Annotated in this window: 52 protein-coding genes and 1 riboswitch (1 of these 53 only partly in view); of the genes, 30 read left to right on the forward strand and 22 right to left on the reverse strand. The window is 66.8% G+C overall.

Annotated elements, in window-relative coordinates:
* The first annotated feature begins 5 nt into the window (after positions 1–5).
* Both JVX90_RS04355 and JVX90_RS04360 read left to right on the forward strand, forming a co-directional pair.
* Complete coding sequence (locus JVX90_RS04355) at positions 6–428, forward strand: cytidine deaminase (protein ID WP_205332269.1); 423 nt, start codon at positions 6–8, stop codon at positions 426–428.
* Complete coding sequence (locus JVX90_RS04360; protein ID WP_205331214.1) at positions 428–1,705, forward strand: thymidine phosphorylase; 1,278 nt, start codon at positions 428–430, stop codon at positions 1,703–1,705. The genes JVX90_RS04355 and JVX90_RS04360 overlap by 1 nt, the downstream gene beginning before the upstream one ends.
* A gap of 15 nt (positions 1,706–1,720) precedes the next feature.
* Here JVX90_RS04360 and JVX90_RS04365 read toward each other — a convergent pair whose 3' ends face one another.
* Positions 1,721–2,701 carry a glycerophosphodiester phosphodiesterase gene (locus tag JVX90_RS04365; protein WP_205331215.1) on the reverse strand — a complete coding sequence of 327 codons (981 nt, stop codon included), beginning with the start codon at positions 2,699–2,701 and terminating at the stop codon, positions 1,721–1,723.
* A 114-nt stretch (positions 2,702–2,815) separates the two neighbouring features.
* On the opposite strand from JVX90_RS04365, the gene JVX90_RS04370 reads away from it, so the two are divergent.
* A complete protein-coding gene (locus tag JVX90_RS04370) occupies positions 2,816–3,922 on the forward strand; it encodes an adenosine deaminase (RefSeq protein WP_205331216.1) in 1,107 nt (368 codons plus the stop codon).
* Between the two features lie 74 nt (positions 3,923–3,996).
* Here JVX90_RS04370 and JVX90_RS04375 read toward each other — a convergent pair whose 3' ends face one another.
* Together JVX90_RS04375 and JVX90_RS04380 are read right to left on the reverse strand one after the other, a co-directional pair.
* The gene (locus tag JVX90_RS04375) at positions 3,997–5,259 is read right to left on the reverse strand and encodes a primosomal protein (RefSeq protein WP_205331217.1); all 1,263 of its coding nucleotides are present in this window, start codon (positions 5,257–5,259) and stop codon (positions 3,997–3,999) included.
* A gap of 97 nt (positions 5,260–5,356) precedes the next feature.
* On the reverse strand, positions 5,357–5,650 hold the full coding sequence (locus JVX90_RS04380) for a hypothetical protein (protein WP_205331218.1): 294 nt from the start codon (positions 5,648–5,650) through the stop codon (positions 5,357–5,359).
* A gap of 134 nt (positions 5,651–5,784) precedes the next feature.
* Here JVX90_RS04380 and JVX90_RS04385 point away from each other — a divergent pair, with 134 nt between their 5' ends.
* From JVX90_RS04385 to JVX90_RS04415, 7 genes are all read left to right on the forward strand, one after another.
* Positions 5,785–6,327, forward strand: a complete 543-nt coding sequence (locus JVX90_RS04385; RefSeq protein ID WP_205331219.1) for a sigma-70 family RNA polymerase sigma factor — start codon at positions 5,785–5,787, stop codon at positions 6,325–6,327.
* Entirely contained in the window at positions 6,327–7,016 is a 690-nt protein-coding gene (locus tag JVX90_RS04390) for an anti-sigma factor (RefSeq protein ID WP_205331220.1), read from the forward strand. The genes JVX90_RS04385 and JVX90_RS04390 overlap by 1 nt, the downstream gene beginning before the upstream one ends.
* A 79-nt stretch (positions 7,017–7,095) precedes the next feature.
* Positions 7,096–8,799, forward strand: a complete 1,704-nt coding sequence (locus JVX90_RS04395) for a cytochrome c biogenesis protein DipZ (protein WP_205331221.1) — start codon at positions 7,096–7,098, stop codon at positions 8,797–8,799.
* Positions 8,800–8,854: 55 nt separating this feature from the next.
* The gene (locus JVX90_RS04400; RefSeq protein WP_275889941.1) at positions 8,855–9,154 is read left to right on the forward strand and encodes a type VII secretion target; all 300 of its coding nucleotides are present in this window, start codon (positions 8,855–8,857) and stop codon (positions 9,152–9,154) included.
* On the forward strand, positions 9,151–10,080 hold the full coding sequence (locus tag JVX90_RS04405; RefSeq protein WP_205331223.1) for a C40 family peptidase: 930 nt from the start codon (positions 9,151–9,153) through the stop codon (positions 10,078–10,080). Before JVX90_RS04400 ends, JVX90_RS04405 begins: the two co-directional genes overlap by 4 nt.
* Before the next feature lie 48 nt (positions 10,081–10,128).
* Positions 10,129–10,755: a uracil phosphoribosyltransferase gene (gene upp, locus JVX90_RS04410; RefSeq protein WP_205332270.1), complete on the forward strand. Its 627-nt coding sequence runs from the start codon at positions 10,129–10,131 to the stop codon at positions 10,753–10,755.
* A 28-nt stretch (positions 10,756–10,783) separates the two neighbouring features.
* Entirely contained in the window at positions 10,784–11,407 is a 624-nt protein-coding gene (locus JVX90_RS04415; protein WP_205332271.1) for a YoaK family protein, read from the forward strand.
* Here the strand turns inward: JVX90_RS04415 and JVX90_RS04420 are convergent.
* Genes JVX90_RS04420 through JVX90_RS04430 form a run of 3 tightly spaced genes read right to left on the reverse strand, consistent with a single transcriptional unit; the run spans position 11,388 to position 14,346 of the window.
* Complete coding sequence (locus tag JVX90_RS04420) at positions 11,388–12,020, reverse strand: hypothetical protein (RefSeq protein ID WP_205331224.1); 633 nt, start codon at positions 12,018–12,020, stop codon at positions 11,388–11,390. The two genes, JVX90_RS04415 and JVX90_RS04420, sit on opposite strands and share 20 nt — an antisense overlap.
* Positions 12,017–13,540: a phospho-sugar mutase gene (locus tag JVX90_RS04425; protein WP_205331225.1), complete on the reverse strand. Its 1,524-nt coding sequence runs from the start codon at positions 13,538–13,540 to the stop codon at positions 12,017–12,019. Before JVX90_RS04425 ends, JVX90_RS04420 begins: the two co-directional genes overlap by 4 nt.
* Positions 13,540–14,346, reverse strand: a complete 807-nt coding sequence (locus tag JVX90_RS04430) for a purine-nucleoside phosphorylase (protein WP_205331226.1) — start codon at positions 14,344–14,346, stop codon at positions 13,540–13,542. The genes JVX90_RS04425 and JVX90_RS04430 overlap by 1 nt, the downstream gene beginning before the upstream one ends.
* 49 nt (positions 14,347–14,395) lie before the next feature.
* Between JVX90_RS04430 and JVX90_RS04435 the strand changes: the two genes are divergently transcribed.
* Positions 14,396–15,091 (forward strand): enoyl-CoA hydratase/isomerase family protein, encoded by a 696-nt coding sequence (locus tag JVX90_RS04435; protein WP_205331227.1) that lies wholly within the window; start codon positions 14,396–14,398, stop codon positions 15,089–15,091.
* Positions 15,091–16,254, forward strand: a complete 1,164-nt coding sequence (locus JVX90_RS04440; RefSeq protein WP_205331228.1) for an amidohydrolase — start codon at positions 15,091–15,093, stop codon at positions 16,252–16,254. The genes JVX90_RS04435 and JVX90_RS04440 overlap by 1 nt, the downstream gene beginning before the upstream one ends.
* A gap of 69 nt (positions 16,255–16,323) precedes the next feature.
* Here the strand turns inward: JVX90_RS04440 and JVX90_RS04445 are convergent, their stop codons facing one another.
* A complete protein-coding gene (locus tag JVX90_RS04445; protein ID WP_008379879.1) occupies positions 16,324–16,812 on the reverse strand; it encodes a gamma-glutamylcyclotransferase in 489 nt (162 codons plus the stop codon).
* A gap of 95 nt (positions 16,813–16,907) precedes the next feature.
* Here JVX90_RS04445 and JVX90_RS04450 point away from each other — a divergent pair, with 95 nt between their 5' ends.
* From JVX90_RS04450 to JVX90_RS04460, 3 genes are read left to right on the forward strand one after another with little or no spacing between them, the layout of a single operon-like run.
* Complete coding sequence (locus tag JVX90_RS04450) at positions 16,908–18,311, forward strand: NAD(P)H-quinone dehydrogenase (protein ID WP_205331229.1); 1,404 nt, start codon at positions 16,908–16,910, stop codon at positions 18,309–18,311.
* Between the two features lie 54 nt (positions 18,312–18,365).
* A complete protein-coding gene (locus JVX90_RS04455) occupies positions 18,366–19,766 on the forward strand; it encodes an MFS transporter (protein WP_205331230.1) in 1,401 nt (466 codons plus the stop codon).
* A complete protein-coding gene (locus JVX90_RS04460) occupies positions 19,763–20,413 on the forward strand; it encodes a metalloregulator ArsR/SmtB family transcription factor (protein WP_205331231.1) in 651 nt (216 codons plus the stop codon). Before JVX90_RS04455 ends, JVX90_RS04460 begins: the two co-directional genes overlap by 4 nt.
* A 6-nt stretch (positions 20,414–20,419) precedes the next feature.
* Here the strand turns inward: JVX90_RS04460 and JVX90_RS04465 are convergent, their stop codons facing one another.
* The 4 genes from JVX90_RS04465 to glpK all read right to left on the reverse strand — a co-directional run bounded on the left by JVX90_RS04465 (position 20,420) and on the right by glpK (position 23,627).
* Positions 20,420–20,905, reverse strand: coding sequence for an SRPBCC domain-containing protein (locus JVX90_RS04465; protein WP_205331232.1), 486 nt, complete (start codon positions 20,903–20,905; stop codon positions 20,420–20,422).
* Positions 20,906–20,935: 30 nt separating this feature from the next.
* The gene (locus JVX90_RS04470; RefSeq protein ID WP_205331233.1) at positions 20,936–21,277 is read right to left on the reverse strand and encodes a metalloregulator ArsR/SmtB family transcription factor; all 342 of its coding nucleotides are present in this window, start codon (positions 21,275–21,277) and stop codon (positions 20,936–20,938) included.
* Positions 21,278–21,345: 68 nt separating this feature from the next.
* Positions 21,346–21,834 (reverse strand): TetR family transcriptional regulator, encoded by a 489-nt coding sequence (locus JVX90_RS04475; protein WP_205331234.1) that lies wholly within the window; start codon positions 21,832–21,834, stop codon positions 21,346–21,348.
* A gap of 284 nt (positions 21,835–22,118) precedes the next feature.
* Positions 22,119–23,627, reverse strand: a complete 1,509-nt coding sequence (glpK, locus tag JVX90_RS04480) for a glycerol kinase GlpK (protein WP_205331235.1) — start codon at positions 23,625–23,627, stop codon at positions 22,119–22,121.
* Between the two features lie 53 nt (positions 23,628–23,680).
* On the opposite strand from glpK, the gene JVX90_RS04485 reads away from it, so the two are divergent.
* Positions 23,681–25,423, forward strand: a complete 1,743-nt coding sequence (locus JVX90_RS04485; protein ID WP_205331236.1) for a glycerol-3-phosphate dehydrogenase/oxidase — start codon at positions 23,681–23,683, stop codon at positions 25,421–25,423.
* Between the two features lie 12 nt (positions 25,424–25,435).
* Here the strand turns inward: JVX90_RS04485 and JVX90_RS04490 are convergent, their stop codons facing one another.
* From JVX90_RS04490 to JVX90_RS04510, 5 genes are all read right to left on the reverse strand, one after another.
* The gene (locus JVX90_RS04490) at positions 25,436–25,864 is read right to left on the reverse strand and encodes a pyridoxamine 5'-phosphate oxidase family protein (RefSeq protein WP_205331237.1); all 429 of its coding nucleotides are present in this window, start codon (positions 25,862–25,864) and stop codon (positions 25,436–25,438) included.
* 88 nt (positions 25,865–25,952) lie between these two features.
* Positions 25,953–26,804, reverse strand: coding sequence for an LLM class F420-dependent oxidoreductase (locus JVX90_RS04495; protein WP_205331238.1), 852 nt, complete (start codon positions 26,802–26,804; stop codon positions 25,953–25,955).
* On the reverse strand, positions 26,801–27,298 hold the full coding sequence (locus JVX90_RS04500) for a nuclear transport factor 2 family protein (RefSeq protein WP_205331239.1): 498 nt from the start codon (positions 27,296–27,298) through the stop codon (positions 26,801–26,803). Before JVX90_RS04500 ends, JVX90_RS04495 begins: the two co-directional genes overlap by 4 nt.
* Before the next feature lie 137 nt (positions 27,299–27,435).
* On the reverse strand, positions 27,436–28,227 hold the full coding sequence (locus tag JVX90_RS04505; protein ID WP_205331240.1) for an Fpg/Nei family DNA glycosylase: 792 nt from the start codon (positions 28,225–28,227) through the stop codon (positions 27,436–27,438).
* On the reverse strand, positions 28,227–32,789 hold the full coding sequence (locus JVX90_RS04510; protein ID WP_205332272.1) for an ATP-dependent helicase: 4,563 nt from the start codon (positions 32,787–32,789) through the stop codon (positions 28,227–28,229). The genes JVX90_RS04505 and JVX90_RS04510 overlap by 1 nt, the downstream gene beginning before the upstream one ends.
* 58 nt (positions 32,790–32,847) lie before the next feature.
* Positions 32,848–32,984: riboswitch (cobalamin riboswitch) on the forward strand.
* 39 nt (positions 32,985–33,023) lie between these two features.
* Here JVX90_RS04510 and JVX90_RS04515 point away from each other — a divergent pair.
* Genes JVX90_RS04515 through JVX90_RS04525 form a run of 3 tightly spaced genes read left to right on the forward strand, consistent with a single transcriptional unit; the run spans position 33,024 to position 34,605 of the window.
* The gene (locus JVX90_RS04515; RefSeq protein ID WP_205331241.1) at positions 33,024–33,245 is read left to right on the forward strand and encodes a CbtB-domain containing protein; all 222 of its coding nucleotides are present in this window, start codon (positions 33,024–33,026) and stop codon (positions 33,243–33,245) included.
* Positions 33,246–33,271: 26 nt separating this feature from the next.
* Positions 33,272–34,078, forward strand: coding sequence for a CbtA family protein (locus tag JVX90_RS04520; protein ID WP_205331242.1), 807 nt, complete (start codon positions 33,272–33,274; stop codon positions 34,076–34,078).
* A complete protein-coding gene (locus JVX90_RS04525) occupies positions 34,078–34,605 on the forward strand; it encodes a histidine phosphatase family protein (RefSeq protein ID WP_205331243.1) in 528 nt (175 codons plus the stop codon). Before JVX90_RS04520 ends, JVX90_RS04525 begins: the two co-directional genes overlap by 1 nt.
* Here the strand turns inward: JVX90_RS04525 and JVX90_RS04530 are convergent.
* Both JVX90_RS04530 and JVX90_RS04535 read right to left on the reverse strand, forming a co-directional pair.
* Positions 34,541–35,302: a hypothetical protein gene (locus JVX90_RS04530; protein ID WP_240194055.1), complete on the reverse strand. Its 762-nt coding sequence runs from the start codon at positions 35,300–35,302 to the stop codon at positions 34,541–34,543. The genes JVX90_RS04525 and JVX90_RS04530 overlap by 65 nt on opposite strands.
* Positions 35,303–35,340: 38 nt before the next feature.
* Entirely contained in the window at positions 35,341–36,552 is a 1,212-nt protein-coding gene (locus JVX90_RS04535) for a serine hydrolase domain-containing protein (RefSeq protein WP_240194056.1), read from the reverse strand.
* A 58-nt stretch (positions 36,553–36,610) separates the two neighbouring features.
* On the opposite strand from JVX90_RS04535, the gene JVX90_RS04540 reads away from it, so the two are divergent.
* The 6 genes from JVX90_RS04540 (at position 36,611) to JVX90_RS04565 (ending at position 42,631) form a co-directional block, all read left to right on the forward strand.
* On the forward strand, positions 36,611–37,834 hold the full coding sequence (locus tag JVX90_RS04540; RefSeq protein ID WP_205331245.1) for an acyl-CoA dehydrogenase family protein: 1,224 nt from the start codon (positions 36,611–36,613) through the stop codon (positions 37,832–37,834).
* 124 nt (positions 37,835–37,958) lie between these two features.
* Positions 37,959–38,891: a hypothetical protein gene (locus JVX90_RS04545; protein WP_240194057.1), complete on the forward strand. Its 933-nt coding sequence runs from the start codon at positions 37,959–37,961 to the stop codon at positions 38,889–38,891.
* A gap of 83 nt (positions 38,892–38,974) precedes the next feature.
* Positions 38,975–39,601, forward strand: a complete 627-nt coding sequence (locus JVX90_RS04550; protein WP_205331247.1) for a hypothetical protein — start codon at positions 38,975–38,977, stop codon at positions 39,599–39,601.
* Between the two features lie 54 nt (positions 39,602–39,655).
* Positions 39,656–40,324, forward strand: coding sequence for a hypothetical protein (locus JVX90_RS04555; RefSeq protein WP_205331248.1), 669 nt, complete (start codon positions 39,656–39,658; stop codon positions 40,322–40,324).
* A gap of 21 nt (positions 40,325–40,345) precedes the next feature.
* Positions 40,346–41,590: an Ig-like domain-containing protein gene (locus JVX90_RS04560; RefSeq protein ID WP_205331249.1), complete on the forward strand. Its 1,245-nt coding sequence runs from the start codon at positions 40,346–40,348 to the stop codon at positions 41,588–41,590.
* A 12-nt stretch (positions 41,591–41,602) separates the two neighbouring features.
* On the forward strand, positions 41,603–42,631 hold the full coding sequence (locus JVX90_RS04565; protein WP_205331250.1) for an alpha/beta hydrolase family protein: 1,029 nt from the start codon (positions 41,603–41,605) through the stop codon (positions 42,629–42,631).
* Between the two features lie 90 nt (positions 42,632–42,721).
* Here JVX90_RS04565 and JVX90_RS04570 read toward each other — a convergent pair whose 3' ends face one another.
* Complete coding sequence (locus JVX90_RS04570) at positions 42,722–44,218, reverse strand: NAD(P)/FAD-dependent oxidoreductase (RefSeq protein WP_205331251.1); 1,497 nt, start codon at positions 44,216–44,218, stop codon at positions 42,722–42,724.
* 120 nt (positions 44,219–44,338) lie between these two features.
* Between JVX90_RS04570 and JVX90_RS04575 the strand changes: the two genes are divergently transcribed.
* Positions 44,339–45,532 (forward strand): helix-turn-helix domain-containing protein, encoded by a 1,194-nt coding sequence (locus tag JVX90_RS04575; RefSeq protein WP_205331252.1) that lies wholly within the window; start codon positions 44,339–44,341, stop codon positions 45,530–45,532.
* Here the strand turns inward: JVX90_RS04575 and putP are convergent.
* Both putP and JVX90_RS04585 read right to left on the reverse strand, forming a co-directional pair.
* Complete coding sequence (gene putP / locus JVX90_RS04580; RefSeq protein WP_205331253.1) at positions 45,473–47,041, reverse strand: sodium/proline symporter PutP; 1,569 nt, start codon at positions 47,039–47,041, stop codon at positions 45,473–45,475. The two genes, JVX90_RS04575 and putP, sit on opposite strands and share 60 nt — an antisense overlap.
* 180 nt (positions 47,042–47,221) lie before the next feature.
* On the reverse strand, positions 47,222–50,659 hold the full coding sequence (locus tag JVX90_RS04585; protein ID WP_205331254.1) for a bifunctional proline dehydrogenase/L-glutamate gamma-semialdehyde dehydrogenase: 3,438 nt from the start codon (positions 50,657–50,659) through the stop codon (positions 47,222–47,224).
* A 93-nt stretch (positions 50,660–50,752) separates the two neighbouring features.
* On the opposite strand from JVX90_RS04585, the gene JVX90_RS04590 reads away from it, so the two are divergent.
* A complete protein-coding gene (locus tag JVX90_RS04590; protein WP_205331255.1) occupies positions 50,753–52,357 on the forward strand; it encodes a helix-turn-helix domain-containing protein in 1,605 nt (534 codons plus the stop codon).
* On the opposite strand, the gene JVX90_RS04595 is transcribed toward JVX90_RS04590, so the two are convergent.
* Positions 52,320–53,729, reverse strand: a complete 1,410-nt coding sequence (locus JVX90_RS04595; RefSeq protein ID WP_205331256.1) for a short-chain fatty acyl-CoA regulator family protein — start codon at positions 53,727–53,729, stop codon at positions 52,320–52,322. The genes JVX90_RS04590 and JVX90_RS04595 overlap by 38 nt on opposite strands.
* A 119-nt stretch (positions 53,730–53,848) precedes the next feature.
* On the opposite strand from JVX90_RS04595, the gene prpD reads away from it, so the two are divergent.
* The 3 genes in view from prpD to JVX90_RS04610 are tightly spaced (each overlapping or abutting the next) and all read left to right on the forward strand, a layout consistent with a single transcriptional unit that may run on beyond the window.
* A complete protein-coding gene (prpD, locus tag JVX90_RS04600; protein WP_205331257.1) occupies positions 53,849–55,351 on the forward strand; it encodes a 2-methylcitrate dehydratase PrpD in 1,503 nt (500 codons plus the stop codon).
* The gene (gene prpB, locus JVX90_RS04605; protein WP_205331258.1) at positions 55,351–56,277 is read left to right on the forward strand and encodes a methylisocitrate lyase; all 927 of its coding nucleotides are present in this window, start codon (positions 55,351–55,353) and stop codon (positions 56,275–56,277) included. Before prpD ends, prpB begins: the two co-directional genes overlap by 1 nt.
* Positions 56,274–57,059 carry the 5' portion of a bifunctional 2-methylcitrate synthase/citrate synthase gene (locus JVX90_RS04610; protein WP_205331259.1) on the forward strand. The gene runs 354 nt beyond the window's last position, so 786 of the gene's 1,140 nt are visible here — the first part of the coding sequence; it begins with the start codon at positions 56,274–56,276; its stop codon lies beyond the right edge, outside the window. The genes prpB and JVX90_RS04610 overlap by 4 nt, the downstream gene beginning before the upstream one ends.

The following is a 57,059-nucleotide window of genomic DNA, read 5'->3' on the forward strand; positions in this document are numbered from 1 at the left end:
AGGGAATTGTGACCCAGATCGAGTTCGATGTACTCCGCAGAACAGCAACTACAGCGATGACCAGGGCATATGCTCCGTACTCGCAGTTTCCAGTCGGGGCAGCCGGTATCACTGTCACCGGTGAGATCATCAGTTCAGTCAATGTGGAGAATGTCTCATACGGCCTCGGTGTCTGCGCCGAGGTGGCATTGGTCTCAGTCGGCGTTTCGCGGGGTGTTCTCGGGCCCGCCGGAAGCGCTTTGTCGGCCGTCGCCGTCGTCGATGCGCACGGGGTGCCGCTGACGCCGTGCGGTCGATGCAGGCAGGTACTCCTGGAGTTCGGCGGTCCGTCGCTCCTCGTCGACGGCGTCGACGGTCCACGGTCTCTCGGGGAGCTCTTGCCGGACGCGTTCGGCCCGTCGCACCTCGATGCGGTGCGGGGGCGTTGATGGACCCGATCGGCGTCATCGCGACCAAACGCGACGGCCGGGAGCTCTCGACCGTCCAGATCAAGGAGATGATCGACGCCTTCACCGCGGGCGACGTCGCACCCGAGCAGATGTCCTCGTTGCTGATGGCGATCGTACTCAACGGCATGGGCCGACGGGAGGTCGCGGACTGGACGGCCGCGATGATCGAGTCGGGCGTCCGTCTCGACCTGGGCGACCTCCCGACGGTGGACAAGCATTCGACCGGCGGAGTGGGGGACAAGATCACGCTGCCGCTGACGCCCCTGGTCGCGTCGTACGGGCTCGTGGTTCCGCAGTTGTCGGGACGAGGTCTCGGCCACACCGGTGGGACGCTCGACAAACTCGAATCGATCCCGGGTTGGCGGGCGGAGTTGAGCGTGAGCGAGATGACGGCGCAACTTCGCGACGTCGGAGCGGTGGTCTGCGCGGCCACCGCCGACCTCGCTCCTGCGGATCGCAAACTGTACGCGCTGCGCGACGTGACCGGGACTGTCGCGTCGATCCCGCTGATCGCGAGCAGCATCATGAGCAAGAAGATCGCCGAAGGCACCCGCGCCCTGGTGTTGGACGTGAAATCGGGATCGGGTGCGTTTCTGCCCTCCGTCGACGACGCGCGCGAACTGGCGCGGGCCATGGTCGAACTCGGCGCCGACGCCGGTGTCGACACGCGAGCGCTGCTCACCGACATGTCGACACCGCTCGGTCGTGCGGCCGGCAACGCCGTCGAAGTGGCCGAGTCGGTTGAAGTGCTGGCCGGGGGCGGACCGTCAGACGTCGTGGAATTGACGCTCGCCCTTGCGCGGGAGATGCTCGACGCAGGCGGGCTCGGCGACGTGGACCCGGCGGAGAACCTGATCAACGGCCGTGCGATGGACAAGTGGCGGACGATGATCACCGCACAGGGAGGTGATCCCGATGCGCCGCTGCCGGCTCCGCGGCACGTGCACGAAGTCCGCTCGGAGAGAGACGGTGTGCTCGTGTCGTTGGACGCCCTAGCCGTCGGTCACGCCGCATGGCGTCTCGGAGCGGGACGCTCCCGTCCGGGGGAGTCGGTGTCGTATGCGGCGGGTGTCCGGTGGCACGCGGGCCTCGGTGAGCGAGTGAGGGCGGGCCAGACGTTGTTCACGCTGCACGCCGACGATGCATCCAGGTTCGACGCCGCTCTCGACTGCCTCGCCGAGGCCGCGGTGATCGGGGACGCCGGGCCCTCCGGCCGCCCGCTGGTGCTCGACAGGATTGTCGCCGGTCGAGCCTGAGAAGGAGAGTCGCGGTCAGCGCCGCACGGCTGGCTTCGGCAGCCGGTATCCCTCGTCGCCGAGGACTCCGCGCAAGCGCGTCGGATAGTCGGTGATGATGCCGTCGACGCCGTAGGAGAGTTGCTTGCGGATGTCGGAGACCTCGTTGACCGTCCAGGGGATCACGCGGATCCCAGCGGCGTGCGCCCTGGCGATCAGGCCCGGGTCGACCAGCTTGAACGCGGGGGACAGGACGTCGTACCCGGCGGCAGCGACGGCGGCGACGATGTCCGGGCCGTACGGCACAGAGCCGAGCCACTGCGATCCCGGCTTCCATGTCGTCTCGTCATACAGGGCGACCAGCGGGATCGAGGGCTCCTGCGCGCGGACCAGCGGCAGGCTCCGCCAGTCGAAGCTCTGGATCTCGACTCGACGGACCAGGTGCGCGCGACGGACCTCGCGGAGAATCGCGGACACGAAAACGGCGGGCTTCGCGCTGCGTGACCGCTCCTCCGCCTCGATCTTGGTCTCGATGTTGAACCGGACCTTGTTCCCGCGGTAGCGAGAGGCGAGGTCGAACACCTGCGGCAGCGTCGCGATCCGGTTGCCGAGCACTCGCTTCGCGGAGGGGAAGCCCGTGAGCTTCTTGTCGCAGACGAGCGTCTGGATCTGACGGTAGGTCAGGTCGTGGACGTCCTTGCCCACGTAGGGGAACTGCTTGTCGCCCGGCCACGCGGGAACTGTGTCGACGCACTTGTCGGCCTGGATCGACGGGTCGTGCCATACGAGCGGAACGGTGTCCTTCGTCAGCACGACGTCGAGTTCGAGAGTGCTCACGCCCAGTTCCAGTGACTTCGCGAAACCGTACAGCGACTCCTCGGTGTGTTCGCCGCGTCCGCCACGGTGAGACTGCAGATCTATCGAGGGCTTGGAATCGGCGGCGTGGACAGGTCCGGCGGCGACAGCGCCGAGAACCACGAAGGCGGCCGCTGCGGCCGCGGTGAGACGACGTTTCATGGATCGAGAATCTAATGCCCTCAAGCGAATTCGCAGTGACGAGTGGGTGTCGCCGGCCCTAATGGTCGATCCGCTCCGCAAGCGCGGTCGGGGGAACGCGGATACGGTCGAAGCATGATCACCGAGGAACAGTGCCGCGCGGTGCCGAAGGTCCTTCTGCACGATCACCTCGACGGCGGTCTCCGCCCGGTGACGGTCCTGGAACTCGCCCACGAGAGCGGGTACGGAGCTCTTCCCGCGGACGACGCGGACTCACTGGCGACCTGGTTCGCAACAGCTGCGAACAGCGGGTCACTGGAGACCTACCTGGAGACGTTTGCGCACACCGTCGGCGTGATGCAGACGGCCTCGGCGTTGACTCGTGTCGCGCGGGAGTGTGTGGAAGACCTGTCGACGGACGGCGTGGTCTACGCCGAGGTCCGGTTCGCACCCGAACTCCACGTGGAGAAGGGCCTGAGCCTGGACGACGTGATGGAAGCCGTGCTCGCGGGGCTCGCCGAGGGCTCGGACGAGGCCGGCGCTCAGGGACGGCCGATCGTCGTGAGGTGTCTGGTGACCGCGATGCGGCACGCGGCGCGATCACGCGAGATCGCCGAACTGGCTGTGACCTACCGCGACCGAGGCGTCGCCGGGTTCGACATCGCGGGCGCAGAGGCCGGATTCCCGCCGAGTCGCCACCTGGACGCCTTCGAGTACCTGCGCGGCGAATGCGCGCACTTCACGATCCACGCCGGTGAGGCGTTCGGGCTGCCGTCGATCCACGAGGCGATCGCGTTCTGCGGTGCCGAGCGCCTCGGGCACGGGGTGCGCGTGATGGACGACGTCACACTGCCGGGCGGGGGAGTGTCACCCGGTCGGCCGGTTGACGGCGCCGTGCTCGGCAAAGTCGCGCACTACGTCCGCGACAAGCGGATCCCACTCGAACTGTGCCCGAGCAGCAATGTGCAGACCGGCGCCGTCGCGTCCCTCGCCGACCACCCGTTCGACGTGCTGGCCCGACTCCGGTTCCGCGTGACCGTGAACACCGACAACCGGCTGATGAGCGACACGTCGATGAGCCGAGAGTTCATGCTCCTGCACCGCCAGTTCGGCTACGACTGGGCCGACTTCGAACGCTTCACTGTCAACGCCATGAAGTCGGCCTTCCTGCCGTTCGACGAGCGTATCGCTCTCATCGACGGCGTCATCAAGCCGGGCTTCGCGAGAATGAAGTCGCAGTAGTTCGGCGGACAGCGAGCAAGGGGCGATCCGGTGTCACCAGGTGACACCGAATCGCCCCTTAAGCGTCGGAGGTGCTAGCCGCGCTTGGTGAGACGGTCCTCGAAGTCGACGACGAGGGCACGCCACACTTCGGCTTCGTTGTCGAACGGGCCCGACGGCGCGAGCCGCTTGGGGTCGGGGTTGATCGCGTAGTCGACGAACCAGCCGAGTGGCGTCGTCGACGCGAGCTCTTCACCCACGGTGTCGATGCCCGCGTAGTCGGCGGCGTCGGTGAGGAGTTCAACCGCGAGATCGAGCTGCTTGGAGTCCACCCGGCGAGGACCGTCGAGGATGTCCTCGTCGATGCCCTGCAGCGAGTACACGTTCTCCGGGAGCACCTGGTACTCGATCTCCGAGGTCTCGGCAGCGCTCCGGACGTCCGCGAACGTGGAGAGCTTCGCCAGGTCGTGACCCTTGCCGTCGGCGAGGAAGCGGGTCAGGGCACGCTCTGAGCCGAAACCGAAGATCTTGCCCTTCGAACCGAGGAACAGCGGATCGTCGCCGAGGTAGCAGCGCAGAGTCAGGAACTCGCCCTCGTCGGTGTAGATGCGGATCGGGTCGATGCCGACGGCCGCCCAGAAGTCGTCCTCGTCGACGAGATCGTCGTCGTCTTCGTCTTCGGTCTCTTCGTCATCGTCCTCGTCATCGATCGCGTCGATGCCGTCTTCGTCTTCGGGCTCGTCCTCGTCTTCGGCCGATGCGGCTGCGGCGAGCTCTTCTTCGGCTTCTTCAACGGCGCCGGCGTCCACCTTGGGGCGCGAGATGACCTCGTCGAGAGCATCGAGGACGTCGTCCCAATTCTTGGCGATGATGCGGCCGATGCGGACCCACAGATCCACGCCGTCGCGGCCCGCGAAGTTGTCGGTGCCGACGGTGACGGCGCCGAGGATCGGGTTGCCGGTGAAGACCTTCGTGATCGGGGTCAGCTCACACACTTCACCGATGATCCGCACGATCTCGAGCGCATCCTCGAGTTCGGCGACAACCTCTGCGCGCGGGTCCTCCGCTGCGAGTTCCGGCACGCCCACGAGGTCGTAGGAGTGACGGTCGTCTGGTACCAGTTCGTCGGCCTGGAGCTGCTTGATCGTCTCCCACGCGGGATGGTCCGCGAGGTCGTTGTCGTCGTCACCGCGCACGAAGGCGGCGAGCTCGGCAACCGAGTCGAGAGCGTACAGATCCTCGTCGAGACCGAGGAACGCCTCCCACTCGTCGTCGCCCTCGCGCCAGCGCGGGGCCCATAGTGTGAACAGGTTGCCTTCGGTGAGTCCGAGTTCGATGGGGACAATGTCTCCGGCCATGATCACAGAGCGTAGTCATGTTCTGTCGATCCCGCTGCATGCACCCTGGCCAGTGACCCGAAACCGGCTCCCGCGCCGATGACGACGACGTGGACGATCAGCGGTCCATGGTCATGCCCGGCTTCATTGCAGGGCTTGTGACCTGCGGAGACATAGCGGGACTTGTCATCTCGGGCGACATCTTCGGGTCAGACGACATGGGCGGAGTCATCATCTCGGACGACGACGGCGGAGCCATCATGGTCGACGACATCGCCGGAGCCATCTCGCTGCTCGGGGTGTCGTCCGACGACGAGTCGTTCCCGCAGGCGGTGAGCAGGGTGAGCGCTGCGGCTCCGGCGAGAACTGCTCCGGCAGCGGTGCGGCGAGAGATCGAGTTGGTGGTCGACATGTCGGGCCTTTCGATGTGTGGACGCGCCGATCGCGCCCCTCATTCACCGATTCGCGGCCGACGAGGCGAAGGATTGGTTCGGATTCACGACCAATCTCTGGACGGCTACGCAACGAATCGAGAGTGTGAGAACTGTGGAAGTTCAGCCCGAGGAACTGCTCGAGGCGGTGGCGGCAGGCGACCGTGACGCGTACGCGGCTCTGTTCGACGCGCTCGCACCTCGCAACCTCGCTCTGGCCAGGCGTGTGGTCGCCAATGCGTCGTTGGCCGAAGAGGTGGTGCAGGACGCGTGGCTTCAGGTGTGGCGCGACGCGGCGGCGTTCGACCGGAGTCGCGGATCGGCGACCGCGTGGGTGACGACTCTCGTCCACCGACGCGCCGTCGACACGGTGCGTCACGATTCGGCGGCGAGTCGTCGGGACATCGCCTACGAAGCGGCGCGTCCGGCGGGACACGACATCGTCAGTGAAGCCGCGGTCGATCACGACGAGACACGCCGCGTTCGCCGATGTCTCGACGGACTCACCGGACGCCAGCGCGAGGCGATCGATCTCGCCTACTTCGGTGGTCGAACATATGCCGAGGTGGCAACGGTTCTCTCGGTGAATCCGGCGACTGTCAAAACTCGAATCCGTGACGGCCTGCAACGGCTCCGGACTTGCATGGGAGGTCTGTGATGACCACCGACGAACATCCGCTCGACGCGTTGGGCGCGCTGGCCGTCGACGCCGTCGACGACGTGGAACGCCGACGGCTGCTCCGACATGTCGACGACTGCCCGAGCTGCGGCGCGGAGCTCGACAACCTGCGTCAGGCCGCGGCGATGCTGTCCACCGACGTCGAGCCGGTGCCCGATCACCTGCGGTCAGCGGTGCTGGCCGCGACGTACGATCCGAGGTCGTCACGGGACCGCCGAGCCGCACGACTGATCGTCGCGGCTGCGGTGGGACTTGTCGTCGTGGCGGGCGGGGTGGGGGCCGCGGTGTGGTCGTCGCACCGTGCCGCGGACTCGCCCGCGGTTGTGCACGACGACACGATCGCACAGGTGCTCGCCGCCCCCGACATGGAGAAGTCCACCGGAGAGGTCGGCGGTGGAACGATCGCAGCGATGTACGCGCCGTCGATGCGCGCGACAGTCGTCACGGTCGCGGACCTTCCCGCGACAGAGCCAGCGATGGGCTATCAGGTGTGGATCACCGTCGGCGGACGGAAGAAGAGCGCGGGTGTCGTCCACAGCGGTTCCGGAGACACGTCCGTGTTGATGGCCGACATGGACCGGCCCGGGGACATCGGGTTGTCGGTGGAGCCGATGACGGGTTCGCATCAGCCGTCGTCGCCGATGGTGGTGACGATCCCGATGCGATGACGACCGATCCCTGCGGGGCGCGGTGACGAATCACTGATGACGAGCGTCCGACTGAGGCGCGGTCAGTGAGGAGAGTGCCGTGTTGACGGTGATTCTGGTCGGGTTGGCAGGTGGACTGGTGACGGGAGTGTCGCCGTGTGTTCTGCCGATGCTGCCGATCGTTTTTGTGACCGGCGGATCGCGGTCGGCGGCGTCCGACGACGCGACGGAGCCCCCGAATCGATGGAGGACCCCCGCGATCATCGCCGGGATCGTCACCAGTTTCAGCATCATCTCGCTGCTGGGGACCCTGGTGCTCAGCGCGCTCGGGCTGCCGGATTCGGTGCTGAGGTGGACGGGCATCGTCCTGCTGATCCTGATCGGTGTCGGGTTGATCGTGCCACAGGTGTCGCACCTGTTGGAGCGCCCGTTCTCGCGGATGCCCGCCTTCACTTCGGGCGGCCGCGGTGGACGATTCGCGCCGTATCTGCTCGGCATGGGGCTCGGAACGCTGTACGTGCCGTGTGCCGGTCCTGTGTTGGCGGCGATCTCGGTGGCCGGCGCCACCGGCCAGATCGGTTGGCGGACAGTGGTGTTGACGGTGTCGTTTGCGATCGGCGCGGCGCTTCCCCTCGCTGTGTTCGCCGCGGCCGGGGCCTCGCTGTCGAAGCGGCTCGCGGCCTACCGCAGCCGCCAGCGGACCTTCCGGATCGTCGGTGGCGTCATCCTCATCGGGTTGGCCGCGGCGCTGATCATGGACGCGCCTGCCCGTCTGCAAGCGGCCCTCCCGAGCTACACGGCGGCCGCGGATCGTGCGCTCTCCAACTCCGATGCAGTGAACGATGCGCTCGGCCGCTCGAACTCCGGCGACGCGGCGTGCCGCGGGGAGGCCGACGGTCTCGCCGACTGCGGCGCGGCTCCCGGTTTCGACGGCGGCGGGCGCTGGTTCAACACGGCGAACGGGCAGCGGCTCACTGACGCGGACCTGCGCGGAAAGGTAGTCCTCGTCGACTTCTGGACGTACTCGTGCATCAACTGCCTGCGCGACGGTCCGCATGTTCGACAGTGGTACGACGCGTATCGGAGCGCCGGGTTGGTCGTGGTCGGTGTGCACACTCCGGAGTTCGCGTTCGAGAAGGATTCTGGGAACGTGGCGTCGGCCATAAGGTCCGAGCGCATCGACTATCCGGTGGTGCAGGACAACGACTTCGCGATCTGGCAGGCGTACGGCAACCGCTACTGGCCCGCCAAGTACCTGATCGACGCCACAGGTCGGATTCGTGCCGCGAACTTCGGGGAGGGGCGATATCGCGAGGTCGAGAACGGCATCCGAGACCTGCTGCGGGCCGCGTCACCCGGCGTGGTGCTCCCCGAACCCGTGGACACGACCGACACGTCGGCGCCGTCCGGCGCGGTGTCTCCAGAGATGTACTTGTCGTCGACCCGGTCGAGTGGCGCCTATGCGGGATCGCCCGAACTCACCAACGGCTCGCACGACTTCTCGCTCGCGGCGCAGCAGCCCGACGACACCTACGGGCTCTCTGGTCGCTTCGACGTCGCGGACGAGTCGGTAACGGCTCGGGCCGACGCCCGGATCCGATTGGCGAGCACTGCAGACGACGTGAATGCGGTGCTCAGCGGCAGCGGCAGGGTTGTCGTGCACCAGAGTGGACGCCCGGACCGGGTGATCGACGTGGACGGTGTTCCCCGTCTGTATCGACTGACCGACGGTGGGCCCCGCAGCCGAGTGCTCACGTTCGACGTCTCGCCTGGCGTCTCCTGGTTCACGTTCACATTCGGTTGACGCGACACGCCGGACACCGTGGAACCGAACACTGATTCTGTGCGTCCAACTGAGTATGAAGGCAGTGACAGTGGACCAGACAGCACTACGCACGGTGGCCGATGCGCAGCGGGGCGCCGCCGACCGGGTTCGTGCCCAGGCCGCCGCGGAACGGCTCGACACGGGCGGGTTGGCACCGGTCTTCGGGTTGATCGGCGCCGGATTCCTCGCGGCACTCGTCGATGTGACGGCACAGCGGACCAGGCAGCTCGACGCCTTGTCGACGGCCCACACGAACACGTCGATCCGGACCACGGCGGCCTGCTGCGCGTATACGTGTTGTGACGCCGACGGTGCGAAGAAGGTGACAGCATGACCGCCGAGGTGCTCATCGCGCCGCTGAAGGTGCTGATCGCGACTCTGGGCACCGGTGACCTGCCCGCGGGGGCCACAGCAGCATTGGCTGAGTCGACGCGAACCCTCGGTGCAGCCGCCGACGAGTCGGCGCGGACGATGACGGCGACGTCCGCCGGATGGCGGGGGACCGGCGCAGACGCGGCGGCTGCGAGGGCCCGGACCCTGGCACAGGCCGACCGGACCGCCGGTGACGACGGTGCCGATGTCGCCACTGTCATCGCTGCGGCCGCCGCGCACGTCAAAGCGGCGAACACCGAACTGAACGGCCTGGTGGACTCGTTCGTCACCGCAGCGGGCGCGATCGGCTCCATCGCGACGCCGGCCGGGCTCGCCGCCTTGGTGCCTCTCGCGCTCGACCACATCGAACGCGGGGTCGCGGTGGTCAGGCGCGCGCAGAGCGCACTCGACGGCGACACGGCCCAGCTCGAGCGTCATCGGGCGCCTGCACAGGTCGCGCCGCGGGGTAGTGGGCCGACCACGGTAGGCGGTGAGGGGACGCGGGTCGTGCTGCCAGACGGCACGGTAGTGCAGGCGCCGAACGAGCGTGCCGCCCGCGCGGTGAACGCGGCGTTGAGCGTCCAGGGGACCCCGTACGTCTGGGGCGGCACCACAACCGACGGCTTCGACTGCAGCGGATTCACTCAGTGGGCGTATCGGCAGGCCGGTCTCGACCTGCCGCGGCTCGCACAGGATCAGGACCTGGCGGGCGTTCAGGTGTCGCAGTCGGAGCTGATGCCGGGCGATCTCGCGGTCTGGTCCGGCCACGTCGCCATGTACATCGGAAACGATCAGTTCGTCGAGACCGGCGGCGATCCCGTCGGGGTGACTCCGCTGCGTACCACCAACGCCGGTCAGACGTTCGAGGGCTTCTATCGCCCGAGGTGATCGGCCCCGGCATAAGATCTGCACATGACTTCGGCTTCTGACGCCGGCGTGCAAGTGCACGTCGTCGAACACCCGCTGACCCGTGCCTGGCTGTCGATCCTGCGCGACCAGGCGACCGACAACACAGCCTTCCGCAGTGCGCTCGCCCGTCTCTCTCAGATGCTCGTGTACGAGGCTTTCGCCGACGTGCCCGTCGACGAGATCGACGTCCAGACGCCGGTCGCCGTTGCGCCCGGGGCGCGGGTGTCGACGCCGCCGATGTTCGTGCCCGTTCTTCGCGCGGGTCTCGGCATGCTCGAATCGGCCCTGGCCGTTCTGCCCGACGCCCGGATCGGATTCGTCGGTGTCGGACGCGACGAGGAGACGGCGCAACCCGTCGAGTACCTCGCGTCGCTGCCCGCCGACCTGTCCGGTCAGCCCGTCTACGTGCTCGACCCGATGCTCGCCACCGGTGGCTCGCTGATCCACACGCTCGACCTGCTGGCCGAACGCGGCGCCACCGACCTCACCGCGGTGTGTGTCGTTGGAGCTCCGGAAGGTGTCGCCGCACTGCAAGGGTCCAGGCACCGCGGCCTTCGCCTGGTGATCGGCGCGATCGACGAGCACCTCAACGAGGACGCATTCATCGTTCCGGGACTCGGCGACGCGGGCGACCGCCAGTTCGGCCCCCGCTGAGTCGGTGCAGTCTGCACGTGGCCGCGAGGTGGCCTTGGCGCTGGTCCTGGCGGCGGTCGCGGGAAGCCTCGACGCGATCGGCTTCCTTCACCTCGGCGGGTACTTCGTCTCGTTCATGAGCGGCAACACCACGCGGATGTCGGCGGAGGCCGTGGACTTGCGTTGGGCTGACGCCGGGCGTGCCGTGGGCCTGATCGTGTTGTTCTTCGTCGGCGGAGTGATCGGGGCGCTGCTGTCCCGCGTGCGAGACGGCCGCGTGACCGTAATGGCGACGTCGACCCTGTTGGTGGCCGCCTCGGCCGCGCTGAGCGCAACATCCTCGACGGTCCCGCCGATACTCGGGGTCGCGGTCGCGATGGGTGTCATGAACGCGACGTTCCTGCGCGACGGTGAGGTGTCGATCGGGTTGACGTACATGACCGGGACACTGGTCAAGGCGGCGCAACAGGTCGGTGCGGCGCTGCTCGGCGGACCCCGGTGGCGGTGGGTGCGCTATCTCGGCATGTGGTCGGCGTTGGCGGCCGGATCGCTGCTCGGTGCGTTGATCTATGTCGCGTGGGGTGTGTCGGCACTGTGGCCGGTCGCCGCGGTGATGGCTGTGGCCACCGTCGCCGCGTGGCGGGTGCGGCGGGTCAGTTCACCCACGAGCTGATCATCGGTTCGACGGTGGGGCTGTCGCCGGGTACCAGAATCGTCAACGCAGACGGCGACACCCGGTAGACGGTGCTGCCGTTCTGGGCGTCGAAGGTGTCGCCCGACCGGCTCGGATACCCGACCTCGATCGAGTCGCCCTCCGCGTAGCCCTTGTAGTACAGGCGTGAAGTGTCCGCACCCACCTGACAGATCACCACGTGGGATCGTGACGTGTAGCCGACGAACACGGCGTCGTCGTCGGCGTTGCACCGCGCCGCGCTGATCGATGTGAAGCCCTGCCGGTCGGTGCCGGCGACGGTCGGGGGGTCGTGCGCCTGAGTGGTGGTGGTCGGCGGCGGCGTGTAGGCGGTAGGTGCGTCCGGCGACCCGGTGACGGTGACAGTCGACTGCGACACGGGCCCGGACTGCGTGGTCGACGAGGATGTGGGTCCGGCGGTATCGGAGTTGTCGCCCTTTGCGAAGTACACTGAGGCGATCACGCCGCCCGCCAGCACCACGACGCCGGCGATCACCGCGACCACAACGGCGGGGGACGACCACTGCGAGCGCGGCGGCTCGGGCGGATTGGTCGGATACTGATTCGGGAACTGCCCGTTCGGCGGGTACGTCATCGGTTCGGCTCCTCGGTGCGTGATGCGTCCAGCACGCTGTCGACTGCTCGCTGCAATGTGGTCACCGCGCGCTTGCGGACTTCCCTCACGGTATCGATGTCGGCGGGCCGGGTCACCTGGCCGTAGAACTTGATCTTGGGCTCGGTGCCGCTCGGCCGAACCATCACACGCAGCGTGCCGCCCGCGTCGTCGCTCCCGGCCAGTTCAAGACCGTCGGTGCGCAGGCTGTCGGTGCGTTCGGCGTAGTCGGCGACCGCAACGGTGAATCCTTCAACTGTGGTCGGGGGTCGTTCACGCAACTGACGCAGCAGCGCCGCACCGTCGGCGGCGTTGTCGAAGCGAACCGACCGCTGGCCCGTCACGTGGACCCCGTGGCGCGCCATCAGAGTGTCCAGCGCCGCCGACAGCCCGCCCCGATCGTGCCAGGAATGGGCGATCAGCGCGCACGCGACTGCTGCGCTGATGCCGTCCTTGTCTCGAACGGCGTCGGGATCCACGCAGTGCCCGAGTGCTTCCTCATACGCGTAGACGAGTGGCTCGCCCGCGCGGACAAGCCATTTGAACCCGGTGAGGGTGCGGCGGGCGTCGAAGCCTCGTGACAGGGCGATCGTGTGCATCAGCGTTCCCGACACGATCGAGCTGGCGACCACGGAACCTGTGGGCGCCGACTGCAGGATCGCCTCGCCCAGCAGGGCACCGGTCTCGTCGCCGGTCAGCATGCGCCACCCGTCGCCGTCTCGGACCCCGACGGCGCACCGGTCGGCATCGGGATCGAGGGCGATGAGGAGATCGGCGTCCACGCGGCGGCCGGTCGCGAGCAGGAGATCGGTCGCGCCCGGCTCCTCCGGATTCGGGAACGCGACAGTGGGGAAGTCCGGGTCGGGAGTGAATTGCTCGGTCACCGGGTGGACGTCGGTGAATCCGGCGTGGGCGAGGGCTTCGACTGCAAGCGCGCCCCCGACTCCGTGCATGGCAGTGAGCGCGATTCGCACCGACGGGTTGTCGGAGCGAGGAAAACGGGTGGCGAGTCGCGCGAGATAGTCGCCGCGTATCCGGTCGCCTCGGCCGTCGTCGGTAGTCGTCGTGCGTTGTACGGACGCCGGTTCGACTCTGCTGATCGCGGCTTCGATCTCCCGGTCGTCGGGGCTGATGAGCTGGGCGCCTCCACCGAGGTACACCTTGTAGCCGTTGTCGGCCGGCGGATTGTGCGACGCCGTGATCATCACGCCGGCCGCTGCGTCCAACGCGCGGCACCCGAACGCGACGAGCGGGGTCGGGCCGGGCTCGGGCAGGCCGATGACGTCGAACCCGGCGCCCGCGAACACCTCGCGTGCGGCTTCGGCGAACACCTCGGACCCGTGGCGGGCGTCGCGGCCGACCACAACGGTCCGCCCGGCGTAGCCGCTCTCGATGAGCCACGCGGCGAGGCCGGCGGTCGCACGCACGACGTTCTCCACATTCATGCCGTCCGGGCCGTCGCGCACCGGACCGCGCAGTCCGGCGGTCCCGAACGACAGCATCAGGCGATTTCGGAGATCACCGAGCGGAGCAGAGCGCCCATCCGCGCCGCCGACTCCCGGCCCACAGCGAGCACCTCGGCGTGATCGAGCGCCTCGCCGGTGATGCCCGCGGCGAGGTTCGTCACCAGCGACAGGCCGAGGACGTCGACACCAGCGGCACGCGCGGCGATCGTCTCGTGGACCGTCGACATGCCGACGAGATCGGCGCCCATCGCAGCGAGCATGCGGATCTCGGCGGGTGTCTCGTACTGCGGGCCGGGCAGACCCGCGTACACGCCGTCGACGAGGTCGGGATCCACTCGGCGTGCGATGTCGCGCAGTGACGGCCGGTAGGCGTCGACCATGTTCACGAAGTGCGCGCCCCGCAGTGGCGAGCGGCCGGTCAGATTGAGCTGGTCTGAGATCAGCACCGGTTGGCCGACGGACAGTCCGGGCGCGACGCCGCCGGCGGCGTTCGTCAGGACGACGGTATGGGCGCCCGCCGCGGCCGCGGTGCGGACCGGATGGACCACCCGGGCCAGATCGTGCCCTTCGTACGCGTGTGTTCGGCCCAGGAGCACGAGCACCCGGACGCCTTCGAGCTGCACCGACCGGATGACGCCTGCGTGCCCCTGAGCCGACGGTGGCGTGAAGCCGGGTACCCGGACCATAGGGATCTCGGTGACCGGTGTTCCGATGGCATCCGCCGCAGGCGCCCAACCGGACCCGAGCACTACGGCCACGTCGTGTCGGGCGCAGTCGGTCTCGGCGGCGATTGTGGCCGCCGCGGCGATCGCGGCGGCATCGGGGTCGACGGTCGGATCCATGGGACAAGCCTAAGATACGGTTCTCAGCGCTACGATATGGTTCTCAGCTATGCCGTACTTGAACGTGACCGACGACGCAGCCGAGCTCTACTTGGGCACCGAAGGCGTCGAATTGGACGAGACCAATCCGGAGAACCGTTTCGGCGTCGAGTGGATGCCCTCGATCACCGCTCTGATCGACGAGGCGGTCGCCGCTCGGAAGCCGCTGATCATCTCCGCGACCGGCAAGTTCTTCTCCAACGGTCTCGACACCGACTACGTGTTCGCGAACGGTGACAAGCTCCCCGCGTACCTCGACACGGTCCACGCGCTGTACGCCAAGGTCCTGACCGTTCCCGCGCCGGTGATCGTCGCGATCAACGGCCACGCATTCGGTGCGGGCGCGATGCTGGCGTTGTGCGCGGACCATCGCATCATGCGCAACGATCGTGGGTTCTGGTCACTTCCCGAGGCCGCGCTCAACATGCCGTTCACCCGCGGCATGGCCGCGTTGGTCCGGACCCGGATCCCGGATGCGACCGCCACCGAGGCGATGCTGACCAGTCGTCGGTACGGAGGCGACGACGCGGTCGCCGCTGGAATCGTCGACGAGGCCGTCAGCGCCGACGCCCTCCTGGAACGCGCACGCGAGGTGGCTCGCACGCGGACCCCGCTCGTCGGCGACAACCAGGCCGTCATCAAGCGCGGTCTGCGTCTGCCGCTGCTGGACGATCTGAACACGCCCACCCCGGCAACCCTCCTCTGATGATTCCCGTCATCGAGGACTGGCTCGCCGCCAACCTCGACCAGGTGATCGCCCTGCGGCGTGAGATCCACGCGTCGCCTGAGCTGTCGATGGCCGAGACGAAGACGACCGCGACCGTCGTGCGTGTCCTGACCGAGGCCGGTCTTGCACCGACCGTGCTGCCCAAGGGCACCGGTGTGGTGTGCGATCTCGGCCCCGTGGACGCACCGCGCATCGGTCTGCGCGCGGATCTCGACGGTCTGCCCGTGCCTGAGCAGACCGGTCTGCCGTTCGCCTCGCGCAATGAAGGCGTCTCTCACTCGTGCGGACACGACGCCCATGCCGCCATCCTGATGGGCGTCGGGATGCTCCTGAACGAGGTCCACAAGGCAGGCGACCTGAGAGTCGGCGTTCGCCTGCTGTTCCAGGCAGCCGAAGAGGTGATGCCCGGAGGCGCACTCGACGCGATCGACGCCGGGGTGACCGACGGCCTGAGTCGGATCTTCGCGTTGCACTGCGACCCCCATCTCAAGGTGGGCACCGTCGGTCTGCGGCCCGGGCCGCTCACGTCCGCTGCCGACCGCGTGGAGGTGCACCTCCACGGACCCGGTGGCCACAGTTCCCGCCCGCACCTGACCAGCGACCTCGTCTATGCGATGGGCGCGATCATCACTGGGCTGCCCGGCATCCTCTCGCGACGCGTCGACCCGCGGTCGGGCACGGTCATGGCCTGGGGCGCCGTCCACTCCGGCAATGCGCCGAATGCGATTCCGCAGGAGGGACGGATGCGCGGCACCGTCCGCACCGGTGATCACGAGACGTGGCAGTTGCTCGAACCGCTGGTCCGCAGTGTGATCGGCGAGATCGCGGCTCCGCTCGGCGTGGCCTGCGACATCACGTACTTCCGCGGCGTGCCGCCGGTGGTGAACGATGTCGACTCGGTCCAGATGCTGCGTCACGCCGTCGCTGCGATCGGTCCGGATGCAGACGTCGACACACCCCAGTCACCGGGTGGGGAGGACTTCGCCTGGTACTTGGAGAAGGTGCCCGGCGCCATGGCCCGGCTCGGCGTCTGGAGCGGCACAGGCCCGATGTGTGATCTGCACCAACCGAACTTCGACATCGACGAACGCGCGCTAGGCGTCGGCATCGCCACCCTTGCCGGAGTGGTTCTCGGAGCCTGAGTCCCACCTCTCGACTGCGCTCGAGGATCTGGGAGCGCACCCTGTTCGTCGAGCGCAGTCGAGACGTGGTCAGTCGTCGTCGAGAGGCGCGGCGGGGCCGGGGCCCACGTTGCGTGCTTCGTGCAGGCGGAGGCGTTGGACGTAGTCGGCGGGTGCGCCCGCGACTTCGGCGGCGTCGGCCATCACACCGAGGTAGCGTGCCGACGGGAGCCCGCCTTCGTAGCCGTCGATCACGTACAGCCACGCGAGGACCGGTCCGTCGGCGGTGTCGACGCGCGCCCGGATCTTGCGGTGGACACCGAGTTCAGTGCCCTCCCACTGGTCGAGATTCTTCTCGTCCTCATCCGGGACGTCGTACAGCACCACGAACACTCGAGCGTCCGGGTCGTCGCGGTCTTCGGTGACCGTTGCGAGGGACCCCTCCCAGCCGATGTCGTCGCCCGCGAACGTCAGTCGCCAGCCGCACAACCAGCCGGTCGACGACATCGGCGAGTGGGGAGCTCGCTGCAGCATCTGCGCAGGATCCATGTTCGAGGCGTACGCGGCGTAGATGGGCACGCGGCCAGCCTATTCGCTTCCGCGATGCGGCGGAACCGCGACCCGGCTAAGTTTGAGTAGTCATTCCGTCCCACTTCGTACAGGAGCGTGCCACTGTGTCCAGAATCGTCATCATCGGTGGAGGCCCGGCCGGGTACGAGGCGGCATTGGCCGGCGCAGCGTACGGCGCCGACATCACGATGATCGATTCCGACGGCCCCGGCGGTGCGTGTGTTCTGTGGGACTGCGTCCCGTCCAAGACGTTCATCGCGTCGACCGGCATCCGAACCGATGTCCGCCGCGCACAGGACCTCGGTGTCCGCGTGCAGGTGGACTCCTCACAGATCGACCTGCCGCGCATTCACCAGCGAGTGAAGGACCTCGCGTTCGCACAGTCGGCCGACATCCGTGCGCGCCTCACCTCCGAGGGCGTCAAGATCGTGTCGGGGCGTGCACGACTTGCGGACACCAAGCCGGGCATCGGTGCGCACACCGTCGTCGCGACCCTCAAAGACGGCACGGAGCAGGAGTTCGAGGGTGACGTTGTCCTCATCTCAACCGGCGCATCACCGCGTGTGCTCCCGACGGCCGTGCCCGACGGCGAGCGGATCCTCAACTGGCGGCAGCTGTACGACCTGACTGAACTGCCCGAACACCTGATCATCGTGGGATCGGGTGTGACCGGAGCCGAGTTCGCGCACGCCTACACCGAGCTCGGGGTCAAGGTGACCCTCGTGTCGAGCCGCGACCGTGTGCTCCCGCACGAGGACGAGGACGCTGCGCTCGTCCTGGAGGACGCCTTCTCCGAGCGTGGCGTCACGCTCATCAAGCACGCCCGTGCCGACGAGGTGACCCGAGACGAGACCACGGCGACCGTTCACCTGGCAGACGGCAAGACCGTGGTCGGAACACACGTCCTGATGACCGTCGGCTCGGTGCCGAACACCGAGGGCCTCGGGCTCGACGATGCGGGCGTCGCTGTGGACCGTGGTGGCTACATCACCGTCGACCGGGTGTCGCGGACGTCGGTCCCCGGAATCTACGCGGCGGGCGACTGCACGGGTCTGCTGCCGCTCGCATCCGTCGCCGCCATGCAGGGTCGCATCGCGATGTACCACTCGCTCGGCGAGGGCGTGAGCCCATTGCGCCTCAAGACCGTCGCGTCCGCGATCTTCACGCGTCCCGAGATCGCGAATGTCGGTGTCTCGCAGAAGGCGATCGACGCGGGTGAGTACCCGGCCCGCACCGTGATGCTGCCGCTCAAGACCAACCCTCGCGCCAAGATGTCCGGGCTGCGTCGTGGCTTCATCAAGATCTTCTGCCGTCCCGCGACCGGTGTGGTGATCGGCGGCGTCGTCGTCGCGCCGAACGCCTCCGAACTGATCCTGCCGATCGCCCTGGCAGTGGAGAACAAACTGCAGGTGTCCGAGGTCGCGAGCACGTTCTCGGTGTACCCGTCGCTGTCGGGTTCTGTCGCCGAGGCGGCGCGTCAGTTGGTTCGGCACGACGACCTCGACTGACGTCCGGCCGCCGGAAGTTGGACCCAGAGCCCTTATTCTAATAATCTTTGGAATATGGGTTCTTGGGGTGAGTTGATGGGCCGCGAACATCGCGCGCCGGTGATCGTGATGGCCGGTGGCGTGGCGTTGTACGCGATCAACGTGTACTTGACGACGAGTCTGCTGCCGAATGCGATCGCCGACATCGGCGGTGAAGAGCTGTACTCGTGGACGATGACGGTGTTCCTCGTGGCGTCCGTCATCTCGTCAATGCTTGTCAGTCGACTACTTGCGCAGTTCGGAGCGCGATGGTCGTACTCCACCGGATTCGTCGCCTTCGCCGTCGGCACGGCCATCGCGGGCGGCGCTCCCACGATGGTCGTCATGCTCATCGGCCGCGGCCTGCAGGGACTCGCGGCCGGCCTCCTCGCGGGACTCGGATTCGCCGTGGTCCGAACGGTTCTGCCGCCGAATCTCTGGCAACGTGCGATCGCCCTGATGTCGGCGATGTGGGGCGTCGGCAATGTCGTCGGTCCGATCGTCGGCGGGTTCTTCGCTCAGATCGGTCTTTGGCGCGGAGCGTTCGGTCTCCTCGTGGTGATCGCCCTCGGTCTGGTCGCCCTCACGTTCCGTGCGCTGCCGTCGGGCGCGGGGGCGGGCGTGTCGTCCGATCCTGTGCCGTGGATCTCGCTCGCACTGTTGACCTCGACCGCTGCTGCAGTCAGCATCGCGTCGATCGTGGATGGCGCGGTGACCGTCGCACTTCTCGGCGTCGCGGCGATCGCGGCGGCCGCGTTCATCCTGTACGAGCGCGGCGCCACCAGTCGAGTGCTGCCCGAGATGACATACCGGGGACGCTCGCCGCTGCGCTGGATTTATCTCGCCATTGTGGTGCTCGCCGCCGTGTCGACCGTGGAGACATTCATTCCGCTGTTCGGTCAGCGTATCGGCGGCCTGTCTCCTCTCGCGGCGGGGTTCCTCGGCGCGGCCATCTCGTGGGGCTGGACCATCGCATCCATCTGGAGCAGTGGCGCCGAGACCGATCGGATGCGGCGCGCCGTGCGAGTGGCTGGGCCGATCGTCCTCGGTGTCGGCCTGCTGGCGTACGGGTTGCTGCAGGTGGCGGATCCGGCCGGCTGGGTGGTTGTCGGGTGGTACGTCACGCTGTTGTTCGCGGGGTGTGGCATCGGCATGGCCATGGCTCACTGGTTCACCGCCGGTATGCGTGTGAGCACCGACGACGCCGAGGCCGCACAGGCTTCTGCCGGACTCAACACGAGCCAGCTCATCGCCAACGCTTTCGGGTCGGCGCTCGCGGGTGTGCTCGTCTCTCTCGGCGGACCCGACATTGTCGACTCGGCGCGCCTGCTGAGCTTCGGCTTCGCCGTTCTCGCACTGCTCGGCGTCGTAGTCGCGTTCGCCGAGTTCTCCGCCGCGAGAGCGTGGCGACGCGAAACGGCGGAGGTGTCGTCATGAGTGGCGACGACGAGATCTACATTCAGCTGTCCCGTGTTGGCAAGGCGCTGTCGAACCCGTTGCGACTGCGCTTGCTGGATCGGCTCGAGACGGGGGAGCACACTGTCGAAGAACTTGCCGAGGCCGCCGGACTTCCGGTCAAGAACACGTCGGCGCAGCTGCAGCAGCTCCGTGCGGCGCAGCTCGTGCAGTCTCGGCGCGAGGGTGTCCACATTCACTATCGGATCGCTGACAGCGCGACGTCGGCCTTCCTCGGTGCGTTCGCCGACTACGCGGAGAGGTCACTCGCTGAGCTGCGTGACGAACTGGCCGAGCTGAACAGACGTCGCCCGCCGATGGAGAGTGTCGACGTCGCGGAACTCGACCGCCGACTCCGTGAGGACGATGTTGTGCTCGTCGACGTGAGGTCTGCGGACGACTACGCCCGAGGCCACGTCGAGGGCGCCCTGTCGATTCCGGTCGCAGATCTAGATCGCAGGATCGCGGAGCTCCCCGAATCGGCGGACGTCGTCGCCTACTGCTCGGGGCCGTACTGCCTCGCCTCGGCAGACGCCGTCGCCGTGCTCGCCGGTCTGGGTCGGTCCGCGAGACGAGTGGACGGCGGAATCACCGCATGGGTGCGATCCGGCCGTCCACTCGTGGTGTGAGGATCTTCAGGCGGCGAGGAGTGCGTCGATCTGGTTGATCGCCGTCGACGCGCCCTCCACGACACCCATCTCGAGCACCTTCTGGAGGTCTTCAGTGGATGCGTAGGTGGACGTGTACACCGCGCGCGTGCCCGCGTCGACAGGTGAGAACTCGAAGACGTTCGTCGACACCGGCATCCCCTCGACAGGGTTGAGGTCGCCGTCGGCGAATCCGTCGGTGAACGAGAACGAGGTCGTCGCATCGATGGCGGTGAACTTCCACCAGCCGCCGAACTTCTCACCCTCGGGCGAGGTCATGTAGTAGCGGGCCTGGCCGCCGGGTGCGAATTCGAAGTCGACGAATGTGGCGGGGTAGGTGGGCGGTCCCCAGATCTGCTCGAGCTGACGCGGGTCGGCATAAACCTGCCACACGCGGTCGACGGGTGCCGCGAACTCCGCGGTGATCGTGAGAGTGAGGTTGTCGAGGTCGGGGGTTGCTGAGATGACAGGCATGGCTTCGTCTCCTTGTGATGGGTTGCTGAGTCAGTGGGCTTCGGGTGGGTCGGCGGCGAGGAGCTCGTCGATGCGAGCGATCCGTCCGCGCCAGATCTGCTCGATGTCGGCGAGCATCGCCGTCACCGAACGAACGGCGTTCACGTCGCCCGAGGCCAACTGCTGACGGCCGTCACGCCGTTTGGTGAGCAGTCCGGCCTTCTCGAGAACGGCGACGTGTTTCTGCACGGCGGCGAAGCTCATCGTGTACTTCTCCGCCAGTGCGCTGACCGAGTGCTCACCGGCGAGGACGCGTCGGAGAATGTCCCGCCTCGTCCTGTCGGAGAGCGCGTGGAACATGGCGTCCGCCCTGTCCTCGTTGTCCTCGGTCATGTCTCAAACATACAACCATTTAGTTGTATGTCAAGGGCTGAATGCCGTGCGATCGGCTGGTGAGTGAGTCACTGGAGGAATCGATTGACGACCGCCTGTGTCTCGATCTCGTCAGGGGGAGTCCGCCGCAGGACCGCGTCGAGGATCATGCCGTCGAGGGCGGTGGCCAGGCCTGCCGCATCCGGTTTTGTCATCCCCCTGGCCTGTAGGACGGCGACGAGTTGGTCTCGACCTCGCACCAGTTCGTCGGTGAGTTCGCGGTCGTGAAACGCGGCGACGATGAGTTCGTAGCGGGCGCGTGTATACGCGAGTTCACTGCCGGTCCATCTGGAGACTTGCTGTGTCGGCGTCTCATCGGCCCGAGGAAGGTCCACTGCGAGGAGATGTCGGACCATCGCCAGCACCAGGCCGCGTTGGTCCGAGAAGTGGTGACGAGCGCTGCCGTGTGGGACGCCGGTCGTGTCTTCGACGCGCCTCATCGACCATCCCCGGAATCCGACCTCGCCGAGCAGTGTCAGGCCGGCTTCAAGCATCTGAATGCGTGTGGACTTCTCCATGCGGAGAGGTTATCGTTCTAAGGAATTCTCCACGTGGAGAACTATGGGCGAGAGGTGGACTCGATGGTGATCTTCTTTGACGTCCTGTTCGGGATCTGCGTCATCGCGACCCTCTGGTTCGCGTACTACGTCATTCGGCGCCTGATCACCGAGGACGTCGACGCGAGTTAGGACGATTGACCACGGACGGGAGTGTTGCGTCCGTGGCACATCGCCGCGCTCGAGGCTCAGACGGCTCGAACGATGTGGGCGACAACGGGGTGTCGTGTCGGTCGAAATGACCGTCAGGCGAGGTCGAAGCTGTGCTCGACGGCCTTGTTCCAGCCGGCGAAGAGCGCCGAGCGGTCGGCGTCCGACATCGACGGCTCCCAACGGCCGCCCTGTGCCCAGTTGGCGCGGATGTCGTCGGTGCTCTCCCAGTACCCGACGGCGAGGCCTGCGGCGTAGGCGGCGCCGAGTGCGGTCGTCTCGTTCACAACGGGTCGGACGACGGGCACGGACAGGATGTCGGACTGGAACTGCATCAGCAGCTCGTTCAGGACCATTCCGCCGTCCACTTTGAGTGTGTGCAGGGCGACGCCGGAGTCTGCTTCCATCGCCTCGATCACCTCGCGGGTCTGATACGCGGTCGCTTCGAGGACTGCGCGGGCGATGTGATTGCGGTTCGCGAATCGGGTCAGTCCAACGATGACGCCGCGCGCGTCGGCGCGCCAGCGCGGTGCGAACAGTCCGGAGAACGCCGGGACGAAGTAGACGCCGCCGTTGTCGTCGGCCTGCTTGGCGAGCGTCTCGACTTCGCGGGCATCGGAGATGAGGCCGAGGTTGTCGCGCAGCCACTGGACGAGCGATCCGGTCACTGCGATCGAACCTTCGAGCGCGTATCGTGCGTCTTCGCCGTCCAGTCGGTAGCAGACCGTGGTCAGCAGGCCGTGGTCGGAGTAGACGGGCTCGGTTCCGGTGTTGAGCAGCAGGAAGTTGCCGGTGCCGTAGGTGTTCTTCGCTTCGCCGGGCTCGAGGCAGGCCTGACCGAACATGGCTGCCTGCTGGTCGCCGAGGATGCCTGCGAGCGGAACGCCGGGCAATGCGCCCTCCTTGCGCAGCGGGGCGATCACACCCGAACTGCTGCGGATCTCCGGCAGCATCGACATGGGGACGCCTATCTCGGCGCAGATCTCCGGGTCCCACTGCAAGGTGCTGAGATCCATGAGCAATGTGCGCGACGCGTTCGTGACGTCGGTGACGTGCAGCCCGCCGTTCGGGCCGCCGGTCATGTTCCATGCGAGCCACGAGTCGATCGTTCCGAAGGCCAGCTCGCCCCGTTCGGCGCGTTCGCGCGCGCCGTCGACGTTGTCGAGGATCCACCTCGCCTTGGGGCCGGCGAAGTACGCGGCGAGAGGGAGCCCGGTCCGCTTGCGGTAGCGGTCGACCCCGCCGTCTTCGGCGAGTTCCTGGCAGATCGCGTCGGTGCGCGTGTCCTGCCAGACGATGGCGTTGTAGACGGGCTCGCCGGTCGCGCGGTCCCACACGACGGTCGTTTCCCGCTGGTTGGTGATGCCGCAGGCCACGATGTTCCCCGGCAGGATCTCCACGGCGGCGAGAGCGGCGGCGGCGACCCGCCGGGTGTTGCGCCAGATCTCGACCGCGTCGTGCTCCACCCAGCCTGCGCGGGGGAAGATCTGCTCGTGTTCGAGCTGTTCACTCGCGACCACTGTCCCGGCGCGGTCGAAGACCATCGCGCGTGTGGAGGTGGTGCCCTGATCGATCGAGACGACGTACTGTCCGGGAGAACTCACGTTGCACAGTGTGTCACGTCACATCCGGTTACTCTCCGGTAGGCTCGATGCCCATGGACAGCGAGTTCAACCCCGACCGGCCCGCCGACCTGAGCCCCGCCTACCGAGATGAGGCATGGCGACGGCTCGGCACCGAGCAGTTCGACATCGTCGTCATCGGCGGCGGTGTCGTCGGTGTCGGCGCGGCGCTGGACGCTGCGACTCGTGGCTTGCGAGTCGCTCTTGTCGAGGCGCGCGACATCGCGTCCGGCACATCGAGCCGTTCGTCCAAGATGTTCCACGGCGGTCTGCGCTACCTGGAGCAGTTCGAGTTCGGGCTCGTCAAAGAAGCGTTGCGTGAACGTGAACTGTCTCTGCGTCTGCTCGCGCCTCACCTGGTGAAACCACTGCCGTTTCTCGCTCCGCTCACCCGACGTTTCTGGGAGCGTCCCTACATGGCGGCGGGCCTGTTCCTGTACGACCGAATGGGCGGTGCCAAGTCGGTCCCCGGCCAGAAGCACGTCTCGCGGTCCGGTGCGCTACGGGTGGCGCCCGGCCTCAAGCGCAGCTCACTGATCGGTGGGATCCGGTACTACGACACGGTTGTCGACGACGCCCGCCACAGCCTCACCCTCGCCCGCACCGCGTCGAATTACGGCGCCGTGGTCCGCACCTCGACCCAGGCGATCGGCTTCCTCACCGAGGCCGACCGCATCAAGGGCGTCAAGCTCCGAGACAGTGAGACCGGCGAGACGACCGAAGTCCGCGCCCACTGCGTGATCAACGCGGCAGGCGTGTGGACCGATGAGGTCCAGGCGCTGTCGAAGCAGCGCGGGCACTTCACGGTCCGCGCGTCCAAGGGCGTGCACATCGTGGTGCCCCGCGACCGGATCGTCAGTGAGACGGCGATCATCCTGCGGACCGCGAGTTCAGTGCTCTTCGTGATCCCATGGGAGACGCACTGGATCATCGGCACCACCGACACCGATTGGAACCTCGACCTCGCGCACCCCGCGGCGACTCGCAAGGACATCGACTACATCCTCGATCGGGTCAACACGGAGCTTGTCACGAAGCTGACGCACGACGACATCGAAGGCGTGTACGCAGGACTCCGACCGCTTCTCGCCGGTGAGGACGAGGGCACCTCGACGCTCTCGCGCGAACACGCTGTTGCCGTCGTCGCGCCGGGACTGGTGTCGATCGCCGGCGGCAAGTACACGACGTACCGCGTGATGGGCGCCGACGCGGTCGACGCGTGCACCGACTACCTGCCGTCGCGGGTGGCGTCGTCGATCACCGAACGAGTGCCGCTCGTCGGTGCGGACGGCTACTTCGCGCTCATCAACCAGTGTGAGCACCTGGGGCAGCGTTTCGGCCTGCATCCGTACCGCATCCGCCGGCTTCTGAACCGCTACGGTTCACTGCTCGATGACGTGCTGCACGACGCGGAGACCGATCCGTCGCTGCTCAAGCCGCTCGACGCCGCGCCGCAGTACCTGCGCGCCGAGGTCGTGTACGCCGTTGCCACCGAGGGTGCCCTGCACCTCGAGGACGTGCTGGCGCGTCGCACGCGCATCGCGATCGAGTACAGCCATCGAGGCGTGGACTGCGCTCGCGAAGTCGCCGATCTGATGGCCCCGATTCTGGGCTGGGACGAGGCGACCACCACGTGGGAGGTCGAAAACTACACAGCGCGGGTGGAGGCCGAGATCGCGTCACAGCGACAGCCTGACGACTCGTCCGCGGATGCTCTGCGCGCGGCTGCGCCCGAAGCGCGCCGCGAGATCCTCGAGCCGGTTCCCGTTCCGGAATAGAGCGACTCGAGACTAGGAGACGATGCGTTCGGGCTCCGGCCCGATAGTGAAACGTCGCCCGGTGACGCGATCCACGGTGATCTCGACGTACTGCGTCTTCAACGTCGGGATCCACGGGCGCAGTGGCGTCTGATCGGCCCGCAGGATCTCGTCGGTTGCGACGAGCACGCGGGCGCGTCCTCGGGCGACCACACTCCAGCCGACCCGGCTGGTGAAAGCGTCGGTCTCGAAGACGACGTGGCTGTTCACGGCCATCATCGACAGTTTGGTGCCCTCCGCGGTTCGCAGGAGGATCGTCCCCGCTGCGGCGTCGACGTGGACGTTCACCGGGAAGATGTCGGGACGGTCATCCACCGACACCGCCAACCTGCCGAACACCGTGCCCGCCAGCATCTCCCACGCCTGGTCGTCGGCCATGACTGTCACCGGATCTCCGCTCATGCCTCCATTCTTGGACCGGATGGACACCAAGACGAGGGGCGTTGGTCGCGTGTGCGCCGGGCGGAAGACTCATCGTTGACGCCGGGATCTACCGGAACGGTGCGACGTCGGCAGCCAACTCGGCGATGAAGGTCTCGACTGCTTCTGCCGTGTCGTCGGGAAGGGAGAAGACGACCTCGGAGACACCGAGGTCTTGCCATCGCGCGAGGGCTCCCGGATCCGGGGCGTCTCCCAGGACGACCACCCGCGGCGACCCGGCTCGGCCCGCCTGCCTCCACAGCGTCGTCAGGCGTTTGACGCCGTCTTCGACTGCCTGCTCGATGGGCGTCGTGATCCAGCCGTCGCCTGCAGCGACGATCCATTCGAAGTTCTTCTCCGTCCCGCCCGCGCCGAGGAGGATCTCGGGCCGAGGCTGCTGCACCGGCTTGGGCCAGGCCCAACAGGGGCCGAAGGACACGAACGGCCCGTCGTGTTCGGCCTCGTCGGACGTCCACAACGCCTGCATGGCGGCGAGATAGTCCTTGAGCGCAGTCCTCCGCTTCGCGGGCGGAACGCCGTGATCTGCGAGTTCCTCGAGGTTCCATCCGAATCCGACCCCGAACGTGACTCGACCGCCGGACAGATGATCGAGTGTCGCGATGGTCTTCGCGAGCGCGATCGGATCGTGTTCCAGGGGAAGTGCGACGGATGTGCCGAGCCCGATCCGCTCGGTGACCGACGCGGCCGACGCGAGACTGACCCACGGATCGAGAGTTCGGAGATACCTGTCGTCGGGCAGAGTCTCGTCGCCGGTCGCCGGGTGGTTGGAACTGCGGACGACGGGGATGTGGGTGTGCTCGGGGACGTAGATGTGATCGAAGCCGTGGGCTTCCGCGGATCGAGCGGCGGCCGCCGGGGTGACTCCTCGATCGCAGGTGAACAGTGACACTCCGAATCTCATCCGATGCTCCCGAACGTTCCCTCGGACACCGTGGCCGCCGGATCGAGGGGACGGGTCATCGACCAGGTCTCAGTGAACGAGCACTTCGCAGTCTTCCACCGACCGTCTTCGATGACGTACTCGTCTCGGTACTCGCCGGTGGAGACGGTTTCGGTGCTCTCCAGGAGATTGACCTGTCGGAACCGCAACGTCCACCGGCCGGTCGCGGTGTGCTGCCCGGTGAGCGTGATGTCGGGATGCATGCCGTGATGCATGTCGAAGATGACATGCTTGCCGTCCACTGTGTGCAGCGCGACTTGTTCGAAGATCTGCGCCATGGGTTCGATGTCGTCGAACGAGCCGAGTCTGCCGTAGTCGATGCGTGCACCGGACGAGACGAAGGCCTCTCGGAAGCCTTGCGGGTCCTTGGCGTCGCAGGCCCTCCAGTATCGGTACTTGAGAGCCTTGATCTCCTCGATCTGTTCGAGTGCGTCGATGCGTTCGGCGATGTCCACGGGCAAAGTCCTTCTCTCGATTCTCCGATGGTCGGTACGCCGAACGTAGGACGCCGCGGGCTCGCGCGGGGTGGGACGGTCCGCTGGATGGGATGCGATCCGCATCCCTCGGCGTCCGGTACAGGAAGTACCGCAGTTCACATGCCGACGTCGGTGGGTCCCGGCTGGCACCGGCGACATACGTATACGACCCGGCCGTCGAGGTCGGAGCGGACGATCGTCTCACCACACCGTCGGCACGGCCTCCGATCGCGCCCGTACACCCACAGTTCCTTGCCTCGGATCAGGACACCGGTCGTGCATCGAACGCTGCGCACTCGGTTGTCCCACAGCAGCCTCCGGGACGTCTGCACCAACGCGGGAAGGTCCACGTCGCCGGTCCGGGCGTACGGGGACACCCGCTGCAGGAAGCAGATCTCGCTGCGGAACACGTTGCCGACACCCGCCAGTAGGCGTTGGTCCAGTAGTGCCGCGCCGACAGCGGTGTCGGGATGCGCAGCGAGATTCGCCACGGCACGGTCTGGATTCCAGTCGTCGCCGAGAAGATCCGGCCCGAGATGGGCGACCGCCGCGGCCGGGTCGCTGAGCACTTCCAGAACACCGAGGTCGAAGCCGACTGCCTCGGTGTCGCCTGCGCGCAGCACCACCCGGGCCGTATGGCCCGGTCTGCGCCACCGCGTACCCAACCGGTGGACATCCCACATGCCCTCCATCTTCAGGTGGGAGTGGATCGAGACCCTGCTCCCGTCACGTCGCTCGACATCCATGAAGAGGTGTTTTCCGACTGATCGGACCGCGGTGATACGACCTCCGGACAGGTCGGTGAGGGCCCAACGAGGAACGCGGAAGTCGGTGTGCGTGAGAGTCGCGTCCGCCAGCACCTTGTCGAGCCGACGCGCGAGCGCGTAAATCGTGTCACCTTCGGGCATCAGCCCATCCGCGGGTCGTAGTTCATGCGCAGTCCACGCGGTGTCGACGAGAATCCGGCGTTTGCGAGTTCGGCTCCGAACGTTGTGGTCGACACGGGTGTCTGATCGACCTGATCGACGTGTATGCGGGGGACACGGCCCGCGCGGACCGCATCGGCGACCGCCATCGCTGCGGCCGCGAGTGCGTCGACGTCGTCGGTGAATGTCAGGACAGTCTTCCCGCCACGCTCGATGAAAACTGCCAGTGCACCGGAGACCAGGACGACAACGGCGCCCGCCTTCCGTCCGGGGCGGTGGCCCTCGGCCGAGGCCGGCCATTCGAGGGCGGCTCCGTACGGATTGGCGGGATCGGTCGCCGCGAGCAGCACGGCCTCGGTCTCCAGTTCGCGTGGCACCCGCATCTCGTCTCGGAGCCGGTCGACCGTCGCACCCGCCGCGAACTGGGCACCGCCGAGCCCGTCGACGTAGTAGCCGCGCCGAACCTGGCCGCCGTCCTCAAAAACAGTGAGTGCCTTGTACACCCGGGAGAAGCCGCCGTCGACGTCGCTGATCGTGACTGCGCCCTTGGTGACCACACCATAGCGATCGAGGAGGATCTCACAGGTCGCGGCGGCTTCCGCGGTCGAGTCGACGCGGGGTCTTTGCAGCACGGACCATCGGCCTCCGAGGAGCGGCGACGTGCGGCTCGGGCCGTCGACACCCGCCAGGTACCGCGACGACAGTCGTGCCGTCCGCAGTCGAGGAGCGCGGCCGCGTGTGCGGTGCGCCGGCGCGGATGCCGAACGTGCGGGTGTCAACGCCGCACGTACAACACTGAACGAGTCGTTGGTGAGACGTCCCGACCACACGAGGTCCCACACGGCTGCGGTCACAGACGCTTCGTCTGCGCCTGCCGCATCGACCAGTGCCGAGGCGCGGAGGGCTCCGCCACCGTCGAGCGAGGCCAATACCGATTCGTGGACGGTGGTGAGTTCGAGCTCATCGGGCTCTCGCAGGGTCAGCGGAGCGGCGTCCGCGAGATGCAGCGCCACCCATCCGTCCGAACCACTGATCGAACCGTGTCCCGACCAGCACACTTCGCCAGAGGCGAGGAGCTCGTCGAGCATCGACGGCGAGTAGTCGATGACGCGGGCCGGGAGGACCAGCGTCTCCCACGCCGATGCCGGAACCGGGTGGCCTGCGAGCTGTTCGATCACCTCGGCGACGCCGGCGACGCCGCGCAGCCGTGACGAGGGAGCCACGTGCTGCCAGTCGAGCACAAATCGTGCGTACACCTGGGTGGGAACGGGCTCGACGTCGGCGCGACCGGCTGCCAGGGAGCCGCGCCGCAGTTGGCCGAGCACGTCGGAGTGGCACCACTGGGACCGGTGCGGCCCGTCGAGCGGCACGAACTCGCCCTCCACCACGGTGTGCCGTGCGGCGAGCGTTTCGAGTGTTGAGGCGACCACGGCGGGTGCCATGCCGAGGGCCGCGACCGCATCGTCGGCCGTGAAGGGACCGTGCGTGCGGGCGAAACGATGAACGAGGTCGCCGATCGGGTCCGGCACCGGAGCGAGGAAGTCCGCGGGCACACCGAGCGGCAACGGAACGCCGAGGCCGTCGCGGAGGCGCGCGGAGTCTTCGACCGCTGCGTACAGGTCGACGCCGCGGTGCCGGATCATGATCACACGACCGGTCCGGGTGAGCTCATTCAGCGAGGCGGCGGCGTCGACGTCGTCGAGGCAGCGTGCGGCGATCTCCTCGGAGGTGAGGGGACCCAGCCACCGCAACAGATCTCCGATGTCCTCCGCATCGCGGGCCCGACGCTGCGGTGCGGTTCGTTGCAGGCGTGCGACCACCTCGACGATGACCGCCGGATCGAGCAGTTCGCGCAGGTCGACCCGGCCGAGCAGCTGAGCCAAGAGGGCGGTGTCGAGGGAGAGCGCCGTGGCGCGGCGTTCGGCGAGCGGCGCGTCGTCGTCGTACATGAACGCGCCGACGTAGCCGAGCAGCATCGACGCCGCGAACGGAGACGGCGACGCCGTCTCGACCTCGGCGACCCTCACCTTGCGCGACGAGATCCGGGTCAGCAGGTCGATCAGCGCCGGGAGGTCGTACACGTCCGCGAGGCATTCGCGGACGGTCTCCAAGATGATGGGGAAGTCCGGGAACTGCGACGCCACCGACAGCAACTGTGCGCTGCGCTGGCGCTGCTGCCACAGCGGAGCCCGTCGGCCCGGATCACGACGCGGCAGCAGGAGCGCCCGCGCCGCGCACTCGCGGAATCTCGACGCGAACATCGACGAGTCGGCGAGCGCCCTCGTCACCTGGTCCTCGACTGTTGTGGGGTCGACGGTGAACACCTCGGCGCCGGGAGGTGCGTCGTCGGTGTCGGGGAGTCGGACGATGATCCCGTCGTCGGTGGCAGTGGTCGCGCCGTCCAGCCCGAGCCTCGCCGACAACTGAGACGCGATGGCGGAGGCCCACGGTGCGTGGACACGCAGACCGTAGGGGGAGTGCAGGACGAGCCGCCAATCGCCCAGCTCGTCGCGAAAGCGTTCGACGATCAGCGTGCGATCGGTGGGCAACGCCCCGGTGGCCTGCTTCTGCTCGGTGAGCAGTGCCGCGAGGTTGTCACGGGCCCGTGCGGTGAGTCCGAGCCGGTCGGCCTGTGCTGACAGTTTGGCGTCGTCGGACACCTGCCCGACGAACTTGCCGATCGCCTCGCCGAGTTCGGCCGGACGGCCCTGCGCGTCGCCGATCCAGAACGGGAGTCGTCCGGGCTGGCCGAACGCGGGCGAGACGAGAACTCGATCGTGAGTGATCTCCTCGATCCGCCAGCTCGACGCGCCCAGTGCGAACACGTCGCCGACACGCGATTCGTAGACCATCTCCTCGTCGAGCTCGCCGACTCGGCGCAGTTGTCCGCTATCCGACGAACCTGTGAGGAATACCCCGAACAGGCCGCGGTCGGGGATGGTGCCGCCGGAGGTGACGGCGAGTCGGAGGGTGCCGCGGCGGGCAGTGAGGACGCCGGTTGACCGGTCGTAGTCGACTCGTGGGCGGAGTTCGGCGAACTCGTCCGACGGGTAGCGGCCGGAGATGAGGTCGAGCACCGCGTCGTACACGTCGCGAGTGAGGCTCTTGTACGGCATCGCACGGCGGACAGTCGCGAACCAGTCGTCGACGCTCACGTCGCCTGCGGCGGTCGCGGCGATCGTCTGCTGCGCGAGAATGTCGAGCGGGTTCGTCGGCACGGCGAGAGACTCGATCTGTCCGCGGACCATCCTGTCGACGGTGACCGTGCAGTGGATCAGGTCGGTCCGATGCTTTGGGTACAGCACACCCTTGCTGATCTCGCCGACCTGGTGGCCGGCGCGGCCGATGCGCTGCAGGCCGGACGCCACGGACGGAGGCGCCTCCACCTGGACGACAAGATCAACTGCGCCCATGTCGATGCCCAGCTCCAGGGAACTCGTCGCCACGACGCAGCGGAGACGGCCCGACTTGAGGTCGTCCTCGATGGCCGCACGCTGGTCCTTGCTGACTGAGCCATGGTGCGCCCGAGCGAGTACAGGTGACGCTCCGCGGGTGGAGCCGGACGTCGACACCATCGACGGCATCCCGCCCGGGACCTGGGGATTCGTCGCGTCGAGGTCCACGGGGTCGCCCGCTCGTTCCACGGCGATCTCGTTGAGGCGAGCCGTCAGTCGTTCGGCCAGGCGTCGAGAGTTCGCGAACACGATCGTCGACCTGTTGCGTTCGATCTCGTCGACGATCGACTCCTCGATGAACGGCCACAGCGATCCGGCAGTGGGGGAGAACGCGTCGTCCAAGCCGTCGAGATCACCGGCGGAGGGCGGAGCCGGGATATTGGTCATGTCGTCGACGGGAACTTCGACGCGCAGTTCGAACGTCTTCGCGGCGGGCGGCTTGACGATCGTGCACGGAGCGGACCCGGACAGGAACTCGGCGACCCGCTCCTCCGGGCGGACTGTGGCCGACAGCCCGATTCGCTGTGCGCGGGAGGAGAGCAGGTCGTCGAGTCGTTCCAGCGACAGTGCGAGATGTGTCCCGCGTTTGGTGGATGCGACCGCATGCACTTCGTCGATGATCACCGTCTGCACCGACGTGAGTGTCTCGCGAGCCGATGATGTCAGCATCAGGTACAGCGACTCGGGTGTGGTGATCAGGATGTCCGGGGGTGTTCGCTGCAGAGCGCGTCGATCGGCTGTCGGTGTGTCGCCGGACCGAACGCCGACTGTGACGTGCGGTGGTTCGACGCCCATTCGAGCCGCGGTGTGTGCGATGCCCGTCAGCGGGGCCGCGAGGTTGCGTTCGACGTCCACGCCGAGCGCCTTCAGCGGTGAGATGTACAAGACGCTCACTCCCGGTCGGGGAGAGCCGGAAGCCTGCGTGAGCGAGTCGATGGCCCACAGGAACGCGGCGAGGGTCTTGCCGGAGCCGGTGGGTGCGATGACAAGGGTGTCGTCGCCTTTCGAGATGGAGTCCCATGCTCCGAGTTGCACGGGCGTCGGCGCGGCGAAAGCGCCGGTGAACCACTCACGGGTCGCCGGCTGCATGCGCTGAAGAACAGCTGCGCGTGTGGCCACGACTCCATTGAATCCCATGCCTCCGACAGTTCCGCGTCCGAGGCGCGGTACGCTGCCGAAATCCCGGTGCGGGAATTCGGTGAGAATCCGAAGCGGTCGCGCCACTGTGAGCCGAACCCGTCAGGGGACGGCGAGCCAGGTAACGCCCCGGGTGTGCATATCCACTGGGCGGACGCGAGATCCGCAGGACAGGAATAGATTCTCATGACCGTTTCATCGGTACAGACGGCGCCGCGAGCACTCGCGATCCCGGACCTCTCGGCGGCCTCGGCCGCGCTCACCCTCACCGCCACGGTGCTGGTCGCATCGCTTGCGTACTACTTCCTCGGCTACGACCAGGGCGCCGTCTCCGTCTTCGGCAGCGACACCCACGTCCACGAGTTCGTGCACGACGCACGTCATTTCCTCGGCTTCCCCTGCCACTGATCAACTGACAGGGAGAACAAGAGAAAATGGAACGCACTTTCATCGGTGCCGGATTGCTCAGCGGTCTGGTCGCCGGAATCGTCAGCTTCATCTTTGCGCGGATCTTCATCGAACCGCGGGTAACCGAGGCCATCGACTACGAGGACATTCGATCCCACGCGGAATCCGAACTCGCAGGCGGAGCGCACGACCACGGTCACGAACTGTTCAGTCGCTCCGTGCAGGAGAACATCGGAGCGGGAGTCGGCACGGTCGTCTTCGCGGTAGCGATCGGCGCGCTGTTCGCTGTCGCATTCACGGTGGCGTGGGCGATCATCGGCCGACGCAGGCCGGAGGCCGACCCGCGCACCCTCGCAGCGTCACTCGGTGGCGTCGCGTTCGTCGCGGTGATCGGCGTGCCCTTCTTCGTGTATCCCCCCAACCCGCCTGCGGTCGGCGAGGAGGACACCATCGGCGCCAGATCCGGTGCGTACTTGACGTTGACACTGGTCTCGATCGTTCTCGCGGTCGCCGCGGTCGTGCTCGCGATCTGGCTGTCAGATCGGATCGGAGGACTGTGGGCCGGTGCGTCGGCGGCGGTCGCCTATCTGGTCGGCGTCACGATCACCAGCGCTCTGCTCCCGAGCTTCCACGAGGTTCCCGGACCCGTCATGGACGGGGAGCGCATCGTTGCGCCCGGCTTTCCCGGGCAGGTGATCGCGGACTATCGCGTGTACGCCATCGCCCATCAAGTGCTGCTCTGGGTTGTTCTGACCGTCGTGTTCGTGGGTCTCGTCGGACTGATGATGCGACGAACAGCACTGGCGCGGCGTACGGAGTCAGTGCCTGCCTGATGGCGCTCACCGTGGTCGTCGCCGGCCGGACCGCACCCAACCGTGCGGTCCGGTTCGGTGGTGAGCACACCCCGATCGACGCCCGAGGCCTTCGGGACGTCGAACGTCTCGACGTCGCACTAGTCGACAACGTGCGAGTGGGACCGGAGACGTCGGTCCGCGAGACGGCACAAGTGCTGGGCATCGGCGTCGAGCCGGACCTGTCGTTGGCCACCGTAGACCTCGGACGCTGGTTCGGTCTCGAACCGCAAGACGTGCCGGTCGACGAGTTGGAGGCGTGGTTCACCGACCCGGATTCCCGTCCCCACGGCGGCGAGACGATCACCGAGTTCGTGAACCGGATAGTCTCCGCGACAAGGGGATTCGACGGGCTCGTCGTCGTGGCGTCGCCGGTCGCGCAGGCGCTCGCGGCTGATTCGCCCGGCGAGTACTTCCAGGTCTCGATCCGGCCGGGATCGGTGTTCACCACAGCGACGGCTCGCCCCGCAGGACCGTCCGACCGAGACGCCGCTGCCAGTCGCGGTTGAGCCACAGTTCCACGATCTCGGGTTTGGTCCCCGCCTGTCCGGCCCAGCGGTGAATGAGGTTCGAGTATCTCGCGTAGCTGCGCACCGAGAACTGCGAGGCGCCTGCGCCGACCATCCAGCCGTAGCGAACCAGGCTCGCCGCCGAGTAGGTGTCGAGCAGTTGTGGGCGGTCAGGGCCAGGACCGTGGATCGCCCATCCGTACAAGGACATCAGCGAGTGGCCGACACCCGGTGCGACAGGCCAACCGGACCAGTTGCGGAATGCGCCGGTCTCGACGAGTGTCGGCACTCTCTCACAAGCGTCGAGTGCTCGAACGATCATGTCGAACGGACGCGTGGTGTCGTGCGGGTCTCGGACGTCGGGAAATCGCCGGAGGCCCCCGCGGCCGCTGTGCGACTGCAGCCACGCGGCGCACAGGTACAGCCGATTGAGCATCGGCTCCGGGCCGAGGTTCAGGCGGGTGCTCGTCGCCTCGAGGTCGCCGCGTCTGATGTGCCCGATGCCTGATTCGATCTGCTCGCCGTCGGCATCGGTCGCGTACACCCGGGCGGGGATGCGGAGGCTCGCAAGCCGGTTGTTCCACCGGTCGAGATCAACCGTTGTGTAGTCGTCCAGCACCGCTTCGGCATATGGCTGGTGATGAGACCAGAGGACGCAGTCCTTCGGCACCACCAGCATCTCGTCACCTCGATTCATGCCGCGAGCATCGCACACACGTACGACAATCTTTGTCGTCAGTCGGCAGGGAAGGACGCGGCGATCGTGTTGATCAGGGCACGGTAGCGGCCGCCGTCGTCGGAGAGGGTTTTTCCGCTGCCGATCACGGCGACGGCCAGCTCGCGTTGCGGGTCGGCCCACATCGCGACATGAGTGAGTCCGGTGTGCCCGAACGCCTCGGGCGCGCGGCGGCCGAACGGGCCGAAGTAGTGCGAGCCCAACATGAATCCGGTGCCCCACCGCAAAGGTGATCCGGACGTCGCGACGTCGGGTCGCAGCACTCTCCGCTGACGGCGGGCGCGCGCCACGGTCGCCGGCCGCAGCACACCTTCTCCGTCGCGCAGCAGCATCTCCGCGAATCGGGACAGCTCGCGTGCCGTCGACACTCCACTCGACGACGGAACGGCACTGGTCAGGAAGTCAGGGGAGTTGGATGCGGCGATGGTGTCGGCCAAGGTGCGTCCGGTGGACAGCCGAAACGCCGCGTCGATCGGCATGGGGACGCGAGGGCCGGTCACGTGACTGTGTGCGACGTCGACAAGTTCGTGGGGCAGCACGCCGAAGTTCGTCCATCGGAGTCCGAGCGGTCCCGTGATCTCGTCGGCCACGTAGTCGCGGATGTCGCGACCAGAGGCCGCTTCGACCAGCTCGCGGACGAGCGGGCCCCACGTCAGAGCGTGATAGATGTGCAGCATTCCGGGAGGGTGGACCGACCAGAGTCGACTCAGGCCTTGCCGCACGTAGTCGCGGTCGTCGGCGCGCAGCGGGTCGTCCAGTCCGGCGAAGGCGAACGGCACGCCCGCACGGTGTGTCAGCACGTGATCAACCGTCGTCGACGACTTGCCTCGTGTCCCGTATCCGGGGATCAGGTCGGCGATCCGATCGTCGAGTCGCAGCCGGCCCTGGTCGATCAGCCGCCACACCGCCACTGCCGCGATCACCTTGGACGCCGAGTACAAGCAGAAAGGAGTTGATCCCGTGACCTGCTCGACGGGAGTGCGACCGTGACCGATCGCGCGGTCGAGGACAACGCGTCCGCGGTGTCGGACACAGAGTTGGACGGCGGGCTGCGTGCCAACGGAGTACCACCGGCGCGCGGCGTCCCAGATGTGCCTCGCCTGACCCGGGTCGTCGGCCCGAGTCTCGTGGCCGATCCACGTTCGTGCGTCGAGGTCGTCTGCTGTCAGTGAGTCGGGACGGTGAATGCGCCCGTAGGGTGTGGCGTCCACGGTTGGGACGCTAGGGTCATGATCGAAGTAGAACACGTTTCAATTCCTTGGAGGTTCCATGTTCGAGTGGTCCGACGAAGACCGGATGGTGCAAGACGCCGTCCGCGGGTTCATCGACAAAGAAGTGCGTCCGTACGTCGACGATCTCGAGAGCGGGAAACTCCCGCCGTACGACATCATCCGCAAGCTCCTGTCGACTTTCGGCATGGATTCGATGAACGCCGAGAATCTGGAGAAAGAACTCGCGGCGCAGGAGGCGGGTGAGGCCAAGCCTGCGGGCGGCGGCTCCAGCACGCTTGCCAGCTCGATGTTCCTGATCCTCAACATGGAGATGGCCGGGGTCTCGCTCGGCACCATCGCGTCGATGGGTGTCTCGATGGGTCTGACGGTCTCGACCATCCGCAGCCGCGGAACGCTCGCGCAGAAGAAGCGCTGGCTGCCCGAACTGGTCACAATGGAGAAGGTCGGCGCCTGGGCTATCACCGAGCCCGACAGTGGTTCAGACGCGCTGGGAGGCATGAAGACCACGGTCCGCCGCGACGGTGACGACTACATCCTCAAGGGCAACAAGACCTTCATCACCAACGGTCCGTACGCCGACACCATCGTCGTCTTCGCCAAGCTGGACGAGGGCGACGGCACTCCGATGCGTGATCGGAGGGTCCTGACGTTTGTTCTCGACGCGGGAATGGAAGGTCTCACGCTTGGCAAGCCGTTCAAGAAGATGGGCATGATGAGCTCGCCCACCGGCGAGCTGTTCTTCGACGATGTGCGTGTGTCGCGCGACCGTCTGCTGGGTGAAACCGAGGAGACGGGCGACCGCAGCGGCGGCGACAACGCCAAGGCCGGCTTTACCGCCGAGCGCATCGGCATCGCCGCACTGTCTCTCGGCATCATCAACGAGGCTCAGCGTCTGTCGATCGACTACGCCCGGTCACGAACTCTCTGGGGCCAGGAGATCGCGAAGTTCCAGCTGATTCAGCTCAAGTTGGCCGAGATGGAGGTGGCGCGACTGAATGTTCAGAACATGCTTTTCGTCGCCATTGAGGCTGCTCAGGCCGGCAAGCCTCCGACGCTGGCGCAGGCGTCGGCGATGAAGCTGTACTCCTCCCGCGCAGCGACAGAAGTTGCCATGGAAGCTGTTCAGCTGTTCGGAGGAAACGGCTACATGGCGGAGTACCGGGTGGAGCAACTCGCCCGCGACGCAAAGTCCCTGATGATCTATGCCGGATCGAACGAGATCCAGGTGACCCATGTAGCCAAGGGATTGCTCCAACGCTGATCGAAGTCGGGCAAAATCGTGCCAGCTTCCTGATCGGGATGACGGAATTCACGTTCGTGACCGTACGGTGACATGAATCTCTAGTTCGATCGATCAACAGGAGCTCGTGCACGTGAACCTCTCCGTGACCTCTTTCGCGCGCCGGACGGCCGCTGCGGTGTTGTCCACCGCAGCGGCCGCTGCGCTCGTCGTGACGGCTGCCCCCGGCATCAGCACTGCTGACGTCGTCGGACCGATCAACGGCGAATCCGACGCGGCGTCGTTCCAGCGTTCGGTGAGCGGCCCGTCACTCGTCGGAGGCACGGTCGCCCGTGGTGACGTCATCACCATCACGAACAAGTTGAGCCGCAAAATGGCGTGGCTCGTCTACTACGTCAAGGACACGCATCCGACGTGCCTCGAAGCAGTTCCGAACAGCTCCACGTGGACTGTGAACGGCAAGACCTACACCAACAACCCCGAGGGCGAGGGGACAAAGGCGCCCGGTGAGTTCTCATCTGGTGCGGGATGGGCGATGATCGACGCCCCCGGCGCGAACTCCTGGCAGGCCGATCCATTGATTTGGACGCAGGACTACCTGGTCGGCAGCAGCTGCGAGCTGGGCCCGCTCAACTCCGGCGGTCTCGAATGGAGCACCACGTGGGCATTCGAGAGCGGCAACAACCGACCGTTCGTCGGCCCCATGCTGAACGTCGTGGCCGGCCGTCCCTCGATCTCGATCAACCCCACGGACGCACTCGCCGCGAACGACGTGTTCTTGACGGTCAGCCATCCCGAAGGCACTCCCGGTGCACCGGTCGTCCTGACTATCGATGGGAAGACCGTAGACGGCTGCGGCAACCTCAAGCTGGACGGCAACCGCCGCGTCACCTGCACGTGGGTGCCGAAGAAGAAGGGCGACTACACCGTCAAAGCAGTTGTCGGCACGGAGTCGCCCGTCACCATCACCCAGCAGGTCCACATCAACGACAGCCCGGCCGGTAGCGCCGGGGCGCTGCCCGGACTCGACACGGGAAGCCTGTACACCGGCAGCCTCGGAGGTTTGAGCGGATCGTAGGTCTGCCGCTCAACTCGCGTCGCCCCACATTCTCCTGCGCTCCCTCCCAGCGCGCCCCGATTCACAGAAACACAGGTTGACGAATGTCCATGAAGAGAACCGCCGCGGTTGTCGCAGGCGTCAGTGCCATCGCATTCGCGAGCGCCGTCTCGGTGCCCGGCATCGCCGGAGCCGACGCCGATGTCACCACGACCTGGGAAGACGGCAACTCCCGATTCGAACAGACAGTCAGCAATGACAGTCCCAAGGTCGGCGAGACGATCACGGTCACCACGTCGTTCCAACGCAAGTGGGCCGACGAGTACATCTACAACGTGAAAGAGCTGGCCGGTTCGTGCATCGAGTCGGTGCCGGGCACCACAACGTGGGCGGGCAAGTTGGTGACCTCGAAGGTGACCACGTCGGAGCCGGGCGCGGAGGAGTCGTGGATGCGCGTCGAGGCACCCAGCATCACGGCGTGGAAGGTCAAGGGCCTCGGCAGCGGATGGGGTTCCAAAGTGGCGCTCACGACCGACTTCCGCATCACCAACGCATGTAGGGCCGGGGACGTTCTGTCGACCACGATGCACTACGGCGGATCCCTTGGCAGTGGTACGTACAAGGACAAGGGTCCAGTCATCACCATTGCGCAAGGCTCGATCGAAGAGCCCTCGGTGCCCGGAGGCAGCAATGGCAGCCTCGACATCGGCAGCCTGTTCGGCTCGTCCTAGTCATTCATCGACGACTCATTCATCGACGACAAATTCCTCAGGAGAACACATCTCATGAACACGAGCATGTTCGGACGGATCGCAGCGGGACTTGGCGCCTGCGCGATCGCCATGACCGGCGTTGCACTGTCGAGCGGATCGGCGACGGCAGAGGAGGGTATCACCTACTGGGAGGACGGCAACTCCCGCTTCAACCAGTTGGTAAGCGACACCACGCCCAAGATCGGCGACACGATCACCATCACCACGCAGTTCCAGCGTAAGTGGGCCGACGAGTACATCTACAGCGTCAAGGAACTCGTTCCGGCCTGCCTCCGATACATCGAGGGCAGTGCAGGCTGGGGCGGATCACCGTCTCCCTCCGACAAAGTCGAGATCAGCTCGGGGACGCCCGCCGACCCGCAGGCCTACGTCAAGGTGAACGCGCCGAATGTCACGTCGTGGGTCGTCAAGGGTCTCGGCTCAGGCTTCGGAAACAAGAAGTCGATCGCTATGCAGTTCTACGTGCGTGAATCCTGCGGGACCGGCGTGTCGATGCCGACGTCGATGCACTACGGAGGGTCCCTCGGCTCGGGCAGTTACCAGGACAAGGGGCCGGCGATCAGCGTCGCCAAGCCTCCGGTCACGGAGGAGCCGACCGGCACGACCACGCCGACCACTACGAATCCAGACAGCGGAAACGGCAGCCTCGACACGGGCAGCCTCGGCAGCCTGTTCGGCTGAGACACGGAAGAGACAGAAGACATGACAACATCGTTGAGCCGCTTCGCAGCGGCGGCTGGAACCGGGATGGTGGTCGTCGCCGGCCTCATCGCGTCGACTTCCGGTGTCGCTTCGGCAGCTCCCACGACAATCGAATGGGCCGACGGCAACACAGCCTTCTCCCGCACGGTGAGCGACGCGAACCCCTCGATCGGCGACACCGTCACCGTGTCGACGTCCTTCCAGCGGAAGTGGTCGTTCGAGGACGTCTACAACTTCAAGGACCTCGAAGACGGGTGCCTCGAGTATGTGCAGGGCAGCGCGAAGTGGGAAGACTCAGCTGTGGCGAACGTGCAGGTCTCCACGGCGGCGGTCGGTCAGCTCGGCTTCGTCCGTCTCGAATCGCCTAGTCTGACCTCGTGGCGGGTCCCGGGAGTCGGCGCGGGATGGGGGGCGAAGCGGACCATCTCGCTCAAATACAAGGTCGGTGAGAACTGCCCGACCGGAGTGAACCTCGCTGTCGGCACCATGCACTACGGCGGTTCGCTCGGCAGTGGGACCTATCAGGACAAGGGGCCGAACATCAAGGTCCAGACCCCGCCGCAGAAGGACGCCACCACCACAGCTGTCTCGGTGAGTCCTGCGCCCAAGGTCGGCGATCCGTCGACCGTGACCGCGAAGATCACTAGTGCTGCGACGGTCGCGGACGGCGCCGTGGAGTTCTTCAACCACAACGTGTCGCTCGGCACCGCGAACGTCGTCGCAGGCAAGGCGACTGTTTCCTGGACCCCGTCGAACGAGGGCGCGTACTCCCTGAAGGCCGTGTACTCGGGCACCGCGACACTCGCAGGTTCGTCGTCGTCCATCGGTGGAACCGTCTCGCCCAAGGACCCCGATCCAGAGCCCGGTGCCCCGATCGTCACTCTCGGGGCTGCTCCGAAGGTCGGTGACGCCGTCACGGTGACAGTTGAATCGGATGCCGCGGTCGGTGCGAACGTCACCCTGACTGCGAACGGCACGGCGCTCTGCCAGAACCTGACACTCGGCGCCGATCACAAGGCGACCTGCCAGTGGACCCCTTCCGTATCGGGGGCAGTGGCGCTGAAGGCGACCATCGGTGCGCAGTCGACCACCAAGAATGTGACGGTCACTGCCAAGGATGTCCCGGTTGATCCGACCGACACCACTGACCCGACCACGCCCACGACAACCGGGCCGACCAAGACGACCAGCCCCGGCGGCAACGGAAGCTCGGCTGGCAGCCTCTCGGACATCTTCGGCTCCTAGGAAAGACACACAATGAAGCTCACGAGAACCGCGCGATGCCTGATCACGGCAGTGGTGGCCGGTGTGGTGGCGGCAACAGCACCCGTCGCGATCGCGCAAGCCGACCCGTCACCCGGCGAGTCGCATGTCGTCGGCTCGGTTCCGGTCGCCTACCACAACGGTGACCTGAACCAGCCGTCCCGCCTGCTCGTCACCGTCTACTCGGCGTCGATGCAGCGAGAGATCCCACTCGATGTCCTCGTCCCAGCGAACTCCACGCCTGCACCAGTGTTCTACCTGCTCAATGGTGCAGGCGGTGGTGAGGATTCGGCGAGCTGGGCCAACCGCACCGACTACACGGGCTTCTTCGCGAACAAGCATGTGAATGTCGTGACACCGCTCAAGGGCGCCTTCTCGTACTACACCGACTGGCAGAAGGCCGATCCGAAGCTCGGCGTGCAGAAGTGGGAGACGTTCCTGACCAAGGAGCTTCCGCCGGTTCTGGACAAGGAGCTCAAGACCACCGGCAAGAACGCCATAGCGGGTATCTCGATGGCGGGCACGTCGGTGCTCAACCTCGCGATCGCCGCTCCGGGCCTCTATACGACGGCGGCGTCGTACAGCGGTTGCGCACGGACGAGCGACCCGGCGGGACAGCAGTACATCCGAACCGTCGTCGAGAGCCGTGGCGGCGCCGACACCACGAACATGTGGGGCCCGTACAAGGGCGCGGGCTGGAAGGCCAACGACCCGTACATCAACGCGGCGAAGCTGCGCGGCACCAAGGTGTATCTCTCGTCCAACAGCGGCCTCCCGGGCCAGGACGAGTCCGTCGACGCGGGCAGCACCGCGCAAGACAGCGTGTCGCTTGCCGACCGCGTGATTCTGGGCGGCGGCATCGAAGCCGTGACCAACGTCTGCACCCAGCAGATGGCGCAGCGTCTCGCCCAGCTCAAGATCCCCGCGACCATCAAGCTGCGCCCCACCGGCACTCACTCGTGGGGCTACTGGGAGCGCGAGCTGCACTACTCCTGGCCGCAGATCTCCTCGTCGCTGTACTGATCACACAGCAAGAACGACACTGATCACACAGCAACGACGGCGGTGCACCCGTGAAGGCGCACCGCCGTCGTTCTGTTCGTACCCAGCGGATCAGACGCCTGCGGTGACCGGAGCCTTGCGGTAGTCGAGGAACTCGTCGACGATCTCGCCCTTGCGGAGCTGCTTCACGTCGGAGGAGACCGCCATCGTCATCGTCCACGGGCTCTGCGTGCCCTGCTTGGGAAGACGATCGAGCGCACGCTTCACATAACCTGCCCCGAAGTCGAGGAGCGGACGCTTCTCCAGGCCCTCGGGCTCCACGGCGCGGACCGACGTGTATCCGTTGGCGTCCTGGTAGGTCAGGACGCGGCAGAAGTACTCGCACAGCAGCCCGATCTTGAGAGTCCACGACGAGTTGGTGTAGCCGATCGCCATTGCGAAGTTCGGAAGGCCCGACAGCATCATGCCGCGGTACGCGGTGGTCTGCGACAGATCGACGGCCTCTCCGTCCAGGCTCACTTCCATGCCGCCGAACAACTGCAGGTTGAGGCCGGTGGCGGTGACGATGATGTCGGCTTCGAGTTCTCGGCCGTCCTCCAGGCGGATGCCCTTCTCGGTGAAAGTCGCGATCCGACCGGTCTCGATCGACGCACTGCCCTTCTTGATCGCCTTGAACAGGTCACCGTCGGGCACCACGCAGAGCCGCTGGTCCCACGGGTTGTACGGCGGGTTGAAGTGGGTGTCGATGTCGAAATCACGGGGCAGAAGCGCCTTGTTGGTGGCGCGGATGATCGCGCGTGCAGGCCGCGGGTACCGCTGGCAGAGGTTGTAGACCACCTTCTGCTGAACGATGTTCTTCTGCCGGCTCAATGCGTAGCCGCGGTCTGCGCCGAGGACCTTCTTGAGAGCGTTCGAGACCGCGTCCTCGCGGGGCAACGGGATCACGTACGTGGGTGTGCGCTGCAGCATCGTGACGTGCGCGGCGTCGGCCTGCATGGACGGAACCAGAGTCACGGCGGTGGCGCCGGACCCGATCACGATGACCTTCTTGCCCTTGTAATCCAGGTCTTCGGGCCAATGCTGCGGGTGGATGATCTGACCGGCGAACGTCTCGCTGCCCGGGAACTCGGGGGTGAAGCCCTCGTCGTAGTTGTAATAGCCGGTGCCTGCGAACACCCACCGGGCCTGGACGTTGAACGTGTCGTCGTCGGTCGAGTCGTTGCGACGAACGGTCACGTTCCACAGCTGATCGGCCTCGGACCAGTTCATGGCGATTGCACGACGGTTGAACACGATCGCGTCGTCGAGGTGGTCGTCGGCGATCGCCTCGCGCAGGTAGTCGAGGATGCGAGGCGCATCGGCGATCGACTGCGGATCCTGCCACGGCTTGAACTCGTACCCGAAGGTGTTGAGGTCGGAGTCGGAGCGGATGCCGGGGTAGCGGAACAGGTCCCACGTGCCGCCGACCGCGTCGCGCGACTCGAGCATCGCGAACGACTTCGACGGATGCTCGGTGCGCAGGTAGTGGCCGGCGCCGATGCCGGAGATGCCTGCGCCGAGCACGAGCACGTCGAGCGGTGCGTCGGTGAGGATGGAGTCAGTGGGCATGTGCCTGGTCCGTTCGGTTGTGACTACTGGGCGTTGTTAACAATGATCGTTGTAATCCTGAATTGTTGCAAGTGGTGATCTAGACCAGGAATCGACCGAATCTGGTGCATAATCGACCACGTGGGTGTCTCCCCTGAAGTCGCAGCCCTGATCCGCGCCGGTGTGCAGGTGGTGCTGGAGGCGCCACCGGACTGGCTCGCTCAGGTCGATACAGCAGTGGTCGGTGGTGCGGGAATGGACGTGATAGCCGACGATCCCGCGTTGCTCGAAGTGGCCCTGCGCATCAATGAGGGAAACCTCCGCCATTGGGCGACGGCCAACTCCGCTGAGCCCGGAGCGCGGGTGCCGGTGAACGTCACCGATGAGACCGAGACGTACATCCGTGACCTCGCTCGTCGTGGGTTGGACGCGGGCGCACTGGACTCGTTCCGGACGGCGCAGAACGTCGCGTGGCGGCTCTGGATGGAGATCTGTTTTGTCCTCACCGAGGATCCCGCGGAACTCCGAGAACTGTTGCAGGTCACCTCGGAATCCATTGCGGTGTTCGTCGACGACACCGTCCAGCAGTTGGCCGAACTGATCGACGCTGCACGGGCTGAACTCGCCGGTGACACCCACGCCCAGCGGCGGGTGGCCGTTGCACTCGTTCTCGAAGGCGCTCCGATCAGCCGCGAACGCGCCGAAACGCAACTCCGCTATCGCCTCGACGGTCCGCACACGGCACTCGTCCTCACCGGAGATCCAGGCACTGCGCCCGACGAACTGGAGGCTGCGTGCGATTCGATCATGGAGGCGAGCGGCGTGAGCCGACGCCTCACGGTTGTGTCCGGGGCGTCGGAACTATGGGTGTGGCTGCCGACGAGCGACCTGCGGATGGGCGCCGCCGTCACCGGTCATCCGGGCGTGCGAGTGGCGATCGGGTCCACGGGTATCGATCTCGACGGGTTCCGGCGCAGTCATTTCGAGGCGTTGTCGGTGAGGCGGGTGATCGCGCGCGTCGGTTCGTCCCGCCGCGTCGCGCACTACGACGACTTGCGGATCGTGGCTCTCCTCGGAGATGACCAGTCGGCCGCCGACGAGTTCATCACCAACACCCTCGGCGACTTGGCGAATGCAGACGACCACGTCCTGACGTGTGTCAGGACGTGGTTCGCGTCTGGATGCAATGCGGCGGAAGCGGCGGCGCGGCTGTACACGCACCGCAACACGGTGGTGCGACGGCTCGCGCGTGCCGACGCGCTCCTGCCCGCGCCGCTAAGCGCTAACGCCCTTCACGTCGCTGTCGCCCTTGAACTCCTCGAATGGCGCACGTGAGGCGGCAAGCGCCTTCGCGGCGTCGAACTCGGCGTCGATCTCAGGGTTGGGCTTGTACGTGATCAGGCTGACCGCGATGGCGGCGATGAAGCTCGCGATCACGCCGGGAATGATCTCGTAGACGTCCGCGCTGGCGAGCTTGTCCCAGGCATAGGCGACGACCGCGCCGACGACGATGCCGGCGAGGGCTCCCCACGTGGTGAGGCGACGCCAGTACAGGGACAGGACGATGGCCGGTCCGAACGCCGAGCCGAAGCCCGCCCAGGCGAATGCGACCAGATCGAGAATGCTGTTGGACGGCGACAGCGCGAGGAGTGCGGCGATCACCGCGATTCCGAGCACACCGAGTCGGCCGAGGCGCACATACGTCATGTCGCTGAGGCCTGTCCCACGACCGGTCTTCTCGGAGACGAGCTTGTACAGGTCTTCCACCAGTGCCGACGAACAGACGATCAGCTGCGACGAGATCGTCGACATGATCGCAGCCAGGACCGCAGCCAGAACCAGGCCCGCGATGAACGGGTGGAACAGGATCTGGGAGAGTGCGAGGAACACCGTTTCGGCGTCGGCGGGCTTGTCGGCCGGATGCTTCGCAAAGTACGCGATGCCGACGAGCGCCGTCCCGACCGCTCCGAGTGCACACGCGAACATCCAGGCGATACCGATCCGTCGTGCGGTGCCGGCCTCGCAGGGGGTGCGCAGGGCCATGAATCGGACGATGATGTGCGGCTGACCGAAGTAGCCGAGGCCCCAGGCCGCCGCAGAGATGATGGCGATGGCGGAACTGCCCGCGAAGAAGCTGAGGTGATCGGGATCGACCGAGCGGACGCCGTCGACCGTCGCTCCGACGCCGCCGAGGTTGATGATGCCGATGATCGGGACTGCGAGCAGTGCGATGACGACGAGGACGCCCTGCGCCACGTCGGTGAGCGACGCTCCGAGGAATCCGCCGAACAACGTGTACAGCATGGTGATACCCGCGACGATGAGCATGCCGACCGTATAGTTGACGCCGAACGCGCTGTCGAAGAACTTGCCGGAGGCGACCATCCCGCTCGACACGTAGAACGTGAAGAACACCAGAATGATCACGCCGCAGGTGATGCGCAGGATTCGGGAGTTGTCGCGAAGGCGGGTCTCGAAGAAGCTCGGGATGGTGATCGCGTCGCCCGCGACTTCGGTGTACGCGCGCAGACGCGGAGCGGTGAGTCGCCAGTTGGCCCACGCGCCGACCAGCAGGCCGATCATGATCCATGCTTCCGACAGGCCGGAGAGGTACATCGCGCCCGGCAGGCCCATGAGCAGCCACCCCGACATGTCGGAGGCGCCGGCCGAGAGGGCCGCGATCCACGGCTTGAGGCCGCGGTCGGCGAGCATGTAGCCGTCGAGGTCGTTCTTGGTCTTCGTGTACGCGTAGTAGCCGATGCCCAGCATGGCTGCGAAGTACAGGATGACGGCGACGTACTGGAACGTCTTGTCGCCGCTCGCTATGGATGACGCTAGGGACATCAGGCTTGCCTCTCGGGGGTCTGTGGGGTCGACGTTCGAACTGCTGTGCGTTGGCACATCACTCACGCAAAGCGTATGTGATTCACATCATCGACTCAGGAAATTCTGCATCGCCGGAGTGTGGAGACAAATGTGGGGTCGCACAAAAGTGCGACCCCGCATTTGTTCTGATGTACGAAGCTATCGACGAAGTTCGGCGGCGAGCTCGTTGAAGGCCCGATTCGGGTTTCCGAAGCGGTGCAACGTCATCGAGACGGCCTGCTCTACGAGCCAGTAGCGGAGCTCCACTCGACCCGATGCGGTCACGGCGTCGTCGAGCAGCGCCACGTCGGGGCGCGCCGCGACCGCCGCGCGGATCGAGTCGGCGACCGATCCCACAGTGCGCACTCGGGGAGCGTCGAGGCCTGCGACCGTCGCCGCAAAAGCCGCGTCGTCCGCGGTGCCGACTGTGGACGACGCGCGACTGAGGACCTCTGCCGTCGCGGGGGCGATGTCGGGCGAGGCGCTGATCCGGACACGTGCTCCGGCGAGCGTCGCCGCGGACAGCACACGCGCGGTCTCGGCGGGCGACGCGTCCGCGCCCACCCGCAGTACAACGTCGGACGGACGGTAGCGGAACACGTTGGCCTCGCCCGTCAAGCCGGTCTCGTCGCGCCCGGTGCCGAACTCAGACGCCCATGCGACACGGTCGTCGGCAACGGCCTCGTCCAGCCAGGAACTCGCAGTGGAGTCCAGAGCGTCGGCCCACGAACCGAGGAGCATCAGGTAGTTCGGACCGCCTGCCTTGGAGCCGAGTCCGACGGAGGAACGCTTCCACCCGCCGAACGACTGGCGGCGGACGATGGCTCCGGTGATGCCGCGGTTCACGTACACGTTGCCCGCCTGGACCCGGTCGAGCCAGGTGCGGACCTCGCGCGTCTCCAGCGAGTGGAGACCCGCCGTGAGCCCGAAGTCCGTGGCGTTCTGCAGGCTGATCGCATCGTCGAGGGTGTCGGCGCGCATCAGGCCGAGCACCGGCCCGAAGCACTCGGTGAGGTGGAAGAACGAACCGGGGGCGACGCCGTCTTTGATGCCGGGCGACCAGAGGCGGCCGGTGTCGTCGAGCTGCCGCGGCTTGAGCAGCCATGTCTCGCCGGGTTCGAGAGTGGTGAGAGCCCGGGTGAGCTTGTCGCTGGGGAGCTCGGTCAGTGGTCCGACCGTTGCGGACAGGTTGGTCGGCCAGTCGACGACCATCGACTTCGCGGCGTCGACGAGCTGCCGACGGAAGCGCTCGGAGCTGTAGACGCTGCCGACCAGGATGCCGAGCGAGGCGGCCGAGCACTTCTGGCCCGCGTGCCCGAACGCGCTGTGGGCGAGGTCGGCGATCGCGAGGTCGCGGTCGGCCGACGGGGTGATGATCAATGCGTTCTTGCCGGAGGTCTCGGCGTTGATCTTGAGGTCGGGGCTCCACGACTGGAACAGTGCGGCGGTGTCGGACGCGCCGGTGAGGATCACGCGGTCGACGTCGGGGTGACTGATCAGCTTCTTGCCTGCCGGACCCTCGTCGGGGAACACCCCCTGGCACACCTCGCGTGGCACTCCGGCTTCCCAGAGGGCTTCCAGGACGGCCATCGAGCAGTGCGGCGTCGGTGCCGCCGGCTTGTGGATCACGGCGGCGCCGACCGCGAGTGCGGCGAACGTTCCACCTGCGGGGATGGCGATCGGGAAGTTCCACGGGGGAGTGACCACAACAACCCGGTCGGGCGTGAATGTCGCGTTCTTCACGTCGTCCAGTTCCAGCGCCTGATGAGCGTAGTAGCGCGCGAAGTCGATGGCCTCCGAGATCTCCGGATCGGACTGGGCGACGGACTTTCCCGCCTCCGCGGCCGCGATCGACACGAGATGACCACGCTTTCGAGCGAGGATGTCGGCTGTCTTGTAGAGAAGTGCGGCGCGCTGCGCGGCCGGTCGTGCGGCCCAGGCCACTGCGGCTTCACGGGCTGTCGCCACGAGAGCGTCGACGTCGCCTTCGGCGAGAGTCGCGGGGACCGCCTGTGCATCCAGCCAACCCGGTTCAGCGCTTCGGTTGATCGCGTCGCGTGCCCACGCCTGGTTGGCGGGCAGTGACGGGTCGGTGTCCGGCTCGTTCGCGAACGGCGGAAGGGCCCCGTCGTACGACACCGTGGGGGCCGACTCCTCCTGAGTGCGGTCCTGGCGGTGGTTCGGCAGCGGAGCGGTGTGACCCTGCGAGTCGATGCGGCGCGCGAGTGCGTCGACGGCGGTGGTGAACCGGTCGGCCTCGCGGCGATAGATCGCGCTGCCGGGCTTCAGGTCGAAGATGCCGGACATGAAGTTCTCCGACGCCGCGTTCTCCTCGAGCCGACGGACCAGGTAGGAGATCGCGACGTCGAACTCGGACGGCTTCACGGTCGGGACGTAGAGCAGCAGGCGGCCCACATCGGCGCTGACCACCTCGGCCTGCTCAGTGGCCATGCCCTGCAGCATCTCGAACTCGACACGATCGGCGACGCCCCGCGACTCCGACAGCAGATGAGCGAAGGCGATGTCGAAGAGGTTGTGGCCCGCGACGCCGACGCGGAGGCCACGCATGTGGTCGGCGTCGAGCAGCCAGTGCAGCACCAGCTTGTAGTTGGTGTCGGTGGCGGCCTTCGACTCGCAGGTGACCTGCGGCCAACCCGCGGTCTCGGCGTGCACGGTCTCCATAGCGAGGTTGGCGCCCTTGACCAGTCGGACCTTGATCCCTGCGCCGCCCTGCGCGACGCGCTGCGTCGCGAACTCCGACAGTCGCTGCATGGCGCCGAGGGCGTCGGGAAGGTAGGCCTGCAGGACGATGCCGCCCTCGTATCCGTGGAGTTCGGGCATCGACAGCAGGCGGGTGAACACCTCGATCGTCAGGTCGAGATCGCGGTACTCCTCCATGTCGAGGTTGATGAACTTCGTGCCGGCGGGTGCCGACGCGGCCTCCAGGTACATCGGAGTGAGGCGCTTGAGGACGTACTCGACGGTCTCGTCGAACGCCCACATCGAGATCTGCGACGCGATCGACGACACCTTGATGGAGACGTAGTCGACGTCGTCGCGGCGGAGGAGGGTTCGTGCGTCCTCGAGGTGATTGTCGGCCTCGGCGTCACCGAGCACGGCTTCGCCGAGCGGGTTCACGTTCAGTCGGTGGCCGGTGGCACGCAGCGTTTTGACGGCTTTGGCGAACGGCTTCTCGCGGGCGTCGACGATCATGTGGCCCACCATCGTCCGCATGCGTGCGCGCGCGGCCGGGATGACGATGTTCGGGAGGGTGCGGGCCAGGGCTGCGCCGGAACGGATCTGCAGCTTGTCGAGCGCGCCGAGGGAGGCGGGAGCGTCGGCCACGATCTCGGCGAGCGCTTCGCCCGCGGCTTTGGTGTCCTCGGTGCCGATCACCCGGTCGACGAATCCGACGGTGAAGTCGAGTCCCTTCGGATCGGAGAGCACCGCGGCCAGACGTTGTGCCGAGGCGTGGGGCTTGGTCTGCGCCTTCTCGGCGGCGCGCAGCCAGGTGTCGACCTGCTGCAGCGACCGCTCGGCGAGGTCGGACAGAGCCTCGGTCGTGGTGGCAGGTGTTGAATCGTGCGCAGTGGTCATGGGCTTATTACAGGCCGCCGACAGGGCATTGGTCCTCGTGCGGATTCACAAGTTGATGCCCTAATTCTTGTTCGATCGTCCTACGCTGGATGCATGCCTTCACGACGGTCTCTGGATGATGTGATCGATGCACTCGACACCGCGGTCGACTGGTCCGTACTCGTCGAGTCGTCGGCCCCGATCGAGAGTGTGGCGATACTCGACATCGACGATCTGTCGGCCGAACCGACCGCCGACGTGGTGCTGCTCGTCGGCGTGGACCTCGCCGCGACGCGGAGCTGGCTGCGGGAGGCGTCGGACGCTGGAACCGTGCCCGCCGCGATTCTCACGAAGACATTGGACTCCGGCTCCGCTCGTGGGCTCGTCGACGAGTTCGGCGTCGGTGTGGTCGGCATTCACGCGCGGGCGAGGTGGGACCGCGTCCTCGGTCTGGCACACGGCGCATTCGATCGGGCTCGAGACGACGCCGGAGCTGAGCCGGCCGACATCGATCTTGCGGGCCTGGTGGCGCTCGTCGCGCAGGGCACAGGGGGCCTGGTGTCGATCGAGGACGCGACCAGCGCCAGGGTGCTGGCGTATTCGCCGTCGAATGGCGAGGCGGACGATCTTCGGGTGCAGACGATCCTCGGACGCGAAGGGCCGCCCACGTACCTTGCGCTGTTGCGCAAGTGGGGCGTGTTCGATGCGATCCGCCGCGGTGGCGAGGTCGTCGACGTCCCGGATCATCCGGAGGAGGCGATGCGGCGGCGGATGGTGGTCGGAGTGCACACCGGCGCAGGTCGACATCTCGGATCCATCTGGGTCCAGGAGGGGGCTCAACCGCTGTCCGACGATGCGCGTGAGGTGCTGACCGGCGCTGCGGCGGTGGCGTCGCGCATCCTGACTCGGGAGATGGAGTCGCCGACAGCGGAGGCGCAACTCCTGCAACGGCTCTTCGGCGAGCACGGTGGCGTCGATGCCTCGTCGGCCGGGGCCTACCTGCGCTGGTCGATCGACGAGAAGTCCGTCGTCATCGGGCTCGGCGGGGCCAGTGCATCGGCGATGGCCGCGCTCTCGGGCGCGCTCCGGCTGCATGCGAGCGCGTTCGCCGCCTCTGCGTTGACCACGGTGATCGGCGACCGCGCGTACGTCCTGGTCCCGGCGAGTTCGGTCGAGCCGGTCGCCCGATGGGCGAGCACTCTCGTCACCCGGTTCGACGGCGACCCCGCGCTCGACGGGGCCAGGTTGCGAGCCGGAGTGGTGTTTCCGGTGGAGGGACTCGCTGCTGTCGCGTCGGGCCGTGCCGAGGTCGACCGGGTGCTCTCGGCCACGTTGGGATCGCCGGAGTCGGGTCGGGTTACGACACTCGCTCAAGCTCGGACGGCGGTCCTGCTAGGCGAGATCCTCGACGTCCTCGCCGAGCGCGACGACCTCGTCGACCCGCGGATCACCGCACTCGTCGGCTACGACGTCGACCATTCGTCACAGCTTGTCGAGAGCGTCAAGGCGTTCCTCGATGCCCACGGAAACGTACGTGATGCCGCGACCCGCATCGGCATCCACGCCAACACGCTGCGTTATCGAATCGACAGGGCGCAGCAGGTGTCGGGGCTGCGTTTCGACGACCCGGCCGACAGGCTTCTCACGGCTATCCAGCTCGCGTGCGCGTCGTCCGTGACGGCTACAGCGGCGCCGACCGGTAGGGGATCGAATCGCTGATCGTCTCGTCCACCGCGATGGGCTGTCCGAGCATGGGGAATGCCCGCTGCGTGCACGCCGGACGGTTGCACACCTTGCAGCCTCCGCCGATCGGAACCACTGTCCGCGGCTCGGACAGGTCGACGCCGGTGGCGTAGACGAGTTCGTCGGCATGGGCGAGGTCGCATCCGAGGCCGATGGCGAACTCCCCAGGCGTTGCGAGGTGCCCGTCGGCGGCCTGGTCGGTGGTGCGTGCGAGCCAGAAGTACTTGCGCCCGTCGGGCATCTCCGACACCTGGGTGTGAATCCGGCCGGGTGCGGAGAAGGCGTCGTGCACGACCCAGAGCGGGCAGCTGCCGCCTACACGCGAGAAGTGGAAGGCCGTGGCCGACTGCCTCTTCGAGATGTTCCCGGCGCGGTCGACACGGACGAAGATGAACGGCACGCCTCTGTCGGATGGGCGTTGCAGGGTGGACAGCCGGTGACAGACGGTCTCGAAGCCGACCTCGAAACGGCGGGCGAGGAGCGCGACGTCGTACCGCAGTTCGCGTGCTGCGGACGCGAACTCGGTGTAGGGCAGGACGAGTGCTCCGGCGAAGTAGTTCGCCAAGCCCACTCGGAGCACGGCGCGAGACGACTCGGAGATGTTCGGAGCGCCGTCGACCAGCCTGTCGATCTCGGCGCGTTGAGTCTGCACGGCGAGTTGAGTTGCGAGCTGAAATGCTCGCTGCCCGGCAGAGAGGCGGCGGGCGAGAACCAGAGTCGCGGAGTCGGGATCGTACCGCCGCTTGGCGGTGGCCGCATCGGTCGTGGCTCCGATGATCACCCGGATCCCGAATCGTTCGTCGAGTAGACGCGCGAGTTGGAGGTCGAGTCCGCCGACCGTGAGGCCGGCGTCGACGAACAGGTGCTCAGCGGCTAGATCGAGTTCGGCGACATAGTTCCGGCGATCGTAGAAGTAGTCGCGCACCTGCTCGAAAGGCGTCGTCGGGGAGTCCGCGGAAGCGGCCGAATCGTGCGATCTATGGTTCTCGAGCTCTGCGGTGACGGCCGCGAGCCTGCGATGCAACCCGACCATGGTTCGCCCGATGCCGGGCATCCGTGACACGAGCTCGGTGATCTCGGCGCGATCGACGTCCTCGCCCTGAGACATGAGAGCGTCGGTGAGGTCGGCGATGAGTCGGGCATCTCCCGTCTCGGCGAAGTAGTCGGCGGGGAGATCGAACGTCGCGGTCAACGACAGAAGCACAGCCACCGTGATGGGACGGTGGTCGTTCTCCAGTTGATTGACGTATGTGGTGGACAGATCGAGCCTACGAGCCAGCGCGGCTTGGCTGATCCCCAGATCTGCACGCAGACGCCGGAGTCGGGCCCCTGCAAACGTCTTCGCCATGTACAGAACTCTACCGTCACAAGCATCCGCAAGATACGCAGAATGTGTGCGAAAGATACGCACAAATACGCATCTGCCAGGCCTTTCGCCGATCTTGGTTCACTGCGTACGGTGCAAACATGATCAACCACGAAGTTCGCACCCGACGCAGCGCCGAAGACTTTCCGATCGAGGATCACCTCGCGTACAAGATCGCGAAGGTCGCAGCCGATCCGGTCGCCGTGCCAGCTGACACCGCCGAGATGATCGTCAATCGCATCATCGACAACGCAGCGGTGAGTGCCGCGTCGGTCGCTCGCCGACCGGTCACGAGTGCCCGCCGTCAGGCGCTCACCCGCCCTCTCGCCGGGGGATCGACCGTGTTCGGCGTGGACGGCGAGTTCGCGCCCGAGTGGGCGGCTTGGGCGAACGGAGTGGCGGTGCGTGAGCTCGACTTCCACGACACCTTCCTGGCAGCCGAGTACTCGCATCCGGGCGACAACATCCCGCCGCTCGTCGCCGTCGCACAGCGAACTGGCGCTTCGGGAGCCGACCTCATCCGCGGGCTCGCGACCGCGTACGAGATCCAGATCGATCTAGTCCGCGGGCTGTGCCTGCACGAGCACAAGATCGACCACGTGGCCCACCTCGGACCATCGGCCGCCGCGGGTATCGGCACCATGCTCGGACTCGACGTCGACACCATCTACCAAGCCGTCGGGCAGGCTCTGCACCTGACGACCGCCACTCGGCAGTCGCGCAAGGGCGCCATCTCCAGCTGGAAGGCGTACGCACCGGCGCATGCCGGCAAGGTCGCCGTCGAGGCCGTCGACCGCGCGATGCGAGGAGAGGGCGCGCCTTCCCCGATCTGGGAGGGCGAGGACGGCGTGATCGCGTGGCTGCTCGGCGGTTCCGACGCGACGTATACGATTCCGCTGCCCGCCCCGGGCGAGGGCAAGCGCGCGATTCTCGACAGCTACACCAAGGAGCACTCCGCCGAGTACCAGAGCCAGGCGCCGATCGACCTCGCGCGTCGCATGCGCAGCCGCATCGGCGACCTCGATCAGATCGCGTCGATCGTGCTGCACACCAGCCATCACACCCACTACGTGATCGGCACCGGCTCGAACGATCCGCAGAAGTTCGATCCCACCGCCAGCCGTGAGACGCTCGACCACTCCGTGATGTACATCTTCGCTGTCGCACTGCAGGACGGCGACTGGGATCATGAGCGTTCCTATGCGCCCGAGCGTGCTGCTCGCCCTGACACGGTTGAGCTCTGGCGGAAGATCTCCACTGTCGAGGACCCCGAGTGGACACGTCGCTATCACTCGGCCGACCCGAACGAGAAGGCGTTCGGCGCGCGTGCCGTGGTGACGCTCAAGAGCGGAGAGGTGATCGAGGACGAACTAGCCGTGGCCGATGCTCATCCGCTGGGCGCCCGCCCGTTCGGCCGCGAACAGTACCTGGCCAAGTTCGCCCGCATGGCCGACGGCGTGGTCGACCCCGCCGAACAAGCACGTTTCGTCGACGCCGCAACCACGGTCGCAGACAAGGCGGCAGGCGGCCTCGCAGGCCTCAACGTGCGGGTGCTCGACAGCGTGCTCGACTCGGCTGCCGCCACCAGCGAGGGAATCCTCTGATGAGCGACGCGACGGGCCTGTTCACGTCGAGGGGCACCGATGCAGAGAAGCGCGCGACCCTCCGCGCGGCGCTCGACTCCGGAGAGCTGCAGCGCTGGCCGGGGGCGTTCAGCCCGCTGGTTGCGAAGATCGTCGCCGAGACAGGTTTCGAAGGGGTGTACGTCTCGGGCGCCGCGCTCTCCGCCGATCTGGGGCTGCCCGACATCGGACTGACGACACTCACCGAGGTGGCGGCGCGGGGCGGCGCCATCGCGCGTTCCACCGAGTTGCCCACGCTGATAGACGCGGACACCGGCTTCGGTGAGCCGATGAGCGCGGCGCGGACGGTCTCTGTACTCGAGGACGCGGGCCTGGCCGGATGTCACCTCGAAGACCAGGTGAATCCGAAACGCTGCGGTCATCTGGACGGCAAGGAGGTCGTCCCCACCGGCGAGATGATCCGCCGGATCGCTGCGGCCGTCGGGGCTCGCCGCGATCCGAACTTCATCGTCTGTGCGCGGACCGATGCACGCGGTGTGGACGGCCTGGACGCCGCGATCGAGCGGGCTAAGGCCTACGTCGACGCCGGAGCGGACCTCATCTTCACCGAGGCGCTCGCCGATGCGAGCGAGTTCGCGGCCTTCCGGGCCGCGGTGGACGCGCCGCTGCTCGCGAACATGACTGAGTTCGGGAAGTCGACGCTGCTGACGACAGATCGACTGCGCAATCTCGGCTACAACGCGGTGATCTACCCCGTCACCACACTCCGCCTGGCGATGGGAGCGGTCGAAGCGGGTCTCGCCGCGATCGCCGAGGAAGGCACACAGGCCGGGCTGCTCGACAAGATGCAGCACCGATCTCGGTTGTACGAGTTCCTCCGCTACTCCGACTACAACGCGTTCGACACCAACCTCTTCACCTATTCGACCAAAGGGGAGCGATCATGAGCACCGCCGGCAGTGCCGCAGAGAGCACACCGACCGTCTACAAGGGCCTGGCAGGCGTCGTCGTCGACACGACGGCGGTGTCGAAAGTTGTGCCCGAGACCAACTCGCTGACCTACCGGGGCTATGCGGTGCAGGATCTGGCCGCGAACTGTTCGTTCGAGCAGGTCGCGTACCTGCTCTGGTACGGCGAACTTCCCACCGATCTACAGTTGGCGCAGTTCGTGCAGCGCGAGAGAGCGGCCCGTCGACTGGACCGGTCCGCCCAGGCGGTGCTCGCTCGTACACCGGACACCTGCCATCCGATGGACGTAGTCCGGACGATGATCAGTTACCTCGGCACCGAGGATCCGGATGAGGACGCGACCGGCGCGGACGCCCTGATGGAGAAGGCACAGCGCATGTATGCGATTCTCCCGACGATCGTCGCCGCCGACATGCGACGTCGCCGCGGTCTGGATCCGATCGCACCGCATCACGGCCTCGGGTACGCCGAGAACTTCCTCGCCATGTGCTTCGGCGAGGTCCCCGACCCGGTGATCGTGCGTGCATTCGAGAAGTCGATGGTGCTGTACGCCGAGCACAGTTTCAACGCGTCGACGTTCGCCGCGCGCGTCGTCACGTCGACCGGTTCGGACATGTACAGCGCCGTCACCGCCGCCATCGGCGCCCTCAAGGGATCGCTGCACGGCGGCGCCAACGAGGCCGTCATGTACGACATGATCGACATCGACCGTCCCGAACGCGCCGCCGACTGGCTCAACGCCAAGCTCGACGCCAAAGAG

The sequence above is a fragment of the Gordonia sp. PDNC005 genome, assembly GCF_016919385.1.
Lineage (GTDB): Bacteria > Actinomycetota > Actinomycetes > Mycobacteriales > Mycobacteriaceae > Gordonia.

Bases quoted from the DNA above. Each gene is read 5' to 3' on its own strand.
- JVX90_RS04360 (WP_205331214.1), top strand. From the start codon at position 428: ATGGACCCGATCGGCGTCATCGCGACCAAACGCGACGGCCGGGAGCTC.
- JVX90_RS04365 (WP_205331215.1), bottom strand. From the start codon at position 2,701: ATGAAACGTCGTCTCACCGCGGCCGCAGCGGCCGCCTTCGTGGTTCTC.
- JVX90_RS04370 (WP_205331216.1), top strand. From the start codon at position 2,816: ATGATCACCGAGGAACAGTGCCGCGCGGTGCCGAAGGTCCTTCTGCAC.
- JVX90_RS04375 (WP_205331217.1), bottom strand. From the start codon at position 5,259: ATGGCCGGAGACATTGTCCCCATCGAACTCGGACTCACCGAAGGCAAC.
- JVX90_RS04380 (WP_205331218.1), bottom strand. From the start codon at position 5,650: ATGTCGACCACCAACTCGATCTCTCGCCGCACCGCTGCCGGAGCAGTT.
- JVX90_RS04390 (WP_205331220.1), top strand. From the start codon at position 6,327: ATGACCACCGACGAACATCCGCTCGACGCGTTGGGCGCGCTGGCCGTC.
- JVX90_RS04400 (WP_275889941.1), top strand. From the start codon at position 8,855: ATGAAGGCAGTGACAGTGGACCAGACAGCACTACGCACGGTGGCCGAT.
- JVX90_RS04405 (WP_205331223.1), top strand. From the start codon at position 9,151: ATGACCGCCGAGGTGCTCATCGCGCCGCTGAAGGTGCTGATCGCGACT.
- JVX90_RS04420 (WP_205331224.1), bottom strand. From the start codon at position 12,020: ATGACGTACCCGCCGAACGGGCAGTTCCCGAATCAGTATCCGACCAAT.
- JVX90_RS04425 (WP_205331225.1), bottom strand. From the start codon at position 13,540: ATGCTGTCGTTCGGGACCGCCGGACTGCGCGGTCCGGTGCGCGACGGC.
- JVX90_RS04430 (WP_205331226.1), bottom strand. From the start codon at position 14,346: ATGGATCCGACCGTCGACCCCGATGCCGCCGCGATCGCCGCGGCGGCC.
- JVX90_RS04435 (WP_205331227.1), top strand. From the start codon at position 14,396: ATGCCGTACTTGAACGTGACCGACGACGCAGCCGAGCTCTACTTGGGC.
- JVX90_RS04440 (WP_205331228.1), top strand. From the start codon at position 15,091: ATGATTCCCGTCATCGAGGACTGGCTCGCCGCCAACCTCGACCAGGTG.
- JVX90_RS04455 (WP_205331230.1), top strand. From the start codon at position 18,366: ATGGGTTCTTGGGGTGAGTTGATGGGCCGCGAACATCGCGCGCCGGTG.
- JVX90_RS04460 (WP_205331231.1), top strand. From the start codon at position 19,763: ATGAGTGGCGACGACGAGATCTACATTCAGCTGTCCCGTGTTGGCAAG.
- JVX90_RS04465 (WP_205331232.1), bottom strand. From the start codon at position 20,905: ATGCCTGTCATCTCAGCAACCCCCGACCTCGACAACCTCACTCTCACG.
- JVX90_RS04470 (WP_205331233.1), bottom strand. From the start codon at position 21,277: ATGACCGAGGACAACGAGGACAGGGCGGACGCCATGTTCCACGCGCTC.
- JVX90_RS04475 (WP_205331234.1), bottom strand. From the start codon at position 21,834: ATGGAGAAGTCCACACGCATTCAGATGCTTGAAGCCGGCCTGACACTG.
- JVX90_RS04485 (WP_205331236.1), top strand. From the start codon at position 23,681: ATGGACAGCGAGTTCAACCCCGACCGGCCCGCCGACCTGAGCCCCGCC.
- JVX90_RS04490 (WP_205331237.1), bottom strand. From the start codon at position 25,864: ATGAGCGGAGATCCGGTGACAGTCATGGCCGACGACCAGGCGTGGGAG.
- JVX90_RS04495 (WP_205331238.1), bottom strand. From the start codon at position 26,804: ATGAGATTCGGAGTGTCACTGTTCACCTGCGATCGAGGAGTCACCCCG.
- JVX90_RS04505 (WP_205331240.1), bottom strand. From the start codon at position 28,227: ATGCCCGAAGGTGACACGATTTACGCGCTCGCGCGTCGGCTCGACAAG.
- JVX90_RS04510 (WP_205332272.1), bottom strand. From the start codon at position 32,789: ATGCAGCCGGCGACCCGTGAGTGGTTCACCGGCGCTTTCGCCGCGCCG.
- JVX90_RS04515 (WP_205331241.1), top strand. From the start codon at position 33,024: ATGACCGTTTCATCGGTACAGACGGCGCCGCGAGCACTCGCGATCCCG.
- JVX90_RS04520 (WP_205331242.1), top strand. From the start codon at position 33,272: ATGGAACGCACTTTCATCGGTGCCGGATTGCTCAGCGGTCTGGTCGCC.
- JVX90_RS04525 (WP_205331243.1), top strand. From the start codon at position 34,078: ATGGCGCTCACCGTGGTCGTCGCCGGCCGGACCGCACCCAACCGTGCG.
- JVX90_RS04530 (WP_240194055.1), bottom strand. From the start codon at position 35,302: ATGAATCGAGGTGACGAGATGCTGGTGGTGCCGAAGGACTGCGTCCTC.
- JVX90_RS04540 (WP_205331245.1), top strand. From the start codon at position 36,611: ATGTTCGAGTGGTCCGACGAAGACCGGATGGTGCAAGACGCCGTCCGC.
- JVX90_RS04550 (WP_205331247.1), top strand. From the start codon at position 38,975: ATGTCCATGAAGAGAACCGCCGCGGTTGTCGCAGGCGTCAGTGCCATC.
- JVX90_RS04555 (WP_205331248.1), top strand. From the start codon at position 39,656: ATGAACACGAGCATGTTCGGACGGATCGCAGCGGGACTTGGCGCCTGC.
- JVX90_RS04560 (WP_205331249.1), top strand. From the start codon at position 40,346: ATGACAACATCGTTGAGCCGCTTCGCAGCGGCGGCTGGAACCGGGATG.
- JVX90_RS04565 (WP_205331250.1), top strand. From the start codon at position 41,603: ATGAAGCTCACGAGAACCGCGCGATGCCTGATCACGGCAGTGGTGGCC.
- JVX90_RS04570 (WP_205331251.1), bottom strand. From the start codon at position 44,218: ATGCCCACTGACTCCATCCTCACCGACGCACCGCTCGACGTGCTCGTG.
- putP (WP_205331253.1), bottom strand. From the start codon at position 47,041: ATGTCCCTAGCGTCATCCATAGCGAGCGGCGACAAGACGTTCCAGTAC.
- JVX90_RS04585 (WP_205331254.1), bottom strand. From the start codon at position 50,659: ATGACCACTGCGCACGATTCAACACCTGCCACCACGACCGAGGCTCTG.
- JVX90_RS04590 (WP_205331255.1), top strand. From the start codon at position 50,753: ATGCCTTCACGACGGTCTCTGGATGATGTGATCGATGCACTCGACACC.
- JVX90_RS04595 (WP_205331256.1), bottom strand. From the start codon at position 53,729: ATGGCGAAGACGTTTGCAGGGGCCCGACTCCGGCGTCTGCGTGCAGAT.
- prpD (WP_205331257.1), top strand. From the start codon at position 53,849: ATGATCAACCACGAAGTTCGCACCCGACGCAGCGCCGAAGACTTTCCG.
- prpB (WP_205331258.1), top strand. From the start codon at position 55,351: ATGAGCGACGCGACGGGCCTGTTCACGTCGAGGGGCACCGATGCAGAG.